The organism is Streptomyces sp. NPDC005576, assembly GCF_042871745.1.
In the GTDB taxonomy this organism is placed as follows: domain Bacteria; phylum Actinomycetota; class Actinomycetes; order Streptomycetales; family Streptomycetaceae; genus Streptomyces.
In genome coordinates this window covers 1-56,144 of record NZ_JBIAJC010000001.1, presented here as the reverse complement: position 1 = coordinate 56,144, position 56,144 = coordinate 1, and the positions used below count along the sequence as shown (strand labels likewise).

The following is a 56,144-nucleotide window of genomic DNA, read 5'->3' as shown; positions in this document are numbered from 1 at the left end:
TCTCCGGCGACGCCGAGGTGTCGGCGAGGACCAGTGCGCGTACCCGCGCGGGGTGGAGCCGCCGGAACTCCAGGGCGATCTGACCACCCATCGAGACGCCGCCGACGACCGCGTCCGGGAGGCGGAGGTGATCGAGGAGGGCGGCGAGGTCGTCGGCGAAGTCCGAGAGGTACACCGTCCCCTCCGTCACCTCGCTCGCGCCGTAGCCGCGCAGGTCCGGCACGATCACCCGGTATCCGGCCGCGGCCAGCGCCCGGGCCTGCGGGGCCCAGAGCGTGCGGTCGAACGGGTGGCCGTGGACCAGGACGACGGGCAGCCCGCCGGGAGGCCCGGAGTCGTCGTACCGGAGAAGGGCGCCGCGCACCTCGTGGAAGGTCATGAGGGCACATCCTAAGGACTCCCCGTGGTTCTGGGGGCGGCGGTGGGAACTCCGCCGGCCAGGGACCCCGGGCTGCCTGATGTGCCGCTCGACCTGCCCCCTCAGACCACCTGGTGCAGTCAGACCACCTGGTGCAGTCAGACCACCTGGTGCAGCCAGCGGACGGGTGCGCCCTCTCCGGCGTGCCGGAAGGGCTCCAGCTCGTCGTCCCAGGGTTTGCCGATGAGCCCGGCGACCTCCGCCTCCAGGTCCGATTCCCCGCGCACGGAGCGCGTCAGCGCGGCCCGCAGCCGGTCCTCGGGGACGAGGATGTCACCGTTCATCCCGGTGACGGCGTGGAAGATGCCGAGCGTGGGGGTGGAGCTGTAGCGCTCGCCCTCGGCCGTGGCGCAGGGTTCGGCGGTCACCTCGAAGCGGAGGAGGTCCCAGCCGCGCAGGGCTGAGGCCAGCTCCGAGGCGGTGCCCGCACGGCCCCGCCAGGAGAATTCGGACCGCCAGGTGCCGGGCGCGGCCGGCTGTCTGATCCAGTCCAACTGGACCCGCACACCGAGTACGCCTGCCACCGCCCATTCGATGTGCGGACAGAGCGCGCGCGGTGCGGAGTGTACGTACAGGACTCCACGTGTCGTCACCGGAACCTCCCGTGTGGGACGAGGTACGCCTTCCCCAGCGGCCTCGCGCCCGTACCGCCTGTTCCCGGCCGGCTCCCGAGGTTGTCATCAGTAAACAGCATCGGGAGATAATCTCCAGAAAGGGGACAGTATGTGACGTGAGGTAACTTACCGGACCTCCCGTGCGGGGCGCGGGCGGGCGGGCCTCACTGGTTCTCCAGGAAAAAGCTACCGTGCGCCGGGGCCGGACGTGTGACGTACGGTCGGTCCCGGGCCCCTGGTCCGCCCGCTTTCACCCGGCGGAGCGCGCCCGGCGCACGCCTGCCCCTTCGGGGGTGTGCCGGGGACCATGACCAGGGGCATAGGCCAGGAACGACCGGAGGTTGAGGATGCCGGATCGCACGCGCAGGGGTCACCGTTCACGTACCGCCGTCACCGGATTGGCGGCATGGGCGTGCGCCGGCGCACTCGCGCTGACGGGATGTTCCGGCGGAGCGGGCGGGGGCGCGAAGAGCGCGCCGAAGGGCGCCGGTCACGCCGCGGCCGCCGCACCCGCCGGTCCGGTGTGGAACCGCCACCCGGGGTCGGTCGCGGCGGTCGGTGATTCGATGACCCGGGGGTTCGACGCCTGTTCGGTGCTGGCCGACTGTCCCGAGGTCTCCTGGGCCACCGGGACGGACCGTGCGGTGCGCAGCCTCGCCGCCCGGCTCCTCGGCCCGTCCGCGGTGACGGCGCACAGCTGGAACCACGCCGTGTCGGGCGCCAGGATCGCCCAGTTGCCGGAGCAGATGGCCCAGGCGGCGCGGGAGCGGCCGGAGCTGGTGACGGTGATGATCGGCGCCAACGACGCCTGCCGGGGCTCGGTGGCTTCCATGACTCCCGTCGAGGACTTCCGGTTCTCCTTCGATCTCTCGCTGCGGCAGCTGCGGGCCGCCGTCCCGAAGGCGCAGGTGTACGTGTCGAGCGTGCCGGACCTGTGGCGGCTCTGGTCGACCGGGCGCCGCAGTCCGCTGGGCAAGCAGGTCTGGAAGCTCGGGATCTGCAAGTCGATGCTGGCGGACGCCGACGACATGGGCGCCGCCGCCACCGCCCGGCGGGCGGCCGTGCGCGCGCGGGTGGTGGAGTACAACACGGTGCTGCGCGAGGTGTGCGCCGAGGACGAACTCTGCCGGTACGACGGTGACGCGGTCTTCCACTATCCGTTCACCGGTGCCCAACTCAGCCCCTGGGACTGGTTCCACCCGGGGCGCGACGGACAGGCCCGGCTGGCCGAGATCGCCTACCGCAATGTCACTGCACCCGCTCCACCAGCGTAAAGTCCGATCATGAGTACGGTGACGACGATCAGCAGTGAGGCATTCGGCGCCCTCCCGGACGGTACGTCCGTGGAGCGCTGGACCCTGGAACGCGACGGGACCCGGGTGCGCGTGCTGACGTACGGCGCGGTCGTCCAGTCCGTCGAGGCGCCGGACCGGGACGGGACCGCCGGGGAGGTCGTCCTCGGACTGCCGGACCTGGCCGGCTACACGACCTATGCCTCGCCGTTCTTCGGCGCGGTCTGCGGGCGGTACGCGAACCGCATCGGGGGTGCCTCCTTCACGCTGGACGGCCGCACCCACCGGCTGACCGCCAACGAGGGCCCCAACCAGCTGCACGGCGGGGCACGGGGCTTCGACAAGCGGGTCTGGCCGGGCCGCGAGGTGGACGGGGGCGTGGAGCTGGGCCTCGTCGCCGAGGACGGCGAAGAGGGCTTCCCCGGACGGCTGACGGTCTCGGTGACGTACACGCTGGAGCCGGGCGGGGCGCTGCGGATCGGCTACCGGGCGACGACCGACGCGCCCACCGTCGTGAACCTCACCAACCACACCTACTGGAACCTGGCCGGCGCGGGCACCGGGAGCGCGCTCGGGCACGAGCTGCGGATCGCGGCCGGACGGATCACCCCGGTGGACGCCGCCTCACTGCCGACCGGCGAACTCGCCCCGGTGGACGGCACCCGGTTCGACTTCCGCCGGCCGAAGCCGGTGGGCCCGGGGTACGACCACAACTACGTACTGGACGCTCCGGACTCGCCGGACTCTCCGGGGGAGCGCGCCCCCGTCGTGGCCGAGCTGTACGACGCGGGTTCCGGACGTGCGCTGACGGTCCGCACGACGGAGCCCGGCATCCAGCTCTACACCGCGGACCACCTCGGCGACGGCCCGTTCGTGGCGTCCGCCGGGATCGCTCTGGAGACCCAGCACTTCCCGGACTCGCCGAACCGGCCCGACTTCCCGAGCACGGTGCTGCGGCCGGGCGAGGAGCACGTCTCGACGACGGAGTACGGCTTCTCGGTGCGCTGACCCCGGCCAGGCCCGGCCGGACGCGCCCGAACGTGCGGGCGACGGACGAGGGAGGAGCCCCGCAGCGGTGTCAGGTCCGCTGCGGGGCTCCTCCGTGCGTGGACCGTCCCGAGTCCGGTACGTACCCGGTATCGCCGCGATCATTCCCCTCCCGGACGCTCCGGAACTTCCGAAGGGCCGGGCGCGGTCGGCGGGCGCTGTGCGAAGGTGGCCGGATGACGTCGTTGGAAGACCTCCGCAGACTGCGCCGGGCCCGCGACCGGATGGACCGCGAGTACGCCGAACCGCTCGACGTCCCCGCGCTCGCCCGCACCGCCCTGATGTCGGCGGGCCACTTCTCCCGCAGCTTCCGGGCGGCGTTCGGGGAGACCCCGTACAGCTACCTCATGACCCGCCGGATCGAGCGGGCGAAGGCGCTGCTGCGGCGGGGCGACCTGTCGGTCACCGAGGTCTGCTTCGAGGTCGGGTGCACCTCGCTCGGGTCGTTCAGCTCCCGCTTCACCGAGCTGGTCGGCGAGAGCCCGAGTGCTTACCGGGCCCGCTCCCACGAGGCGGGCGCGGCCGTCCCCGCCTGTGTCGCGAAGATCCACACGCGACCGGTCAGGAATGGAGAAGCGAAACGATGACCCCGCCCGTAGCGTGAAACGCATGGACATCAACCTTTCCCAGTGCTTCATCGCCGTCGACGACCACGACAAGGCGCTCCCCTTCTACCGCGACGTGCTCGGACTCGAGGTCCGCAACGACGTGGGGTTCGAGGGGATGCGCTGGGTGACCGTCGGTTCCCCCTCGCAGCCCGACGTGAACATCGTGCTGGAGCCGCCGCTGGCGGACCCGGGCGCCTCGGCCGCCGACCGGCAGGCCGTGGCGGAACTCCTCGCGAAGGGCCTCCTGCGCGGGGTCATCTTCTCGACCGACGACGTCGACGCCACCTTCGAGCGCATCCGCGAGGGCGGCGGCGAGGTGCTCCAGGAGCCGGTCGACCAGCCCTACGGGGTCCGCGACTGCGCCTTCCGCGACCCGTCGGGCAACATGTTGCGCTTCACCCAGAACAAGAAGTGATCCAGAACAAGAAGTGACCCAGCACGAGCAGTGACGCAGCACGAGCAGTGACGCACGCGCCACCGCACCGCACCGCACCGCAGGAGGAGACAGCATGAGCAGGGCCCAGGGGACGGATCGCGGGTCGGCCGAGGAGCGCGGGGCGGACAGCCACGATCTGATCCGGGTGCACGGCGCGCGGGTGAACAACCTGAAGGACGTCAGCGTCGAGCTCCCGAAGCGCCGGCTGACCGTGTTCACCGGCGTCTCCGGCTCGGGCAAGAGTTCCCTGGTGTTCGGCACCGTCGCCGCCGAGTCGCAGCGGCTGATCAACGAGACGTACAGCGCCTTCGTGCAGGGCTTCATGCCCACGCAGGCACGGCCCGACGTGGACGTGCTCGACGGCCTGACCACCGCGATCCTCGTCGACCAGCAGCGCCTCGGCGGCGACCCCCGCTCGACGGTGGGCACCGCCACCGACGCCAACGCGATGCTGCGCATCCTCTTCAGCCGCCTCGGCGAGCCGCACATCGGCCCGCCCGGCGCGTACGCGTTCAACGTCCCCTCGGTCCGGGCGAGCGGGGCGATCACCGTCGAACGCGGGGCGAAGAAAGCCGTGAAGGCCACCTTCAACCGCACCGGTGGCATGTGCTCCCGGTGCGAGGGCCGGGGCACCGTCTCCGACATCGACCTCACCCAGCTCTACGACGACTCCAAGTCCCTGGCCGAGGGCGCGTTCACCATCCCCGGCTGGAAGTCCGACAGCTTCTGGACCGTGCGGGTCTACACGGAGTCGGGCTTCCTCGACCCGGACAAGCCGATCCGCGACTTCACCGAGAAGGAGATGCGGGAGTTCCTGTACCGGGAGCCGGTCAAGGTGAAGGTCGAGGGCGTCACGCTCACCTACGAGGGACTGATCCCCAAGATCCAGAAGTCCTTCCTCGCCAAGGACAAGGAGGCGCTCCAGCCCCACATCCGGGCGTTCGTGGAACGCGCGGTCACCTTCACCGCCTGCCCCGAGTGCGAGGGCACCCGGCTCAGCGAGGGGGCACGGTCCTCGAAGATCGCAGGGATCTCCATCGCCGACGCCTGCGCGATGCAGATCAGCGACCTCGCCGCGTGGGTGGGCGGTCTGGACGAACCCTCGGTGGCGCCACTGCTCACCGCACTGGGGCGGACCCTCGACTCGTTCGTGGAGATCGGGCTCGGTTACCTCTCGCTCGACCGCCCGGCCGGCACGCTCTCCGGCGGTGAGGCTCAGCGCGTGAAGATGGTCCGCCATCTCGGGTCCTCACTCACCGACGTCACCTACGTCTTCGACGAGCCGACCATCGGGCTGCACCCGCACGACATCCAGCGGATGAACGCCCTGCTGCTGCGGCTGCGGGACAAGGGCAACACGGTGCTGGTGGTGGAACACAAGCCGGAGACGATCTCCATCGCCGACCATGTGGTGGACCTGGGTCCGGGTGCCGGTACGGCGGGGGGCACGGTCTGCTTCGAGGGGACCGTCGAGGGGCTGCGGAAGAGCGACACGGTCACCGGCCGCCACTTCGACGACCGGGCCGTGCTCAAGGCCGAGGTGCGCGTGCCCACCGGGGCGCTGGAGATCCGGGGCGCCTCCACGCACAACCTCCGTGACGTGGACGTGGACCTCCCCCTCGGGGTGCTCACGGTCGTGACCGGGGTCGCCGGTTCGGGGAAGAGCTCGCTGGTGCACGGGGCGCTGCCGCGACAGGCGGGGGGCGAGAACGTCGTCTCGGTGGACCAGAGCCCGATCCGGGGGTCGCGGCGGAGCAACCCGGCGACGTACACCGGACTGCTGGAGCCGGTCCGCAAGGCGTTCGCGAAGGCCAACGGGGTGAAGCCGGCGCTCTTCAGCGCCAACTCCGAGGGCGCTTGCCCCGGTTGCAACGGCATCGGGGTCGTCTACACCGATCTGGCGATGATGGCGTCGGTCGCCTCGGTCTGCGAGGAGTGCGAGGGCCGGCGGTACCAGACCTCGGTGCTCGAATACCGGCTCGGCGGGCGGGACATCAGCGAGGTGCTGGCCATGTCGGCCTCCGAAGCTCGGGAGTTCTTCGCCGGGGGCGAGGCGGCAACGCCGGCCGCGGAGCGGATTCTCGACCGTCTGGTGGACGTCGGGCTCGGATACCTCACCCTGGGTCAGCCGTTGACCACCCTCTCCGGCGGTGAGCGCCAACGCCTCAAGCTGGCCACGCACATGGCCGAGAAGGGCGGGATCTACCTGCTCGACGAGCCGACCACGGGTCTGCACCTGGCCGACGTGGAGCAGTTGCTCGGCCTGCTCGACCGGCTGGTGGAATCCGGCAAGTCGGTGATCGTGGTGGAGCACCACCAGGCGGTCATGGCGCACGCCGACTGGATCGTCGACCTCGGCCCGGGGGCGGGCCACGACGGCGGTCGGATCGTCTTCGAGGGCACCCCGGCCGACCTGGTCGCCGCCCGCTCCACCCTCACGGGCGAGCACCTGGCGGAGTACGTCGGGGCCTGAGGGGCCTGAGGGGCCTGAGGAGCCTGAGGGGCCTGAGGGGCCTGAGGGGTGCACACCGGGGGCCGTCCCCGTCCTCCACCAGCGCCCGACGGAGCCGCACGCAGGGAGTGGGGGCGTCTGCCGGGGACCCGGGCGTCACAGGTCCCCCGGTCCCTCAGTCGTCCTCGGCCTTCACGAGCGAGGTGACCGGCGCGGCCGCCGAGCCGGGGGTGGCCGCCGCGTCCTCCGTGCCGACGAGGTCGCGCACCAGCAGGGTCGCCCCGGCGACGGCGCCCGGCATCAGGAACACCGCGACGACCGGGATGAGGAAGGCGAGCGTCAACGGGACGCCGAAGCCCAGCACCAGCGCCCGCCGGCCGCGCAGCAGCGCCAGCCGGGCGCGCAGGTCGCGTCCCCGGCGCTGGAGGGCGACGGAGGTGAGTTCCTCGGCGAGGAAGTAGCCGGAGACGCAGAAGCCGAGGGCGGGCACGACCGTCTGCCCGGCCACGGGGATGAATCCGAGGGCGAAGAGGAGGATGCCGTAGAGGGAGACCCGCACCAGGATGCGGACGGAGTCCCGTGCGGAGAGCCAGAGTTCGCGCCAGAGCGGCAGCCCGGACTCGGGGACCTCACCGCCTTCGCTGCGGTCGACCTCCTCGGAGAGCGACTCGTAGAACGGCTGGCCGACCAGGAGGGTGACGGCGGTGAAGGTGATGACCGCGAGGAAGAGTCCGAAAACGAAGACCAGCGCGGTCAGCGTGTTGCGCAGCAGACCGAGCCAGGGCGACGACCAGTCGTCGGCGAACGGAGTGGACCAATCGGCCAAGTCGTCCGCACCGTAGGCGAGTCCGACGAGGGCGCCGGCGTACAGGACGAGGGTGATCAGTCCCGGCAGCAGCCCGAAACCGAACCAGCGACCGTGCCGGACGACCCAGCGCTGTCCCTTCAGCAAGTAGCCGAATCCGGCCGCGAGATCACTCATGGCGCCAGGGTACGTGCGCGCCCCCCGGACGCCGCCATGGGGTGTCCGGGGGGCGCGGCCGTACCGTGTGCCGCGGGGTCAGGCGACGACGAGGTCGACCTTGATGTTGCCGCGCGTGGCGTTGGAGTACGGGCAGACCTGGTGGGCCTGCTCGACGAGTTCCCGCGCGGTGTCGGCGTCGACGTCCGGGATGGAGACGGTGAGCGCGACCTCCAGGCCGAAGCCGCCGGTGTCCGCCTGGCCGATGCCGACCGACGCGGTCACGGTCGACCCGGCGATGCTGATCTTCTTCTGCCGCGCGACGACGCCGAGGGCGCTCTGGAAGCAGGCGCTGTAGCCGGCCGCGAAGAGCTGCTCGGGGTTGGTGCCGTTGCCGCTGCCGCCCATCGCCTTCGGCGGGTTGACGACGACGTCGAGGTTGCCGTCGTCGGAGTACACCCGGCCGTCACGGCCGTTCTCGGCGGTGGCGACGGCGGTGTAGGCAACGGTTATGTTCGGGATGCTCATGGGCGTGTTCCTCCTGCTGGTACGGACGTTGGTCCGGGGCCATGGGTCTGGATCCAGTGAACCGGGGCCATTGGTCTGGGGTCAGACGAGCGAGACGATCATCTTTCCGGTGTTCTCGCCGCGCATCAGGCCGTCGAAGGCGTGGAAGCCGTTCTCGATGCCTTCGACGGTGGTCTCGCGGTACTTCAGCTCGCCCGAGGCCAGCCAGCCCGCCGCCTCTTCCACGAACTTCGGCCGGAGCGCGGTGTGGTCGCCGACGAGCAGGCCCTCCAGGCGCAGCCGCTTGCCGATGATCAGCGCGAGGTTGCGCGGGGCCGGAGTCGGCTCGGTGCTGTTGTACTGGGCGATCATTCCGCAGATGGCGGCGCGGCCGTGCACGTTGAACGAGGAGATCGCCGCTTCCAGGTGCTCGCCGCCGACGTTGTCGAAGTAGACGTCGATGCCGTCCGGGGCGGCCTCGCGGAGCTGGTCGCGGACCGGGCCGTTCTTGTAGTTGAACGCCGCGTCGAAGCCGTACTCCTCGACGAGGAGCTTGACCTTCTCGTCGGATCCGGCCGAACCGATGACGCGGGAGGCGCCCTTGAGCCGGGCCATCTGGCCGACCTGGCTGCCCACGGCGCCGGCGGCGCCGGAGACGAAGACCACGTCGCCCTCCTTGAAGGAGGCGACCTCGAAGAGGCCGGCGTAGGCGGTGAGACCGGTCATGCCGAGCACGCCGAGGTACGCGGAGAGCGGGGCGACGTCCGGGTCCACCTTCGCCACGCGGTTGGCGGGGACCTCGGCGTACTCGCGCCAGCCGAGGCCGTGCAGGACGTGGTCGCCGACCGCGATGCCCTCGGCGTTCGAGGCGACGACCTCGCCGACCGCGCCGCCGTCCATCGGCCGGTCGAGCTGGAAGGGCGGGGTGTACGACTTCACGTCGTTCATCCGGCCGCGCATGTACGGGTCGACGGAGAAGTAGAGGTTGCGGACGAGGACGTGGCCCTCGGCCGGAGCCGACACCGGCGCCTCACGCAGCGCGAAGTCCTCGGGCTTCGGCCAGCCGTGCGGGCGGGCGACGAGGTGCCATTCGCGGCTGGACGCGGGAAGTGCTGCAGTCATGGGCTCGGGTTCTCCTCGGTGCGGGGCTGGTGGGGGGTGCGGATGGGCGCCGACACGCGACGGGGCGGGCGGCACGGAAAAGCTTCACCACATGAAGCTTCACCACCTGAAACAACCATGCTCCTGAATATTTCATCTTGTCAAGCAACTGGGTATCCTGTGTGTCATGACCACCCCGCGTGCAGATCCTCTGACCCTCGAAGTAGTCGAGTTGATCGGCACTGTCGTGGCGCGTTACTACGAGGAGTACGACCGGGCCGCCGCTTCCTTCTCCCTCACCGGCGCCCAGGCACGGGTGCTGGGTCTGCTGTCCCTGGAACCGATGCCCATGCGCCGGATCGCGCAGAAGCTGAAGTGCGAACCCTCGAACGTGACCGGCATCGTGGACCGACTGGAGGTCCGGGACCTGGTCGAGCGCCGCCCGGACCCGCACGACCGGCGGGTGAAGCTCGCCGCCCCGACCGAGAAGGGGCGCGCGACCGCGCTGCGGCTGCGCGAGGCGCTGGACTTCGCCCGGGAGCCGCTGGCCGGCCTGTCGGAGGCCGAGCGCACGGTGCTGCGGGACCTGCTGCGCCGGATGCTCGGCGCCGGGCCCGGCGAGGACGGCACCGCGCTGGAAGACCTCATCACCGGGACCACCGGGACCACCGGGACCACCGGGACCACCGCGAGCACCGGGAGCTGAGCCGGAGGAAGGACGGGCGGGGCAGGATGGACGGCATGACCGCCGCCGCTCCCTTCGGACCGCTCCAGTTCCAGCTGGTCCTGCTCCGCCGGATGGCCGACCACCAGCCGGAGCTGGCCGAGGAGGCCCGGCACGAGCTGAGCGCCACCCTCGCCGAGGCGCGCGAGGCGAACCGCCGCTGGCAGGCCATGGTGCGGGGGCCCGGCGGGCGGGGAGTGCTCCGCAGGTACCGCTCCGTGCTCGGCGAGCCCGAGGGGTCGGTCCGGCGGAAGGTCGGCGACCTGGAGTGCTCCGCGCTGACGTGGGCGCTGCCGCTCTGGCCCGACCTGCGGTTCGAGGTGATGGCGGCGCCCGGCGGAGCCGTGTGGAACGCGTGGCTGGTCCGCGCGCCCGGGAGCCCCGGCCCCGCGCTGCGGAGCGCGTCCGACCTCACCCCGTGGTCCTGCACGGTGGACGAGGTGGCGCGGGCCTTCCCGCCGGCCCGCCCGATGGAGGGCAGCGCCCCGACCCGTTGGGCGCTCGCCTTCACGGACCCGGCGACCGGCGCCCCGTACGTCGCCGAATTCACCTGGGGCCTGTTCCAGCGGCTGCTGCCCGGCTGAGGGCCGGCCCCCGTGCCGCGCCCGGGGTACGCCGCCGGGCACCCCCAGCGGCGTACCCCAGCGCGCGCCCCGCCCCCGCCCCGCCCACGATGCAGAGGAGAGCCGGCCACCGCCGGGACACCACCAGCGCTCTCGGGAGAACCCGTCGTGACCGTCAGCCTTGAGCAGTTGCGCCGTTGCCACATCGCCGTCGACCTGGGGGCCGCGAGCACCCGGGTGTACGTGAAGGGGCTCGGGCTCGTCGTGGACGAACCGAGCGTCGCGGCCATCAACACCCGCACCGGATCGCTCATCGCGGTGGGCGCGCTCGCCGAGCAGATGACCGGCCGCACCCCCGCGTACATCCGGGTGGCCCGGCCCGTCACCGGCGGAACCGTCGTGGACATCGAGATGGCCCAGCGCATGCTGCGCCACCTGATCGGTGAGAAGCTCCGCCGTCAGCTCCGCCGCAAGCCCCGGCTGCGGGCCGCCGCCTGCACCCCGCACGACAGTGACCCGCTGGCCCAGCGCGCCACCGTGGAGACCCTGGTCGGACTCGGCGCCCGCCGGGTGGAGCTGGTGGACACCCTGATCGCGGCGGCCGTCGGCTGCGGGCTGCCGGTCGAGCAGCCGACCGCGACCATGATCATGGTGTGCGGAGCGGCCACCACGCAGATCGCGGTGCTCTCGCTGGGCTCGATCGTCACCGCCGTACGCCTCCCCATCGGCGGCAACACCATCGACAACGCGGTGATCCAGCACCTGCGCCAGCACCACGAACTGATGCTGCCGAGCCAGTCCGTACGCCCCCTCCAACTGGCGCTCAGCGGCAACGGGCTGACCTCGCAGGGGCCGGCGGTGACCGAGATCCACGGCCGTGACGTGGCGACGGGGCTGGCCCGTTCGGTGCAGGTGGACACGGCCGCCGTGCGCGAGGCGATCCACACCCCGCTCACCGCGGTGGTGGACGGACTGGGCAGGGTGCTGCGGGACTGCCCGCCCGATCTGGTCGCCGACCTCGCCGACCGGGGCATCATGATGGTCGGCGGCAGTGCCCTGCTGCCGGGCTTCGACCAGTTGCTGCGGTCGGCCACCGGGATGCCGGTGACCATCGCGGAACGGCCCGACACCTGCTCGATCCTCGGCCTCGGCGCGATGCTCGACGGCACGATCGCCCCGATGGTCCTCAACCCGCTCGCCGGCTGACCGCGCCGCACGGCCGGGGCGAGGCGGATGACGCGAGGGCGCGGTACCGGGCCGGAGGGGCCGGAGGACGTCCTCGGTGCGGCGGGTGGTCCGGACCGGCCGGAGGGCGCACCGGACTCCTACGCGCCCCGGCTGCCGGAGTTGCTGGAGGCGGTGCTGAGCGTCGGCACCGATCTGGGGCTGGGCACCACGCTCCAGCAGATCGTGGACACCGCCTCCCTGCTGACCGACGCCCGCTACGCCGCCCTCGGCGTGCTGGACCCCGAGTCCGGCCGGATCACCGAGCTGTACACCGCGGGCCTCGGCGAGGAGGACCGCCGGCGCATCGGCGCACTCCCGGACGGCCGCAAGGGAGTGCTCGGCGCGCTGATCCACGACCCCCGGCCGCTGCGCTCCGACGACCTGACCCGTGATCCGCGTTCGGTCGGAGTGCCGCCCGGGCACCCGGTCATGCACACCTTCCTCGGTACTCCCGTCCGGGTCGACACCGAGGTGTTCGGCAATCTCTACCTCACGGAGAAGAGCGGCGGGCGGCCCTTCACCGATGGTGACGACGCGTTGCTGCGGGTCCTGGGCTCCCAGGCGGGCATCGCGATCAGCAACGCGCGGCTCTACGAGTCGGCCCTCCAGCGGGAGCGCTGGATCCAGGGTTCGGCGGCCGTCACCACGGCGCTGCTCACCGGGACGAGCCGGTCCGAGGCGCTCCAGACCGTCGCCGAGGGGGCCAGGGTGCTCGCGGAGGCGGCGGCCGGGGTGATCCTCCAGTCCCGCGAGGACGGCGGCATGGAGATCGTCACCGTGTCGACCCTGGAGGACCCGGCGGGTCTGCTGGGCGCCACGATCGCGCCCGGCGCCCCCGTCCTCGTCCAACTGCTCGGCGGGGAGCCGGTCTTCATGGAGGACGCGGCGACCGACCCGTTGATGACGACTTCGGTACGCCACCGGTTCGGGCCCAGCATGATGCTGCCGCTGGAGAGCGGCGGCCGGCTGATCGGCACCCTCGCCCTGCCCCGACTGCGGGGCGGCCGGCCGTACACCTCGGCGGACCGGCAGCTGGCGACCCAGTTCGCCTCGCAGGCGGCGCTCGCCCTGGTCCTGGCGGACGCCCAGCACGACCGGGAGCAGCTCGCGGTCTACGAGGACCGCGACCGGATCGCCCGTGATCTGCACGATCTGGTGGTCCAGCGGCTCTTCGCCACGGAGATGACGCTGGAGTCGGCCCGGCGCCGGGCCGTGGCCGCGACGAAGGCCCCGGAGTGGACCGGGGACGCGGGCGACGCGGTGGCGGCGGACGGTCTGCTGGTGAAGGCCGTGGACGAGCTGGATTCGACGATCCAGGAGGTGCGGACCACGATCTTCGCCCTCCAGCAGCCGCCCGCAGATGCCCCGACGACGTTCCGGGGCCGGGTGCTGCGGGAGACGGCGGGCGCTTCGGCGCTGCTCGGCTTCCAGCCGTCCGTGCATTTCGCGGGCGCGGTGGACACACTGGTGACCGAGCCTGCGGCCGGGGAACTGCTGGCGGCCCTGCGGGGCGCGCTGGCCGCCGCACACCGCCGGACGGGGGTCTCGGCGATCGAGGTCGAGGTGGACGCGACGGTACGGCTGCCGGACGGCCGGCGCGCGGTGCGCCTGCTGGTCGCCGACGACGACCGGGACGAGCGGGGTGAGCGGCTGCCGCCGGTCACCTGGCAGGCGCCGATCTGAGCCGCCGCACCCGGCGGGTCAGTGTGCGGGGGCGGCCCGCAGGGCGATCCGGGTGATGGAGTGGGCGACGCCCGCATCCCGCTTGAGGCGCCGCAACAGGCTGTCGAGCGCGCCGGGGTCGGCGGCCGTGGCCCGTACGAGGTAGTCGTGGCCGCCGGTCAGGTGCACCACCTCGGTGATGCCCGGCAGCATCAGCACGGAGCGTTCGAACTCCTCGTTGGTGGTGTCCAGGCGCAGCGAGACGTCGATGAAGACGACGAGTCCGGAGCGGGTGTCGGCGGCGGGGTCCACGATCACCGTGAAGCCGCGGATGACTCCGTCGCGGCGCATCCGGCGCACCCGGTCACCTGCGGCGTTGGCGCTGAGCCCGACGCGTACGCCCAAGTCCCGGTACGAGATCCGGGCGTCCTCCTGGAGGATGGCGAGTATTTCTCTGTCCAGCCGGTCCATACCGCGATTGTCGCAGCATTCGGACAAAACCGACTGCGGAGGGGGCGGTGCGCGCACGGGTGGGCACCGGGGGTGAGCGCGCCCGCCGTCGCGGGGTCGTCGCGGGGCCGTCGTGGTGCCCCGCTTGGAGCAGCCCGACGGGCCCACCGGGGCCGGGCGGTTTTGACTGGGGCCGTGGAAACAGCAGCCCCCGAGCACCCCGCCGCCCCGGCGGCGGCCAGGCCGTCCGCCGCCGCGTACCGCAACCTCGTCGTCGCGACGATCGGCTTCGCGCTGACCTTCTGGGCGTGGAACCTCGTCTCGCCGTTGTCGGGCGAGTTCAAGGACCGGCTCGGGCTCAGCTCGTTCCAGCAGTCCTTCCTGGTCGCCGTGCCGGTGATCGTCGGCTCGCTCGGCCGTATCCCGGTGGGGGCGCTCACCGACAAGTACGGGGCGCGGCTGATGTTTCCCGCGGTGTCGGCGCTGACCATCGTGCCGGTCCTGCTGCTGATCCCGGCGAAGGACTCGTACGGGGCGATGCTCGCGGTGGGGTTCCTGCTGGGGCTGGGCGGCACCACGTTCGCCATCGGCATCCCGCTGGTCAACTCGTGGTTCCCGCCCTCCGACCGGGGGCTCGCGCTCGGCGTCTTCGGCATGGGCATGGGCGGTGTGGCGCTGTCCGGCTACTTCACCCCGCGCATCGCCAAGCACAACGACAACCTGCCGTTCCTGGTGGTCGCGGCCGCGCTGCTGGTGTTCGCGCTGCTGGCCGCCGTCCTGATCACCGACCGCCCCGACCGGGCCGTACCGGCCGACACCCTGGTGCACCGGCTCGGCGCGGCGGGCCGACTGCGGGTGACCTGGGAGCTCTCGGCGCTCTACGCGATCGGCTTCGGCGGCATCGTGGCATTCGGCGTCTACCTGCCGACCTACCTCAAGACCTGGTACGACATGTCCCCCACCGACGCGGGCACCAAGGCCGCCGGCTTCGCGCTGGTCACCGTCGTCTTCCGGCCGGTGGGCGGCTATCTCTCCGACCACGCGCACCCCGCGCTGGTCACCGCGGGCGCGCTGCTGCTGGCCGCGTTGATGGCGGTCGTCCAGGCCTTCGACCCGACACTGAACCCGGTCGGCACCATCGCGCTGCTCGCCATGGCGGCCGGGCTCGGCACCGCGAGCGGCAGTGTCTTCGCGCTGGTCTCGCAGGTGACGCCGCAGCCGAAGGTGGGCAGCGTGACCGGCATCGTCGGGGCGATGGGCGGCCTCGGCGGGTTCGTACCGCCGCTGGTGATGGGCGCGATCTACAGCGCGAAGGGCTCGTACTCGATCGGCTTCATGCTGCTCTCCGATCTCGCGCTGGCGGGGTGCGTGTACGCGTACGGGCGGATGCGGAACATCCAGCGGGACCCCGGCTGAGCCGGCGGCCGGCCCGTACGCTGGCGGGCGTGACGCCACTTCTCCCCGCGCTCCAGAATCCCCCGGCCGGCACGGAAGGCCGGGAGGCCGTCCGGTTCGGTGAACTCTCCCTCTCGTACGCCCGTGTGGCGGCTCTCGCAGGGGCGCTGCGGCCCCGGATCACCCGGGCGGGCGGGCGGGTCGCCGTCTGGGCGACCCCGTCGGCGGAGACGGCCGTCTCCGTGGTGGCCGCGCTCCTCGCCGGGGTGCCGGCCGTACCCCTCAACCCGAAGACGGGCGAGCGCGAACTCGCGCACATCGTCGGCGACAGCGCGCCGGCCGCGGTGCTCGCCGGACCGGACGACGTGCTGCCGCCGGTGCTCGCCACTCTCCCCCGGATCGACGTGCGCGTCGACGAGGACGCGCCCGCCGCCGCCTCCACCACTGGCTCCGGCTCCGGCTCCGGCTTCGTCGAGCCCGGTCCCGAGACGGCCGCGCTGATCGTCTACACCTCCGGGACCACCGGACCGCCCAAGGGCGCGGTCCTGCCCCGCCGGGCGCTGGCCGCCTCGCTGGACGCCCTGGAGGACGCCTGGGGATGGACCGCCGACGACGTCCTCGTCCACGCGCTGCCGCTCTTCCATGTGCACGGCCTGGTCCTCGGGGTGCTGGGGCCGCTGCGCCGGGGCGGTTCGGTACGTCACCTGGGGAGGTTCTCCGCCGAGGGCGTGACCCGCGAACTTGCTTCCGGGGGAACGATGTTGTTCGGCGTCCCCACCATGTACCACCGCCTGGCGGAGGCGCTCGCCGCCGCCGGGAAGGCCGGGACGGCACTGGCCGGGGCGCTGGCGGGGGCGCGACTGCTGGTCTCCGGTTCCGCCGCGCTGCCGGTCCACGACCATGAACGCGTCCACGCCGCGACCGGGCGCCGGGTGGTCGAGCGGTACGGCATGACGGAGACCCTGATGAACACCTCTGTCCGGATGGACGGTGCCCCCCGGCCCGGCACGGTCGGACCGCCGCTCGCCGGGGTCGAACTCCGGCTGGTGGAGGAGGACGACTCCCCCACGGTGGGGCCCGGGGCGATCGGCGAGATCCAGGTGCGCGGCCCGAACCTCTTCACCGGCTACCTCAACCGTCCGGACGCCACGGCGGCGGCGTTCACCGAGGACGGCTGGTTCCGTACCGGCGACATGGCCACGGTGGACCCCGAGGGGTACGTGACGATCGTCGGGCGCAAGGCCACCGACCTGATCAAGAGCGGCGGTTACAAGATCGGGGCGGGTGAGATCGAGAACGCCCTGCTCGACCACCCCGGGGTGCGTGAGGCCGCCGTCACCGGCGAGCCGGACGCGGATCTCGGTGAGCGGATCGTCGCCTGGGTGGTCCCGGCCGACCCCGGATCACCGCCCGGTGAAGCCGAGTTGGCGGACCATGTGGCGAAACTCCTCTCCCCGCACAAGCGCCCCCGCGTCGTCCGGTATCTCGACGCCCTGCCACGCAACGACCTGGGCAAGATCATGAAGCGCGCCCTGACGGCCACCGCCACCGAGCCGCACGGGCAGGCACAGGACCGGGGGCAGGGGCAGGCACAGGACCAGGGGCGGGGGCACGGTGGTTGAGCGGCCTGTGCGCAGGAGCGCGCGCGAGATGATCGCCGTCGTCGCGGACGCCTTCGACGAGCGGCCGGCCCCGGGCGACGGCAACCACCCGGCCGGGCCGCGGACACCGGACGGCCCGCTCGGCTGGAGCGGTTACGGGGCGGCGCTGGCCGAGGCCGAGGAGCGGACCGGCGAGACGGAGTCGGTCGTGCACGGCACCGCCTCGGTCGGTGGACACCCCTGCGTACTGCTCGCCTTCGAATTCGGCTTCCTGGGAGGCTCGTTGGGGCACCGCACCGGGGACCGGCTGACGGCCGCGTACACGCTCGCGCGGGAGCTGCGGCTGCCGTTGGTCTCGCTCGTCGCCACGGGTGGCAGCCGGATGCAGGAGGGCATGGTCGCGCTCACCCAACTCCAGCGGGTGGCCCGCGCCTCGGCGGAGCTGCGGGCGGCGGGGCTGCCGCAACTCGCGGTCCTGCGGGACCCGACGACGGGCGGCGGCTGGGCCACGGTGGGCGCGGGCGCCGACGTGGTGCTCGCACTGGCGGGCGCGCAGGTCGGGTTCGCCGGTTCACGGGTGCGCCCGCCGGACGCGGAGCCGTACGCCTACACGGCCGAGGGCCAGTTGGCGGCCGGGCAGGTCGACGCGGTGGTGGACCAGGCGGAGTTGGCGGGGACGCTGGGCCGGTGGCTGGCGGTGCTGAGGGGCGGCAGCGAGGCCGGGGCGCGAGCGTCCGGCGTGCGGCCCGCACCGGTGCCCGGGGTGCTCTCCCGGACCAGGCTCCCCAAGACCGGCCGGGAGGCGGTTGCGCTGGCCCGTGCACCGGAACGACCGCGCGCGCAGGCGTACTTGGACGCGTACTTCGCGTACCGGCTGCCCCTGCACGGCGATCGGGCGGGCGGCACGGACGCCGGCACCCTCTGCGGGTTCGGTCTGCACGGAGACCGGCCGGTGGCGTACGTCGCCCAGTGCGGCACCGCCACCCGGCCGGCCGGCTACCGGACGGCGGCCCGGGTGGTCCGGCTCGCGGACCGGCTCGGCGTCCCCGTACTCACCCTGATCGACACCCCGGGCGCCGCCAACGACGCGGCGGCCGAACGGGCCGGGGCGGGCGCGGCCATCGCCGAGGCGTTCGCGGCGGTCGCGGAGGCCCGGGTGCCGGTGACCTCGCTGGTGATCGGCGAGGGCGGGTCGGGCGGCGCACTCGCGCTGGCCTCCCCCGGCCGCACCTACGTCACGGCGAACAGCTACTTCTCGGTCATCGCACCGGAGTTGGCGGCGGCGATCCTCAAGCGCCCCCCGGCCGAGGCCGACGGGACGGCGGACCAGCTCGGCCTGCGGCCCCAGGATCTGGTGGCGCTGGGGATCGCCCGGGGGATCGTGGGCGAGGAGCCGGACAGCCCTTGACGCGCGGGGGCACCCCTGAGTGCCCCTCCCCGCACGCCACTCCCCGCGCACGCGCCCCCGCACCCCTGACGGGCCCCCGGTCCTGGCGTCCCCGCACGCCTGGCGGACCCGTGGTCTTGGCGACCCCGCACGCCTGGCGGACCCGTGGTCTTGGCGACCCCGCACGCCTGGCGGACCCGCACGCCTGAGAATCCGGGGCGCACTTGACAAAGCGGAGCGCTGTTCCGGATAGTAAACGGAGCAGCGTTCCGCTTCGACGTGTCCGGTCGGAAGTGGAGCGCCGCCGACCGCCCTGTCCTGCGCCGGTGGAAACAGACCCCCGGACGGCAGGGCCCACAGAAGGGTGAACCCCACCTCATGAGCAACTCCACCGCCACCGCCACCGCCACCGCCGACATCCTCGGCCCGCCCGTCCCGGTGCTGTCCTACAGCCCGGTGGTGCTGTCCGTACCCGGGCGCCCCGTGGACCTCCAGGTGCGCGTCTCCGCGCCCGAGACGGGATCGGCACTTCCCGTCATCCTCCTGTCCCACGGCCATGGCCCCTCGAACAACCTCTCTTCGTTGAACGGATACGCCCCGCTCGTCAACTTCTGGGCCGCCCACGGCTGGGTGGTCATCCAGCCCACCCACCTCACCTCCAGGACGCTCTCCCATCTGGTCGCCGACGCCCCCGGAGCACCCTTCTTCTGGCGTTCGCGCTCGGAGGACATGACCCACATCCTCGACCGGCTCGACGAGATCGAGAAGGCCGTGCCGCTGCTGGCCGGGCGGATCGACCACACCAGGGTCGCCGTCGCCGGACACTCCCTCGGCGGTTTCACCTCCAGCACCCTGCTCGGGGCCGGGCTCACCGACCCCGATACCGGGGAAGGGGTGAACTTCGCCGAACCCCGGATCAAGGCGGGTGTACTGCTCGCCGCGCCGGGCAGGGGCGACGTCATCAACGGGCCCATGGGTGAGGCGCTGCCGGTCTTCGCGACCATCGACTTCTCCACCATGACCACCCCCACGCTCGTCGTCGCCGGCGACGAGGACGACTCCCGGCACTTCACCGACATGGGGCCGGACTGGCACGCCGACCCCTACACGCTGGCCCCCGGCCCCAAGGCGTTGCTCACCCTGTTCGGCGCGGGGCACGCACTCGGCGGGATCTCCGGATACGACGTCGCCGAGACCACCGACGAGAACCCCGACCGGGTCGCCGCCGTCGGGCGGCTCACCTCCGCCTACCTCCGCAGCCGGCTCAACCCCGGTGACGACGCATGGCAGAGGGCAAGCCGGGCCCTCGCGGCCGACCCCGAGCCGGTCGGACGCGTCGAGACCAAGTAGGCGGCCCGCGGACGCGTCCCCGGGAGTCGCTCAGGTACCCGCTGCGAGGGCACGGAGCCGGGGGGCGACCTCTTCGCCGACCCGGAACGCCTCCTCCAGGTGGGGGTAGCCGGAGAGGACGAACTCGTCCACGCCGAGCCGCCGGTACTCCTCCAGCCTGGCGGCCACCTCGTCGTGCGAGCCGACCAGCGCGGTACCGGCCCCCTCCCGCACCAGGCCGATACCGGCCCAGAGGTTCGGGGAGATCTCCAGGCGTGCAGCGTCGGCGCTGCCGCCGTGCAGGGCGGTCATCCGGGCCTGGCCCACGGAGTCCATCCGCGCGAACCGCTCCTGGCTGGCCCGTACCGCCTCCGGGTCGATGCCCGCGAGGATCCGGTCGGCCTCGGCCCACGCCTCGGCGGAGGTGTCCCGGCTGATGACGTGCAGCCGGATGCCGTACCGCAGGGCCGGGGCCACCGCGCGCAGCCGCGCGATGCGGCCGGCGAGGGCGGCGGGCGGCTCGCCCCAGAGGAGCTGGACATCGGCCCGTCGGGCGGCGACGGCCTCGGCGGCGGACGACGCCCCGCCGAAGTACAGGGGCACCCGATGCTGGACGGCCGGGTCGGTGAGCTTCGCGCCCTCGATCCGCAGGTGTTCGCCGGCGTGGTCGACCTCCTTGCCGTCGAGGAGGTCGCGCACCACCGACATCACCTCGTCGGTACGGGCGTACCGCTGGTCGTGCGGCAACGCGTCGCCGTAGGCGAGCTGTTCGGCGGGGTCGCCGCCGGTGACCACGTTGAGGGAGAGCCTTCCTCCGGCGAACCGGCGGAAGGCGTCCGCCTGTTGGGCGAGCAGCGTGGGACTGGTGAATCCGGCGCGGAAGGCGACGAGGAAACCGATCCGCTCGGTGTGCTGGGTGAGCGCGGCACTGAGGATCCACGGATCGACGCAGCCCAGCCCGACGGGGGTGAGCAGCGAGTGGAACCCGGCGGTCTCGGCGGCGCGGGCGACCTGCGCGAGGTAACCGATGTCGGCGGGGCGGCGGGTGGCGGAACCGGTGCGGCCCTGCACGGCGGTGACCCCGCCCGGATCGCGGCCGTCACCGCCGGTGGGCAGGAACCAGTGCAGCAGGAGGGAGCTCTCGGACATGGCGGACCCCGATCGGCAGCGGTGGGAACGGAGGGAAGCGGGAGCGCCCCGGCGGCAGGTGCGCGGCCGACGCGGGGCGGTACGGGGGCGGTACGGGCGTTCGAGCGTCAGCCGTCAGCGGGACGTACGACAGCACTCGGCACGACAGCGCCCGGTCGGGACGCGCGGCCGGACCGCGGGGCGTCGCGAGACCGGGGCTGGGGCCATGGGGGCATCCTGATCCGCCCGCCGCCCGCCCGACAACCACGTCCCGCATCCCGGACGGGCCACCGCCACATCCCGGGCAGGCCGGAGGGTCGGGGCGGAGGGTCGGGTCAGGGCTGCGGGTTCCGGGCGTCGTAGTGGAGGAAGCCGCGCCACTTGAGCGCCAGCAGCAGCACCGCGACCACGCACGCGATGCCTCCGCCGGTGACGGCGACACCCGGAGAGGCCAGGTCGGCGACGGAGCCGGCCAGGAAGTCGCCGAGGCGGGGCCCTCCGGCGACCACGATGATGAAGACGCCCTGGAGTCGTCCGCGCATCCGGTCCGGCACGGCGGCCTGGAGCATGGTGCCGCGGAAGACCATGGAGAAGGTGTCGGCGCACCCCGCGAGCGCCAGGAAGACGATGCCGAGCCAGAGCTGGCGGGTGAGGCCGAAGGCGGCGATCGCCGCACCCCAGCCGGCGACGGCGCAGACGACCGCGAGCCCGTGCCGTCGGACCTGCCCGAGCCACCCCGAGCAGACCCCTCCGACGAGGGCGCCGAACGCCGGGGCCGCGACGAGGAGTCCGGTGGTGCGCGCGTCGCCGTGGTACCAGACGATGGCGACGACGGGGAAGAGCGCCTTGGGGCTGGCGAGCACCATCGCGCAGAGGTCGCTGAAGAAGGTCATCCGCAGGTTGGGGCGGGTGCCGAGGAACCGCAGCCCCTCCAGCACGGAGGCCCGCTTGGGCCGCTGTTCCACCCCCGCCCCGGTACCGGAAGCGGCCGTACCGGCGGGGGCGTCACCGCTCCGGTCGGGCAGCATCGCGGGCAGGCGCCACATGGCGTACAGGGAGGCGGTGAAGGTGACGACGTCCACGGTGTAAGCGGCGCGGTAGCCCCACCAGCCGACGATCACGCCGCCCAGCATGGGGCCGACGAGGGTGCCGGTGGTGCTGGTGAGGGAGCCGAGCGCATTGGCCGCGGGCAGCTGTTCGGGCGGCAGCAGCCGGGGGATCATCGAGCTGCGGGCCGGGGAGTTGAGCGCGAAGCAGACGGCCTGGAGGGCGACGATCAGGTACAGCAGCCAGACCTCCTCCACCCCCGCGAAGGCGGAGGCGACCAGGACCATCGAGAGCAGGAACGATCCTGCGGAGCTGCCGAGTCCGAGCTTGCGCCGGTCCATCGTGTCGGCGATGGCGCCCCCGTACAGACCGAAGAAGACCAGCGGTACGAGCGAGCAGAAGCCGATGAGCCCCACGGAGAAGGCGGACCCGGTGAGGTCGTACACCTGGAGCGACACCGCGAGCGAGGTCATCCCCTGCCCGATCCAGGAGACGGTGCTGCCGAACCACAGTCGCCGGTAGTCGGGCGAGACGCGCAGCGGGGTCAGATCGGCGAATATGCGTGTGCGGTGTACATCCGGTTTGCTCTTTTGGGTCACGCCGGATGGTAGCGGCCCTCCCCCGACCTGCTGGAACGCACCCCTCCGGGCGGGAGGCGCCCCCTGCCCCTCGGGCCCGTGCGACAAGGAGGGACGGGCGTTCCCGGCGGCCGATCAGGTGCGTCCGGCGGAGTCCCGGGTCACTCGCCGAACGCCAGGCGGATGCCGAATCCGGCGACGACCGTGCCGGTGATCCGGTCGAGCAGCCGGCGGGCGCGGGGCTTGCGGAGCCAGCCGTTGAGGAGCCGGGCGCAACCGATCAGCACGGCCGACCAGGCCAGTCCGAGGGCGATGTGCACGCTCGTCAGCAGAAGTCCCGCGGTGAAGTGGTCGGCGCCGGGCGGGATGAACTGGGGCAGGAGCGCGACGTAGAACGCACCCATCTTCGGGTTGAGCAGATTGGTCAGAAATCCCTGCCGCCAGCCGCCGCCGAGGGAGTCCGCTCCGGCGGGCAGCAGGCCCGCGGGGACGTCCTCCGCCGTGGGTGTCCGGCCCTTGAAGGTGTCGCGGAGCATCCGTGCGCCCATCCACACGAGGTAGGCGGCTCCCACCCAGCGGAGCGTCTCGTAGGCGAGGTGGGAGGCGGTGAGGAGCGCGGTCACGCCCAAGGAGGTGAGGGCCCCCCAGGTGAGGGTGCCCGTCTGGATACCGAGGACGACGCCCCATGCCCGCCGACGCCGGCCGAGGGCCGAGGTTCGCAGGATCAGGGCGGTGTCGAGCCCCGGAGTGAGGGTGAGGAGCCCCACGACGAGGGCGAAGGTCCACAGCGAGGTGCTCGTTGCCATGGCGGCGAGCGTATCGGGACGGCCCTCCACGGCATTCGGGCGGGGTCGTCGGGCGCCGGCGATGTCGATCGGTATCCGGTCGGTCCGGCGTGGGGAGCCGCCCGCGGCACCTCGCGGGTGTCGGTGATTCTTCGCTTCCGTCGGCACGGCGGACTCGCCGGAGAGCACGCCCGGCGTTCTCGCCGCACCCTGAAAAGCCCGGGCCGACCGGCAGGCCCGCCGGGTCCGAGCGGCCGCGGGCGGTTGGACCGCGCAGGCGGTGAAGCCTTCCGCCCGGCCGCCGGATGCACCCGGACGCCACGCCAGGACGGCACTCGTCGCGCACCCTTATGTCATATTTCGGGTACGTCTCCGAGCGAAGGGCATCCCATGAGATTCGCGGTCATCGGCGGTACCGGGCTGATCGGCTCGCAGGTCGTCAACGATCTGAACGCCGCAGGTCACGAGGCGGTTCCGCATGCCCAGTCCACCGGAATCGACGTCATCAGCGGGCATGGGCTGGAGGAGGCGGTGGCGGAGGCGGACGTGATCGTCAACCTGACGAACTCCCCCACCTTCGACGAGGCCTCCCCCGCCTTCTTCCAGAAGTCGATGGACAACCTCCTGGCAGCGGGCGCGCAGGGCGGGGTCGGCCACTTCGTGATCCTCTCGATCGTGGGCGTGGACCAGGTCCCCGAGCTGGACTACTACCGGGCCAAGAAGCTCCAGGAGGACATCCTCGCGGCCGGACCGATCCCGTACTCGATCGTCCGCGCGACCCAGTTCATGGAGTTCGTCGAGTCGGTGCTCTCCTGGACCACCGAGAACGGCACCGTCCGGCTGCCCGCCACCCCGATCCAGCCGATCGCCGCCGCCGACGTGGCCCTGGCGGTGGCCGAGGTCGCCACCGGCTCCCCGCTGGGCGGGGTGCGGAACATCGCCGGTCCGGACGTCTTCACCCTGGACGAACTGGGCCGGATCACCGTCGCCCACGCGTCCGACGGCCGCACCGTCGTCACGGACCCGACGGCCGGGATGTTCGCCGCCGTCAAGGGTGACGTACTCACGGACAAGAACGCCCACCTCGCGCCCACCCGCTACACCGACTGGCTCGCCTGAGCAGCCTCCTCGCCCGAGCTTCTCGCCCGTGCCGCCCCGGAGGGAGGGGGGCCGGGGCCCGGTGTGGCGGTGCGGCGGTGGGGTGGTGCGGCGGTGCGGCGGTGCTGCTCGGACGCCGGGCCGGGCGGGGGACTCCGGGACTTCACGGCGCCCCCGTCACTGCGACATGATCGGGACGGGGGCCGGACGGGTTCTCGTACATCCCGTACGTCCTGTACGTCGCGTACGAGAGTTCAGCAAGCCGACACACCGCCGCCGGAGGGGGATGCATGGCTGAGCAGGCGCGCACACGCGTCTCGGCCTACGGGCTGGTCACGAGGGAGGATCACCTCCTGCTGACCCGGCTCTCGGAGGCGTCGCCGGTGTTCCTCCCCGGCCTGTGGCACCTCCCGGGCGGCGGGATCGACTTCGGCGAACAGCCGCAGGAGACGCTGGCCCGCGAGCTGTACGAGGAGACCGGACTCGAAGTCCTCGACTCCCGTCTGGTCGACGCGCGCAGTTACGCCGCCCATCGGCTGGGGGTGCGTTGGCACCTGGTGGGCCTCTTCTACCGCGTCGATCTCAGGCCCGGCACACCGCGGGTCGTCGAGACCGACGGGTCCACCGCCGAGGTCCGCTGGATGGCGCGGTCCGGCCTCACGCGCTCGGTGCTCTCCCCTGCGGCGATCGACGGCCTCGACATGCTGGACCGGTGACCACGCTCGTCGGAGGCGTCCACCGGCGCGGTGCCATGGCTTCGCGCCAATGCGGCGCCTGGGCGGTCGGGCCCTGACTCTGCGGTCCGACAGCGGAGGGACCGGCCACTCCCGGACGAATCCAGGCATTCGACCCGGGCCCCTCCTGGCGCCTCCGCGAGACGCGCACAACTACCGTCCACCGATCCGGACATCGATCCCTGTGAACATCTTGGCGAATTGCTAGCGTGGTCCCAGGGCTGTCCCGCGATCCGTGGCGCATCGATGCGCGGCGCCGGATGCAGTGCGTCGCAAGGCGGAGGGGAATCCACGTACCGGTTCGACGCGGACGTTCGCACACCACCGCGAGACGCGGTTTCGGGCGTCGCGACCCCGGTCACGAGGCGCCGGACACCCCTTGAAGCCGGAGCGCCCGCCGGGCGGGACGGGAGAGTCGAGCGGGGGAAGGGCTTTCCGTGGTGTGGGACGAGTGGGAACAGTTGCAGACGGATGCCGCCGATCGGCATTCGACCGGGATGCAGTTGAACCATCTCGAACCGGGGGACGGCGGCTACCCGGCTCTGCCCGGGCAGACGGGCGACCTCAAGGTGTCCCAGAGCGACCTGACGAAGATCGGCGGGGGGCGCACTCCCTCTACAACAACCTCTGCAGCAAGGCCCGGGTGGCCACTCCCAGCAGCGACAGGGCCGCCGGTGATCTGAGCGGTCAGGGCTTCGCGCTGGGTGGCGGGCTCAAGCATGTGTCGAACCGGTGGGAGGAGCAGTTGAAGTCGCTCATGGACGCGTGCGCCCACATCTCCAACCACATGCAGGTCACCAAGAAGGTGCATGCCGGGGACGAGCACTACATCCAGCGGCAGATGAGCAGCATCGACGCCCTGGACGCCGGATTCGACGAGCGGGTCGGCGAACCGGGCAAGAAGAACCCGGCGTACGAACCGAAGAAGTAGCGGCGCGACCACAGACGTACAGGAGAAACGACACCTCATGGATCTCGACGCGCTGCGCTTCGCCAACTTCGCGACGCTCGACCAAGCCGTCTCCGACTGGGACCAACTCGTGCGACACCTGGCGGAGCTGAAGAAGCAGGCCGAGGACGGCCTGCACCAGACCGCGAACTCGGCCGACTGGGCCGGCGTGAACGCCCAGGTCACCAAGGAGTTCATAGGCAAGACCGCCGGCGAGTTCGGCGATGCCCACACGCAGGCCACCACCATCCACCACATTCTCGGTGACACCCGGGACGAGCTGCGGCAGTTCAAGAAGGATCTGGAGGCCGCCATCACCCGCGGGCAGGCGAAGAACCTGACCGTCATCAGCAGCGGCGGTGGCTTCACCGTCACCATGAATATCCACCCGGACCGGGCGGCGAAGGGCACCACCGTCCCGGAACACACCGAGAGTGACGTCACCGCACTGCGCGACGAGGTGCAGGGGATACTCAACAGGGCTACGGAGAGCGACGATTCAGCGAGCAAGGTGCTGATCGCGATAGCCGATCAGTCCAGGACGGGCTTCTCGGACGCCAGTTACCAGGACCGCGACTCTGCGGCGGACGCCGTCGAGGCGGCGGAAGACCTGGCCAAGATCGCGGGGAAGGACCCCAAGAACCTCACGCCCGCCGAGTTCGACCAGGTCAACGAAGGACTCGCGAAGTACAGGGACGACCCGCTCTTCGCCGAGCGGTTCGCCACACGGCTCGGGCCGCAGAAGACCCTCGAGTTCTGGGAGGGCGTCAACGACTTCGCCGTGAACCCGAATGTGGGCCGTGAACGGCTCGACAAGCTCGACGACCTCCAGCGCAATCTCGGCATGACGCTCGCCACCGCCACGCAGAGCGACTCCGCCGACATGACGAGCTGGAAGGGCAACATGATCAAGCTGGGCGAGCAGCCCATCGGCCGGGACGGCGGCGGCCCCATGGGCTTCCAGGTCATGAGCAACCTGATGCGGACCGGGGACTACGACGACCAGTTCCTCAAGAGCTACGGCACCGCGCTCATGGAGACCGAACGCAAGCTCACCGGCAACGGCGAGCACGCCAACCTGGCGTGGCAGCAGATGGGCATCGACCCCTCCCTCAACCGGATCGGTGAGGACAGTGGTTCCGACCCGCTGACCGGTTACCTCAAGGGCCTGTGCAACAGCCCGGACGCGGCGACCGACTTCTTCAACGAGGAGTACGTCTCCAAGGACGACTCCCCCTTCGAGCGCGACACGGACGGCAACGGCAAGAACGGGAAGGTCCCGCTCTCCAACTTCCAGTACCTCTTCGAGGAGCGGGACTGGCCCGAGGAGAGCAACCTGCACGGCGACGAGATCAACACGGGCCGCAACAACCTCGCCCTCGCCCTGGAGGCCGCCGCGACGGGTCACCCGGCGGGCGAGCTGCCGACGGCGGACACCCCGGCCCACAACGACGGACAGGCCAAGCTCTTCGAGTCGATCGTGGCTTCCGTCGCGGACGACAACGAGCTTCTCACGGGGCACAGTTACATGTCCGACAGCATCGGGCAGATCACTTCGGAGTACCTGCCGGACATCAACCGGGCCATGGCCGACGACCAGGACGAGGACATCACCAGGCTCTTCCCCGTCGCCGGCAGCTCCGCCTCACTCAACCACCGTGACGCGATAGCTCTGTTGGTGACCGTCGGACAGAATCCCGAGGGGTACGCCGCCGTGGAGGTGGCCAACAAGGCGTACATGGCGAACCTCATGGACTACCACATGAACCCGGACCTTGCGGCCGGCGCCCGCTACTCGAACGACTCGCAGTTCGCCGTCGATCAGGTCGCTTACGCTTCGGGCGGGGTGTCCGGCACGCTGGCCGTCGGCCGCCAGGAAGCGGTTGCGGGCCCCGCCGATGTGGCCGACACGGAGTTCGACCAGTCCGTGGGCCAGTGGAAGAACGCCGTCTCCGGAGGCATCGGCACGGGTATCGGCGTCGGTACGTCGTTCATCGCCAGCCCGGTCGGCGGCGCGGTGGCCGGAGGTGCGGCGGGGACGGTGAGCAGCATGGTCCTCGAAGCCCTCTTCCAGGACGCCGAGGGTCACGCCAAGGACGACGCGGGCCCGGTCATGGGCAAGTTGTGGGAGGAATGCCTCGACAAGAATTCCGACTACACCGAGCAGGCTGTAGAGAGCGCGGCAAAGGCGCACCACCGGAGCGACCTGTTGGACGACAGCATCGACGAGAAGGCTCGCACGGCCGCCCAGACCGGGTTCCGGGCCGCCGGTACGGACGCCTCGTTCATGGCGCCACACTTGAGGACGGAGATCTGATCGACCGTCCGGGAATGCCGGTGCCCTCCGTGTTGTCTCCGTGCTGAATCCAGAAAGGCATCTCGTTTTGTCCGTCAGTGGAACTCTCCGGCGCCACCGGTTCATCGGCACAGCCATCTGCCTGTCCGCCGCCGCTGTCCTCGTCTCCAGCCTGTCCGCATGCTCCGGCGACGAACCGGCCGCGAAGAACTACACCGTGCCCACCACACTGTGCGGGGTCACGGTCGAGCCGGCATTGGTGAAAGCAGCGCTGCCGGGAGGGGATTTCCTCTCGTCGGCGGTCTCGAAGCCGAACGGAGGGACGACCCGCTGCGTCGTGTCCGTGGACGGCAAGGTGGCCCTGCGCCTCACCCAGGCGTGGTGGGGAAGAGGGGAGACCGGGACGACGGTCGCGGAGGCGTACGCCTACACGGACGGCGGAGAGACCACGGACGACTACCGGTTCGTCTGGGCCGGGAAGGCCGGCGTCGGCAAGACCGCTTCGTGCGCATCGTCGGAACACCCGGATTTGGCTCTCTTCGCGATCGTCCAAGTCCTCGACTCCGGCATCGACGACAAGGCGGCCATGAAGGCTTTGATCAACAGCTACACCGCTGCGGTGGACAGGTCGGCCGCCTGCGAGTAACCCTCGCCGCACCGTATCGCCACGAAGGCGCACCACCGTGACGACCTGTTGGACACCGGCATCGACGACATGGCGCGTCGACGCGCTCACGAGGGATTCAAAGCCGCGGAGGCGGACGCCTCGATCGCGCCCCCACCCCCCACCCACGAGGACGGACATGATCGACCGTCCGTGAACGGCGCCCGCCGCGCCGTCCCCCTACGAACCTCGAAAGGCATCTTCCGTTGTCCGTCCGTGGAACTCTCCGGCGTCACCGGCTCATCGGCCCGGGCGTTACCCTGGCCGCCGCCGTACTCGCCTCAACCCTGTCGGCATGCTCCGGCGGCGACGAACCGGCCAGAAAGAACTTCACCGTGCCCACCTCGCTCTGCGGAATCACGGTCGACCCCGCACAGGTGAAGCCCCTGCTGCCCGGCGGCGATTCCCTGTCCACGGCGATCTCGAAGCCGAACAGCGGGACGGTCCGCTGCGATCTGTCCGTGGACGGCAAGACGGTCCTCCGCTTCACCCAGACGTGGTGGGACCGCCTGGACACCGGGATGACGGTCTCGGGGGCGTACTCCGGCACGAACGGCGCGGAGACGACGGACGACTACCGGTTCGCCTGGACAGGGACGGCAGGCGTGGGCAAGACCTCTTCCTGCACGTCGTCGAAACACCCGGAAATGCGTCTCTTCGCGATCGTCCAGGCATTCGATCCCCGCATCGACGACAAAGCGGCCATCAAGACCCTGACCAACAGCTACACCGCGGCGGTGAACCGGTCGGACGCCTGCGAGTGACCCCCGTACACAGAGGCTCGCCCCGCCCGGGGCGTTCACTGTGCGGGGTGGACCAGGCCGCTCTCGTAGGCGGCGATGACGAGGTGCGCCCTGTCCCGCACTCCCAGTTTCACCATGGCCCGGTTCACGTGGGTCTTGGCCGTGAGGACGGAGATGCCCAGGTGATCCGCGATCTCGTCGTTGGAGAGCCCGGTGGCCGCGAGCACCACCACCTCGCGCTCGCGCCCGGTCAGGCTCTCCAGCGCCGGCGTGGCGGTCCGCACGGGAGGTGTGCCGGCGAGGAAGCGCTGGATCAGCGACCGGGTCGCGAGGGGTGACAGCAGCGCGTCACCGGCGGCGACCGTCATGATCGCGTCGATCAGATCCTGGGGGTGGATGCCTTTGCCGACGAATCCGCTCGCGCCCGCCCGCAGTGCCTCCGCCACGTGCTCGTCGGTCTCGAACGTGGTCAGGATGAGCACTCTCACCTTGGCCAGCGTCTGGTCCGCGGTGATGATCCGGGTCGCCTCGATCCCGTCGAGGCCGGGCATCCGGATGTCCATCACCACCACGTCCACCGGCTCACGCCGGACCTGGTCCACGGCCTCCGCACCGTCGCACGCCTCACCGACGACCTCGATGCCGGGCGTGGCCTCCAGCAGGATGCGGAAGGTTCCTCTCAGGAGCGCCTGGTCGTCGACGAGGAGGACACGGACGCTCATTCGCCCTCCCGGGGGCCGGCCTGCGCAGGGGTGTTCACGGCGAGGGGCAGGAGCGCGTGCACACGGAATCCGCCTCCCGTCCGGAGGCCGTGGCGCAGGGTTCCTCCCGTAGCCCGTACGCGTTCCGTGAGGCTGACCAAGCCCAGGCCGGTGCCGGGGCCGGGTCCCGGTCCGGTGCCCCCGTCGTCGGTGACGGAGACCTCCAGGTGGGTCGGGTGCGTCTCGACGGCCACGGACACCCGGGCGCCGGCGACGTGCTTCTGCGCGTTGGTCATCGCCTCCTGGACCACCCGGTAGGCGGCCAGGTCGGTCAGGGGCGGAAGCGCGGCCGGCAGCCTGTCGTACCGGGCTTCGACGTGGAGTCCCGCGTGGCGGAACGAGTCCAGCAGCGCGGGCAGGTCGCGGAGTCCGGGCGCGGGGGCGAGGGGCTGGTCGGGCTCGTCCGCCTGGCGCAGCAGGCCGACGGTGGCGCGCAGTTCGTCGAGTGCCGCCCGGCTGGTGTCGCGGATCTGCCCGAGGGCCTCGTAGGCGCGCTCGGCGTCCTGGCGCACCAGATGGGCCGCCACTCCGGCTTGTGCGTTGACCAGGGTGAGGTGGTGCGTCACGACGTCGTGCAGTTCCCGGGCGAGGCGCATGCGTTCGGCGACCACCCGCCGGCGTGCTTCGTCCTCCCGGGTCGCCTCGGCGTGCTCGGCCCGTTCCCGGTAGGAGGCGAGCAGTTCGCGTCGGCTCCGTACCGCGTCCCCGACCGCCGTGGGCAGCTGGGTCCACGCCAGGAGCGCGAGGTTGGACTCCACCGCCGGGAATTCGGGGCGTACGAGGAACGCGGCCACGGTCATCGCGACGCCCACCGCCGCGCTGGTGCGTACGGCGGTGCGGCGGTCCGTCCGGGCGGCGAGCAGGAAGAGCGCCGCGACCGCCGGCGCGGGGGGTGGCGGCATGTCGGGCACGAGGGCGAGGAGCAGCACGCTGGTGGTGGCCGTCGCCCATGTCGTCGCGCGCGGCCACCGGTGCGCGCCCAGCACCAGCACGCTGCAGACGGCGGAGACCGTTCCGGCGGGACGGAGATCGGATCGGCCGTGGTGCGAGACCAGCATCATGACCGGTCCGGTGATGAGCACGCAGCAGACCATGGCGACGGCGTCCACGGCGAGCGGATGGCGAGCCGGGCGGTCGGCGAGGTTCCTCAGCGCCGACCGGATGCCGGTGTCCGCTGCCATGTCCCTCCTCTGCGTGCCGTGCGCCGTGCGCCGTGTGCCGTGTGCCGTGTGCCGTGTGCCGTGTGCCGGGTCCCGGGTCCCGTGCGCCGTGCGCCGTGCGCCGTGCGCCGGGTCCCGTACGTCGCCGTATGAGCGGTGGGCGCAGGATAGTTCCCGCCCCCGCACCGGGGGTACGTCAGGGCTCCCGGTGCATGGCGGGCGCCGGGTTCTCCTCCTCCCACAGGGGGTGGTGCTCTCGGGCCCAGTACCGGGGGACCTCCCCGGTGCGCAGCCCACGGCGGGCCTGGGCGTCACGGACGGCCATCCGGATGTGGCCGAGGACCAGGGCGGCGACGAGCAGGGCCAGCCAGTCGTGGACGAAGGTCGCGCCGGTGCGCCACAGGAGGGGCGCGATGCCGGGGAACCACATCAGGAGCCCCGTGCCGATCATGACGAGGAGGGCTCCGGAGAGGGCGTTCGCGTACAGCTTCTGCCCGGCGTTGAACTTTCCGGCCGTACGGGGCCGTCCGTGCAGGGTGGCCCGTATCCAGCCGCGGTCGTGCGGGCCGAACCGGTTCAGTCGGCCCAGGTCGGCACGGAACGCCCGGGAGACCAGTCCGGCCGCGAGCGGGACGGGCATGGCGATGCCCGCCCACTCGTGCACGGTCACCAACAGCCGCCGTCGCCCGACGAGTTCGGCGAGCACCGGCAGGTAGAGGAGCGCGGCGGTGACGAGGGCTGTCCCGACCAGCGCGGCGGTGCCCCGGTGGATCCAGCGCTCGGCAGCGGTGAACCGCACGATGAGGTCAGGTCGTTCAGCTGGTCGGGGCATCATCGCGTCCGTTCGACTTGCCGACCCAGCCGTCCACGTCGTAGCCGAGGTGCTCCCAGTAACCGGGCTGCACATGATCGGTGACGGTGATGCCGGACAGCCACTTGGCCGACTTGTAGAAGTACATGGGAGCCGCGTACAGGCGCACCGGTCCGCCGTGGGCGGCGGTCAGCGGCTCGTCCCGCATCTCGTAGGAGACCAGCATGTCGCTCCGTCGTGCCTGGTCGAGAGTGAGGCTCTCGGAGTAGACCCCGTCGAAGCAGGTGAACCGCACCGCGGCTGCTTCGGGCCGTACCCCGCAGACGTCGAGGAGATGGGAGAGCCGTACCCCGGTGAAGGGCGTGTGGGGCACGCGCCAGCCGGTGACGCACTGCACGTCCCGCACCAGGCGGGTGCTCGGCATGGCCATCAGTTCGTCCAGCGTGTACGAGCCGGGGCGGTCCACCAGCCCGTCCACGGTCAGCCGGTAGTCGTCTGCGGACCGGTGCGGGACCTTGTCGGCGACGGAGTAGAAGCGGAAGCCCCCGCCCCCGGGCAGTACCGAGACGAGGCCGGTGGGGTCCTTGCCGGCCACCGCGGCGAGCGTGTCGTCGAGTCGGCGTTGCGCGGGCGCGCCCACGGCCACTCCCAGGGCGCCCAGCCCCAGAGCGCCCAGGATGATCCGCCGTCCGACGGGCCTGCCCTCATCGCTCAGCGGGACCGGGCCGCCCTCGCGGCCGGGGCTGCCGGCGTTGCCGGAGCGGTCGGCGTTGCCGGAGCGGTCGGCGTCGTCGGCGGTCATCGTCGGCCGGTCCGCAGTTTCCTGATGCCGCCGACCAGGAGGTACAGACCGACGACGGCCACGACCAGGCCGATGAACAGCCACTGGGACTCGCCGGACATCACCTCGCTGTTGTCGATGGCGCCGGAGCCCTGCAGCGCCCACACCACTCCCACCAGGAGCAGAACCGCTCCGACCAGTGGCCGTACCCACTTCTTCATCCGCTGCTCCCCGGGAGGTCCGCACTGTCCTGCGACGTGCCGTCGCCGACAGGATCCAGTCTCTCCGCGAACCCGCTCCCCGGCGGTCATCCGCAGGAACGAAGTCGGGCTACCACCGGCCCGGGTCCGCGGGGGGGGGGGGGGGGGGGGCGCGGGGGGGCCCCCCCCCCCCCCGCCCGCCCCCCCCCCCCCCCCCCCCCCCCCCCCCCCCCCCCCCCCCCCCCCCCCCGGCCCCCCCCCCCCCCCCCCGCCGCCCCCCCCCCCGCCGGGGGCGCGGGGGGGGGGCCCCCCCCCCCCCCCCCCCCCCCCCCCCCCCCCCGCATCCGCCGGAGACCACCGGAGGGACCCCGCGAAACGCCTGGTGTGCGAGGCAGGCGGGACCGGGTAACGTCGTGGTCATGTTCTTCCAGACGACACCGGTTTACGAGTGAGAGCGTGACGGGCCCCCGCTGACGTCCTTCGACGTCGCCGCGCCCGTCCCCCACCGATGAATCCGTAGATCACTTCACATCATTCCGGGAGAACCCGTGAGCAAGAACATCAACAACCCCGTGGGCATGGGCGGCGGTCAGCGCAAGAAGCTGTCCCGCACCGAGCGGCAGAACAACGGTCCGCACCGCAACCTCGACCGCCAGGGTGCCGCCGACCAGAAGGCCGAGCTGGTGCGCAAGATGCGCGAGAAGGCGGGCACGGCCGACGACGCCGGGCAGACGGACGGCGACGACGCCGCTCAGAGCTGACGCACCGCGGCAGAGCCGTACCAGCAGGGCCATGAACGAATAGCGCCACACCAGCAGGGTCCGGACCGCGACGCGCGGTCCGGACCCTGCTGCCGTCGGCCGGGGCCGGGAGGGGCTGCGGTCGGGTGCGTACGTCCCATGGCCCGCCTCGCCCGACCGGCACTCAACCGTCCGATGGTGCGCTACCCCCGTAGTCGCAGAGTGGCTGCTGAACCGGCGTGTTCGGTTGCGACTCCGGTTGCACGGGGGACGGGCCTCAGATTACGACTCCGGTCGCACACGATAGCGACCCGGGATCGATGTGGCATGGCGTGCCCCGCGCTGAGGATGGCCGGATGACCGAGATCATCACGGGGCTGTACATGTCCCCTCTGGAATTTCTTGCCTTGCTGGGTGCCGTCGCACTGGTGGTGGCGCGCTGGCTTCCCCCCGGCGCCCGCCCGCCCGTCACGATCGCGGCCGGGGTGGTGTGGGTGCTGTCCACGATCGTGCTGAGTGTGGCGGGGATCCGCTGGCAGATGCTACCGGTATGGGCAGGGGCTGCCTTCGCGCTGCCGTTCGCCTTCCCTCCTCTGTTGCGACGCCGTAGCAGTCGGCCGGCCTGGCGGGCCCGATGGTGGCTGGCGTTGCCGGGGTCGGCTGCTTGCGTCGGCTTGATAGCCGCGGGCCCGGTGGCTGCCTGGTCCTTTCCCGTACCCGTGTTTCCCGAGCCGTCAGGCCGGTTCGCGGTCGGCACCCGTGTGGTGCAGTGGACCGACCCACACCGCCCCGAGACCTTCACCGCCGGCCCGCACGACCGGCGCACGGTCGTGGTCCAGCTCTGGTATCCCGCGCAGGAGAGCCCCCCAGGCGCGCAGCGGGCCCGGTACCTGGGACGCACGGAGCACGAGGCGCGCATCGTCTCCGCCGCCCTCGCTCGCCAGGTCGGCCTGCCCGGCTTCCTGGTCGACGGCATCCCGCGCGCCCACACCCATTCGGTCTTCAACGCCGCAGTGGCCGGCAGGAGCAGACGATTCCCGGTCGTACTGTTCTCCCCGGGGTCAGGCGGAGTGCGCACCCAGAACACCGCCTGGGCGGAGGAACTGGCCAGCCACGGCTATGTGGTCGCCGCCCTCGACCACCCGTACGACTCTGCCGCCGTCGTCCTCACCGACGGCCGAACGATTCACACCAGGACCGCCTCCACCGGCGACCGGGACAAGGACGACACGCTGGCGGCCGGCTGGACAGCTGTTCGGGCCGCTGACCTCAGCTTCGTCCTCACCCAGCTGGACCGTCTGGATCGAGGTGAGATCACCGGCCCGCTGACCGGACGCCTGGACACCAGCCGGGTCGCGGTGACCGGCCACTCCATGGGAGGTGCTGCCGCCCTGCAGGCAGCCCGGCAGGACGGCCGGTTCGACGCCGTCATCGACCTGGACGGCTACCCCCACGGCCCCACCTCGCCCTCCCTCCACCGGCCGACGCTCGCGCTCACCCAGGCGATCACCCCCGGAACCGACCCGGACTACCTGCCCCGCCTCACCAAGGTCCTCAAGCTCAGCACCGCGACGAGCTACCGGCTCACCATCCCCGGTGCCGCGCACCTCACCTTCATGGACGGCCCCCTGTACCTGCCGCCTGTGCCCTCGATAGTGGGCTCCCTGGGCCGCACCGAGAGCCCGCGCGTCGTCGCCGCAACCACTCTCGCCTTCCTTGACACCAGCCTGCGGCACCAACCCGGTGACCTGGCCGGCGTTCTGTCGGCCTACGGCGACCTCAGCGTCTACCGCCCGAGCAACAGCCGCTGATCAGCTGCGCCGCGGCAGTCGACGGCAGGTGCAGGGCGAGCATCGAGGTCTCAGCGTGCTCCTTGTCCGGGCCGGTCAGCGCGCCGTCCTTGCCGTAGTGGAGCCCGGTGTTCGCCGAGTTCCGGTTCTCCACGACCTGGAGGCCCCCGTGGATCTCCCGGCGCAGGGCTGGGGGCGGCGAGGTAGTCGCAGGCGAAGACCGTACGCACGGCGCGGCCGAGTTCTTCGAGCGCGGCATACCTGGGGTCGTTCGAGGGAGCTGTCGGCCGCCGACTGGGTGGACGTCTTCCCGCCGGGCGGCCGAGCCCAGTGTCCTCCAGACCCACCTGTAGGGCGGCGAACCGCTGCTCCGCAGGGACCTGGAGGAGATCGTCGCGGGCGCCGAACAGCATTCACGGAGACCCAGTTGGTCACCAGTGGCTCGGGTCTCACCGAGCAGCGGCTCGCCGCGCTCGCGTCGGCCGGGCTGCGCAGCGTCCAGCTCTCCGTGCAGCACACGGACCCCGAAGCCTCGGACCGTATCGGGGCAGCAGGGCGTTCGCCGCGAAGGAGGCGGCGGCCCCGGTCAAGGAGGCCGGGCTGCCGCTCGGCGTCAACGTCCTCCTCCACCGGCACCATCTGGACGCGATCGACGGACTCGTGGAGCTGGCTCTCCGCTGGAAGGCCGACCGCATCGAGCTGGCCAACACCCAGTTCTGCGGCTGGGGCCTGCTCAATCGGGCGGCACTCATGCCAGGCCGCAGCCAACTCACCCGCGTCGTCGAGTCCGTGACCCGATGACGGGAGCAACTGGAGGGCCGGCTGGAGATCGTGTGGGTGGCGCCGGACCACGTCGACGGGGTGGCGAAACCTCGCATGGGCGGCTGGGGGCGGTTCCCCTCACCGTCGCGCTGGGACCACGAGGTCGACCTGCTCGTCCTCGGCTCCGGCGCGGGCGGCCTCGGTGCCGCGGCTGTCGGCGCCCAGGCGGGACTCGATGTCCTCGTCCTGGAGAAGACCGAATGGCTCGGCGGTACCACTGCCCACTCGGCCGGCACGGCCTGGGTGCCGGGCCACCGCCACCAGCGCGACCCCGAGGCCGACCCGGCCGCCGCGCACCGCTATGTGGATGCCCTCGTCGGCGGTCGCGCGCCCCGCGAACTGCTCGAGAGCAAATTCGCGCACGGGCCCGCCATGATCGACTACCTGGACGCGATGGGCGTCGGGGGCGATACTGAGGAGGTGGCCGCGCCGCCGCCGGACGTGCCATGGACACCGGGCGGACCGGCGGAAACGCAGTCGTGCCCGATGTCCCGGACATCCCCCGAAGTCGTTCCATCCCCGATGTCGTTCTGAGGAGCCGCTCGTGACCACGGCAAGGGATCTGTTCCTCACCGCCATGGACTCCGGTTCGAGTTCGACGGAACCCGTGGGGCAAGGTGACCTCTCGCTCGCCCTCGCGGGAGCCGAGCTGATCGACCTCATCGGTACGGGGGCGGCCGGTGTGGAGGACGACCGCATCGTGCCGCGGGGGTCGCAGTCGCTCGACGACCGGCTGCTGGGCGAGGCTGCGGCAGGGCTCACCCCGCAGGCGCCCTATGAGCGGATCGAGGACTGGTTGTGGCGCCGGGGCCGTGACCTCTCGGCCGCGTACCAGACCGCACTGGAGGAGGACGGCGATCTGACGCGCGAGCGTAGAGGCCGGCTCTCCCTCGGGGCGGAACGCGTGGAGGCGGCGGACACACCCGCGCGCCGCCGGGCCGAGGACCGGTGGAGGGATCGCGAACCCGTACTGGCCGCCCTCGCCGCGGCCGTCGGGGTCAGCGACGAGAGATCGCTCGACACCGACGAGGAGCCCGGCCTCGACGACGGGGCGGCGGCCACGGTCGTGGCCGCCGTCCACGACGCGGTGATGGAGCTGGAAGCCGTACGCCAGAGGCGGTCGATCGAGAACGCGGCCTACGCCAACCTCTGGCGCGGCCCGTAGGCCGGGGCGCTGGAGTCGGCGGCCCGCACCGAAGACCCGGGCCCTCATCACCCAAGAGGTCTACGCCCTCCCTCCTGAGCACCTGACGTCCGGCCCTGTGGTTCAGGCGGCGGCAGGGGCCGACAAGGGCTCGACGGACACCCGTCCGTCAGCCGTATCAACAGCCCTGCGGCTCAGTACCTTGAGGGCTTCGCCGCCTGAACATCGACGGCCGCGGGAGAGAAAGACCGGGGCGGGAGACGGGCCGACGGGCTCCGCCTTCGCGGAGTCGCCGTCAGCCCGCCGTCGCCGCCACTCCTGCCGCCGGCCGGGCAGTCGGCCGTCAACAGCCGACCGGCGAGGAGCCGACCGTCAGCAGCCGACCGGCGAGGAGCCGACGACCACGTCGTCGAACCACAGGGTGTCGTCGCCGGTCCCGTAACTCTCCCAGCCCAGCCGCAGGGCGGTGGGCTTCGGCGGAGTGGTCCGGGAGAGCCACTGCTGGTCGACGTCCTGCGTCGGTACGCCGTCGGCGTGCAGCCCTGGGACCTGCTCGTCGTTGAGCCAGGTGTCGAGTTTGGGTGCCGAGGTGTCGACCGCGAACCGCAGGCACTGCCAACTGCCTGTCGGCAGGGGCTTGCTGAGCCCCACCCCGACCGGGCTCTGCGCCGGGAGCGTGGCGTCGTCGCTCTCCCGATTCCACTGCAGGGCACCGTTCTGTCCGCCGATCCGCAACGCCTTGCCGCCCTGGGAGCTGTCCGGCATCGACACGAAGGTGACGTGGGCGGCCGGGAGCGCGGTGGTGTGGCGCACCCACATGCGGACGTGCAGTACGGGACCGACCGACGACAAGTCCGCGGTGGAGGCCACGAAGGCGTGGTTGCAGTAACCGGCTCGCCCGTCCAACCGCAGCGATCGCGTACCGCTGTGCGCCACTGCCGTGTCGACCGCGGCTGTGCCCGTGCCTTGGCAGTCGGGCGCCGTGAACCGCCAGCTTCCGGCGGGGGCCGGGCTGGCCTGGTCCTCGAAGTTCTCACAGATGGCGGCACTGCCGCACTCCGCGGAGGGTGGTGTCGTGGGAGGCGGCGTCGTGGGAGGCGGCGTGGTGGGGGGCGGTGTCGTGGGAGGCGGCGTGGTGGGGGGCGGCGTGGTCGGTGGGGAGGTGCCGTCGCCGCCGCAGGACACGCCGTTGAGGGCGAAGTCCGTGGGTGGCGAGTCGGCCGACTGCCAGGTCCCCTGCAGTCCGAAGTCGGCGGTACCGCCGGTGGCCAGCGCTCCGTTCCAGGCCACGTTGACGGCGCTCACCGAGCGGCCGACCTGCGTGACGGTGGCGTTCCAGGCGGAGGTGACGCGCCGGTCACCGCCGTACGTCCACGTCAGCCGCCAACCACTCAGCGGGGCGCCGGTGTTGGTGATGTGCACTTGGGCGGTGTAGCCGCCGGTCCATTGGTCGGCCGTGTAGTCGACCCGGCACCCCGACGCCGCGCTGGAGCCGCTGGCGGGCACCGCGACGAAGAGGGACAGGGCCAGCGCGAGAGCGGCCCCGGCCGCCGTCCACGGTCTGCGCAGCGGTCGCGGGGGGAGAAGGGGAAGAATCGGCATGTGCGCCTCCTCGGAGGGGGGAACTGGAGGACAGTCCAGCTGTGGGAGCGCTCCCATTCATCACATCGACTTGTCGGCGTACTGTCAATACGCGGGGCTGCTCCAGTTGCCGAGCACCCGCGGATCCGCGGACCCGCGGACCCGCGGACCCGCGGACCCTCAGACCCGCCAAGAATTGGCTCCGCCCCGCCCCGCGCCGACCCGCCCCCACGTCCGTGCACCGAATCCTCCCGCCCGCGCGGCAGAGACCGGCACGGCCACGGCAGCCGTGGGCGGCCTGCCCCGAAGGGCGGTGCTTCACGTTCTGCACCTCTCCAGCGGCATCGGACCGGGCGCGCTCACGTGCGGCTGAAATCGACGCCCGGGTCCGCGACGGAAATCCCGCCCTCCGCACCTCTTACCCTTGCGGGCACCCGTCCGATGATGGCCTAATGAGGACCGAGTGCGGCGAGACGGTGCCGACGAGGACCGTGCTGATCTTCGAGGCGTTCACCCCGGAGGAGCCGGCCCTCACCGTCTAGGAGATCTCCCGTCGCGCGGGCCTGCACATGGCAACCGCATCGCGCCTCGTCGCCGAGCTCGTTTCGCACGAGGTACTCGCCCGGGACGCGGACCGCCGCGTGCGCATCGGCCTGCACATGTGGGAGCTGGTGACCCGCGCTTCGGCCGCCCTGTCCTTGCGGGATAAGGCGATGCCCTTCATGGAGGGCGTTCACGACGTCGTGGGTCACCACGTCCAGTTGGGAGTGCTCGACGGTGAGGAGGTCCTCTTCCTCGAGCGGCTCAGCACTCCGGGCGCCGTCGTCAACTACCCCCGCATCGCGGGGCGTCTGCCGCTGCACGCCTCCTCCAGCGGGCTGGTCCGTCCCGCCCACGGACCCACCGACCTGCGGGAACGTATCCTCACCGAACCCCTCCACCGCTACACCGCCCACACGCCGCCCGATGCCCCGCGGCTGCGCGCCGCACTCGCCGACGTCCGGCAACAGGGATACGCCTGCTGCCCCGGTTCGGAGCACGTTCTGGGGTTCCGGGACGAGCACGTCGCCGTGTTCGTGGCCAACGGCGCGGGCGAACTCACCGCCGGGAGCGAGGTCATCAGACATACAGAGAGAACGACATCGCGTGACACGAGGTAGGCAGAGCACGCCGCGCCCGGAGGGCCGTGGGACCGGTCAATGACGCTCCCACGGAGGCGTCGCTACAAAAGACCAAGTCAAAGCCATGCAAGGCTTGTTTCGATGTGCGGGGACCCACGTTCGCCGCGCCTCCGTGCGGCGAACGCTGCACGCGAAAACGCCCCGGAAAACGCGTATCCCCAGGTCAGAACGATTCTGCCTGGGGACGCTCGGTGGGGCGGGTGGGACTCGAACCCATTCAAGCGACGCCTCTCACCTGCGACGATGCAGGAATGACGGACATAGCCACCCGTTTCCATCCGGCTGCATCTCGCTCGACTCCCGTCAGCCGTGAGCTGGTGCAGTGAACGCTGCACCAGCTGACGCGTTGGGTGGATCCGTTCGGCGGACGTGCGGCTCGTGACGGCCGCACCAAGACCCACATTCGTCGCGACATACTGCGCCGGTCGAGGCCAGACCTTTACATCCTTCCATTTCAAAAACCCACGGTAGCGAACGAGAAGGCCGAGCGACCCGACCACGAAGCCCGGCCGCGGCCTTGTTCCCTTGTATCGGCCCGGCGACCAACTCCGTGGGACCCACGAGGATTCCGCGACCTCCGGTCCAGCCCTTCAGCTCCCTGTGTGCTGTGTGGATCATGTGGTTAGGTGAGAGTCATTGCAGCAAACGGGTGAACGCACTGGGAGGACGTCAAATTATATGGCCGTAGTTCTCATCATTTCCCCCCATCTCGATGATGCCTGCCTCTCCTTCGGCGCCCAGATGGCGAGATACACCTCTGCCGGACACCACGTCCTTGTCCATACGGTCTTCGCCGGTTCGCCGGTCCCGCCCTTCTCTTCGTCGGCAGACCGGTACCACCGCGCGTGGGACATAACAGGGGACCCTGTAGCCCCTCGGAGAGAGGAGGACCTACGCGCGATGCAGCTTCTCGGTGCCACCTCATCGCACGGCGGCTTCCTGGACGCCATCTACCGGAAAGACGAACAGGGCGACTGGCTGGTGCAGCCCGGCTCCCGACCGCACACGCGTTTCATGCCGGCAGAACCTCACCTTTCGGAAGCCATAACCGCCCGCATCACGGCCCTCGTCGAGGAGCATGCTCCCGCCCTGGTGGTTACCGCGGCGGCGGTGGGAACGCATGTGGATCACCAGCGGGCCAGAGACTCGACGATCGCCGCCTGTCGCGCGACCGGTGTCGAACTGCGGCTCTGGGAAGACCTCCCCTACGCCTTGTGGACGAATGAGATGTCTCCCCTACCTGACAGAACGGCGCTGACCGACCGGCGCATCGCTGCGTGTGGCGAAGAGGCCCGGGAACACAAGTACCTCGCCGCAGCCGCCTACGCGTCCCAGCTCCCCGGTCTCGTCTACGAAGGAGCCGGTCTGTTCGATCTCCTGGATCGCCGGTGGTCAGGCCTGGCGGATGAAGAGCCGGAGGCCCCCTACGGCGAGGTTGTGTGGACGGCGACCGCCACATCCGGACAGAGCTGGCGAACCGATGCGGACGCGCGAGAAAGAGATCCCTCCGATGACCCTTGCCTCTGACCGCGGCGCCCGGGTGCCCGGCCTTGGCAGGAGCCCTGTCCAGATCTCCTGTGCAATCATGGCTCACCCGCGGCGCGAGGCCGAGGCCGCGGTGCTGGCAGCGCGACTTCCGGAGCTTCGCCCCGCGGTGGTGCTCGACCCCGATCCTGATGGGCCGCCCGGATCACTACGCACGGCGGCTGCGGCATGGTCGGCCGTCCCGGGCTGGTCCAGTCACCACCTGGTCCTCCAGGATGACGCCGTTCCGTGCACCGACTTCGTCGCGGTATTGGAGCAGCTTCTCTCACACCACCCCGGCCTGCCACTCTCCCTGTTCACCGAGTGGGGGTCCGCGACCGCCACCATGGTCCGGTGGGCGGCCCTCGGGGGTGGAGGGTTGGTTCGGTGCGTGGACCAGTACGTGCCCACGGTCGGCCTGGTCCTCCCCTCCGCGCTCGCTCACGAGCTGGGAGACTTCGCTCGGGCATGGCCCGACACGCAACTCCCGGATGACGTCGCCGTCGCCCGATTCCTTACGGAACGAGGGACTGCCTCCTTCGCCACGGCTCCAAACTTGGTGGAGCATGATGGCGACACAAGCCTGGTGGGCAACGCCGGGCCGATGGGATTTCGGCGTTCCCCCTGCTTGCGGCTGGCCGGTGATCAGCCCGCGCCCGTCGGCATCCTCGAAGCCCCCTCTCTGGTGCCCCTCATCAGTGCCCCCAGGGGACGCGCGGTAGCGATGCGTTGGGACACCGTCCATCAGGCACATGCCGGATACACGACGTTGCGCCCGGAGCTGGAACGTGCGGGGTTGGCCCACCTCGCCTTGACGGAGGCTCTTGACAGGTGGCTTGCGTCAATTCCCGGGGAGCGACTGGAAGCCGCCCTCGGCTATGGCTTCCTGCATGAGGTGTGGTCCGCTGCGGCGGCCCTGGCTGCTTTCATGCCGACCATGGATGGGAAGAGCTCCGGCCACGACCTGGGGCATCGCGCGCTGGAGACGGTGGCACCCGGCGGTCTCCGCACGCTCGTCCCGGCCACAGTGACCGACCGCTCGCTCCGCGCCGACCTGGCGGCCCTGGTCCGCGGCGGGTTCGCTCTGAGGAGTTTCTGACACGCGTGCGGCCGGAGGGGGCCGTTCGAGCGGCCCGGCCCCCTCCGGCCATCCGTCGACACTCTGGCTCACGAAGCTTCTAGCCCGCCCGCATGCCGGACGGCAGGAAGTTCAACCAGTCGGCGAAGAGGTCACCTGGAGGTTCTCAGCTCCCCAGACCATGCCGGTGAGGACGATAGAGGCGAGATCATCCCGGAAGCGGAGAAGTTCATCGACGTCGACGAAGACGCGAAGCGCGCCGGGGATCAGAGTGGCCAGAGCTGCCGCCACAGCCGGATCGTCCAGACCGGACTTGAGGCTCGCAACTGACTCCGGCCACTCATGGCGCTGAACCGCGCCCATGGCCACGGCGATCAGCCATGCGGAGTACAGGCGTGCCTCCGAGGCGATGTCGAGCACTCGGCTTCCTGCCTCGGCTGCACGCACGGCCTCGGCGAACACCCCCTGAAGGCCGGACTCGGCGGCTCCCCAGTGCAGGAGAGTCGCCAGCGTGGGACGTTGTGTCGCCGGTACGTCATGCGTGGTGTCGACGATCAGAGGCATGCCGTTGTTCCAAGCGAAGAAGGGCATCTGCCGGGGCACATCAAGCACCGAGGCGTCGAGCCGCACCGGCGGCGTGCCGATGAAACTGACCGCACGCCGAGCACCGTGGCCGGAGTTGCCTGTGATGCTCGGCAGGTCCAGGTGTTCGACGAGGTTGGGAACGGTGACCAGCGCCTGCGTCTCCGTTGCGCGAACGAAGCGCAGGACGGCCTGGTCGTCTGCTTCACCTTCACGCGCCTCGCTCTTGAGGAAGTCCCCCAGGCGCACGGCCAGAGCAGAAGGCAGACTGAGGGCGACCGTCGGCATGTACGGGTTGATGACGGGCACGGCACTCACCCCGGTCAGCGCCGCCCAGCGTGCGAGCACCGCGGTGCGTGAACCCCACTCGACGAAGTAGCTGAGCGCCGCGTCGCCATGCACGCCGACCGCCTGCTGAACGCCGTCGAGCAGTCCTTCCGACACCTCCACGTCGTCCTGAAGGACCAGATGATGTGTCGAATCGCGGCCCGCCGCCTGAGCGAAGGCCACTTGGGCGCTACGCAAAGAAGTACGGGGCCCTTCGGGCCATGGGTCCACAGCAAGTCGCACGTCTGCGTGGGAGCCCAACCGCCGCTGCACCCGCAACGCGGCATCCATCCGGTCCGGATGCGTCATCACGGAGACGGACAGGCGAAAGTTCTCGGAATCCTGGTTCGTCATACGTTGGTCCCTTTTGTTGGCGTCACCGCAATGCTAGCAACCTATTTCCTCAACAAGGTTTCATTATATGTGCGCTCTGAAATTGGTTTTCACACCTCGGGCTTATCTGCTCGAACGCCATCAAAGACGGACAGCGAGGTAGTGTTGCACATCGCGCTTGATCAGCGGCACCATTGACGACACAGGAAGTCCCTGGCTAGTCTTCTGACTCCCTGATCACCGGTCGCCCAATTTTCTACAGGCGGTCACTTTCATAAGCACGGGATTAGCTCGGGGGGTGGGGTTTGCCGAATTCTTTGGATGCGCCACAGCAGCCGGTTATCGAGGTGCGCGATCTGACGAAAGATTTCAGGCGCCCTCATCGCAGGAGCGGTAGGTTCTCAGCAATCCGCACTCTTCTGACAACGAGATACGAAGTGGTGCGGGCGGTGAACGAGATCTCGTTCACCGTCCAGGCCGGTGAAGTTGTGGGATACATCGGCTCAAACGGGGCCGGGAAATCGACCACGATCAAAATGCTCACGGGAGTGCTCGGCCCCACGGCCGGCACCGTACTCGTTGACGGGCGCCGTCCGTCCGAAGCGCGCAAGGAGACGGCCCGGCGCATCGGCGTCGTGTTCGGGCAGCGGAGCCAGCTGTGGTGGGATCTGCCGCTGGTGGAGTCCCTCGAACTCATCGCCGACATCTACGGCGTCGAGCCGGATCGGTACCGGCACAACCTGGCACGGATCGACGGGGTGCTCGGGCTGTCGGAGTTTCTCACGACTCCCGTGCGACAGCTGAGCCTCGGCCGCAGGATGCGAGGCGACCTGGCGGCCGCGGTGCTTCATGACCCGGCTGTTCTGTTCCTGGACGAGCCGACGATCGGACTCGACGTACACACCCGGGACCGGGTGATCGACTTCGTTCGGCTCATGAACGAGGAGCAGGGCACCACGGTCGTGCTCACTACGCATGACCTCGCGGACATCGAACGGCTCTGCAGCCGGGTCATTCTCATCGACCACGGCTCCGTCGCGTACGACGGGACGGTTGAAAGGCTGAAAGCCGCATACCGTGCTGAACGCACGCTGACAGTGGCCTACGACGTCGGGCCGGCGCAGAACACCGGCACCACGACCTTCGCCGTCGGCCAGGCCCTTGGCCCGGGCACGGTGGTCGAGAGCGTGCCAGGCCGTGTCCGCATCCTGCTGCCCACCAACGCCTCCGCTGTGCCCTCCGTGCTGGCGGACGTGGGGGCGCGGTGCGCGATCACTGATCTGTCGATCGCCGAGAACAGCCTGGAAAACGTGGTGAAGGAGCTGTACACGGCCGAGGCCGGCTTCGAGGTGCTTGCTGCGGCACGGGAGACGGACCGGTGAATCCCCCACTCCTGCTACGCGCGGCCCGTTCCGTCGCGAGGGGCCGGATTCGCGTCGTCTTCACCCACCGCACCAACGCTCTGGCAATCGCCGCGGGAGCACTGCTGCAGATCGCGCTGGTGAACGCCGTCTGGCGGTCCGCATACTCCTCCGCCCCCACGCCGCCCGACCGTCCGCTCGACTCACTTCTCCTCTACGTGACTGTCGCGGGCCTGCATGCCTGGCTCACGTCAGAGTCGGTGGTGATGTACATGCAGGTACGCGTCAGCCAGGGCACCTTCGTCTTCGACCTGCTGCGGCCCGTTGGCTACCTGACCCAGATGGCCGCCCAGCAGGCCGGATTCATCGGAGCGTCCCTCGTACTACTCCTCCCCGCGCTGCCCTTCGCCGTCATCTTGGGCACCCTGCACCCTCCGGGGAGCACCGCGGTCGCGGCGCTGTACGGCGTCAGCCTCCTCTTGGGGCTGACCGTCCACACGCTGCTGTCCTTGCTGATCGGCCTGAGCGGGTTCTGGACGATCAAGACGGACAGCGCGAACCTGCTCTACCGAGTGATCAGCCAGTTCCTCGCCGGCACATTCGCCCCCCTGTCGATGTTTCCCGGCCGGTTGCGGGCAGTCGCCGAACTGCTTCCCTTCCAGTGCACCACCTATATCCCCGTAGAGGTGTACACCGGAGAGGCCGTCGACCGGTCGGGCCTGAGGTCCGTAGGACTTCAGATCTGCTGGGCGTTCCTGCTGGCCATGACCGTGTACGCCGTCTGGCGCCGGGCTGCCAGGAAGGTCGTGGTCCAGGGTGGTTGACGAATTCCTTCGCACCGTCCGCCTCGCCTGGCGCATGGAGCGAGCCGCGTTTCGCGGAGAGATGCAGTACCGGTCGAACTTCCTGGCCATGGTGGCCCTCGGCATCGTCTATCAGGGTGCCGGCTTCGGCATCGTCCTCGTGGTCATGCATACAGTCAACGCCATCGGCGGCTGGTCGCTGGGGGAACTCGCCTTTCTCTACGGACTGCGCATGCTGGCCCATGCGATCTGGGTCCTCCCCCTCGGGCATCTGTGGTCCCTCGACCAAGCCGTGCGAGAGGCGCAGTTCGATCGGTACCTCCTGAGGCCCCTGAGTCCTTTCGTCCAGTTCCTGACCAGCCGCGTCCAGCTCAACGCCTTCGGGGACCTCCTGGTGGCAGTCATCGTGCTCGGCTACTCCTTCACGCTCGTCGACATCCACGTCACCGTGACCGTGCTGCTCTATCTCGCGACGGCTGTGTGCGGGGGCGCCTTGATCGAGGTATCGGTCCAGATCGCGCTGGCGTGTGCGGTGTTCCGTACCCTCAACACCTCTGCGCTGCGAAACCTGGCCGACTCGGTGTTTGGCGTCCTCGGGAGCTATCCACTGACCATCTTCTCCTCGTTTTCGCAACATGTTCTTGCCGCCACACCCATTGCATTCGTTGCCTATTTCCCTGCGGCGCTGGCACTCGGCAGGACCGAGTTTTCTCTCGTGCCTCGATGGTATGCGGCACTATCACTTCCTGTGGGAGTCCTCATGGCCCTGGCCGCAGCTTCCGTGTGGAGATCGCAGATGCGCCACTACCAGAGCGCAGGGCATTGAGTGAGCAGATGCCTGTCCGAGGATTGACATCAAGGGGTAATCGTGTCTGAAACTCTTCAAACGTCTCCCTATCTCACACATCTGTCACCCGGTGAAAAAAGCCCCATCCGTTACCTGACGGACACATTCGGTCCCAGCGAACCATTCGGCTTCCCAGCCCCCGAACACGCGCGTTTCGGGATCGTGGGCCTCGACCGCAACGTCGTCTGGGAATCCGACAGCAGGACACTCGATGTGCTGCGGCACTGCGCCGCACAACCGGTTTCCAGGAAGGAGGTGTGCGCGCGCTGGACAGCCGCACTCACCGACGAGCTCGTCGCGCGAGCCTGGCTGCAGCCACCCGACCAGTTGTGCCGCGAATACCACCTTCGCAGTGGAGAGATAGAGGTCACCGCGCACTGCAACTGGGGTTGCCGATTCTGCCCGGTCGCCACCGACCCCAAGCCCCGACGCACCATGCCCATGGATCTGTTCGAGGAGATCGTGGCCAAGCTCGCCGATCTCGGGACGATCGAGTACGTCACCTTTCACTTCTTCAACGAGCCCACGCTCGACAAATTCTTCACCAGCCGACTGGCGGTGCTGCGCCGGTACGGCCTCGAACTCGCGCTCTACACCAACGCCAGTGGGCTGACGCAGGAAAAGATCGACGCCTTGGCGGACGGCGATGTACTGCGGCACCTCATCGTCAACATGCCGAGCGTCGATGCCACCGACTTCGCCGCGCTCACCTCGTCCCGGCTCTTCGACCGGACGATGACCAACGTGGACGCGGCAATCGCGGCAGGCTTCCGCACCCAGATCGTCGTCAACGGTGTCGGCGCGGACCAACAGCGCAATCTGCTCCAGATCACGGACCGCTACGGCTCCCGGGGAGCGGAGGTCGTGCCCACGATGACCTGCGATCGCGCCGGCGACGTAGGCGATCACACCTACCACCAGGGCGTGAACGCCGGGGGCCGACTCAGTGGGTGTGGATGGCCGGTGGCTCACGGCAACTTCAGCGTGAACGGCGACCTGTTCCTGTGCTGCAACGACTACTACCAACGTGAAACGTTCGGGAACATCCGGGACGGCTCCCTCGACTCTCTCATGACCAACGAGAAAGCAGTGCGGCTGCGGCAGCGGGTATTCGGGGTCTCGGCCGCGGCCGACGACTTCATCTGCCGACGGTGCCACAACCAACGGCTCGACTTCGCCGGCCGGGAGTTCCGACCGATCGCCACCTTCGGATGAGGAGTTCCACAGTGACAAGCCACGCCGAGAAGAACCGCCCCCTGCGAATCTGGTACGTCTCGGGGCAGCGGCTGTGCAACTTCGACTGCTCCTACTGCGTCTCCACGGGTACGTGGTCCAAGAGCCGTAAGTACGACTGGCAGGACCCCGGTGACCTGGAGAGGTTCCGCACCATCGTCCGCTGGATCGGTACCCGCCCCCAGCACGTGTCCGTCAGGCTGGGCAGCCTGGGCGAACCCTTCGCCTCGCGCGATTTCCTGGCAGAGGCGGGCTGGCTCACACGGCAGAGCACCGTGCGCTACGTGGAGCTCGTCTCGAATGGCTCGCTCCTTGAGCGACGTCTCCCCCGTCTCGACAGGGACGCCAATCTCGCGAAGCTCTCGCTCTGGCTGACCTACCACGACGGCCAGATCCCGCTCGACCGTTTCATCAGGAACGCACGGTTCGCCCAAGAAGAGTTCGGCTGCTTCGTCGTCGTCAACGCACTCCTCTTCCCCGACAACACGCAGACGGTCGAGCGGGTGGGCGAAGCCGCGCGTGCGGCCGGGCTCCGTTTCAATCTCGACCTCGGCTACGACCCCCATGCCCCGTCGGAGGAGTTCGACTACGACGCCGCCGGTCCGGATCGCGCGGTGCCCGTACTCAAGGACCCGGATGTACTGAACGAGGTGCGCAGACTCGGCGGGGAGACGGATCTGGTCCGCACCGCCTTGACAGCGCTCCGGAGTCCTTCCGGCCGACCGTGCAGTGCGGGCTACGACAACATTTTCATCGGAATCGACGGCGAGGTGTATCCCTGCTCCCGGTACCACGTACTGGAGCAGGACCGACTGGGCAACATACTGGAACCGGGATTCCGCCTCGACCTGCGCACGGAGGAATGGGCCGGATGCCATGCGTCGAACGGATGTTGCAACAAAGAAGACTTCCTCAATCTGCGTCAGGCCAGGGGGCTGAGACCAGAAACGGTCCCGAGCCTGGGGTGGACCGATGCCTGAGGCGCGGCATCGGAGCCGGCCCCGCAATCACGCGGACAGCATGAGCTGGCGCGACTTCCGGTCCGCGGCGAGGCAGCTGTGTCTGCTGCCGATAGGGGCCGTCGAGCCCCACGGGCCTCATCTGCCGCTGAGCTCCGATACGCTGCTCAGCGAGTACTTCGCGGCGCGACTCGCCGAACGGCTGCCGGCCTTCGTCATCCCGGCGATCGAATACGGGGTGGCCACCCCTCCTTTCCGCCTCGGGGGGAACTTTCCCGGCGTCATATCGATCAGTGGAGCCGCGCTGACCCACGTGGTGGCCGACGTCCTCCAGTCCCTGGCCGGAAACGAAGTCCGTGACATCGTCATGGTCAACTCCGCCATCGACAACCTGAGCTTCCTGTGCGAGGCAGCCCGAGAAGCCCGCGAGCACGACCCCCGACTCCGGATCATGATCGTGCACTGGTGGGACGTCGTCGGGGAAGAGTTCCGCGACTCGCTCGCTGCGGAGACCGGGGTGGCCCGTGCCGACGACCACCACGCGGCGATGGTGGAGTCGAGTCTGGTCATGCACGTGGCACCGGACGCCGTTCGACCGGAACTGGCCCACAGCGGCGGCGAGGATCTTCAAGCCGGAGATACGGTGCGGCGCACCTCATACCACATGTTCCCGCTCCCCGCGGAGTCTGCGACGCGATCCGGCATCGTCTACCGCGCCGACCGCGCCAGTATCGAAATCGGCGAGCGCGTCGCCACACAGGTCACACGCAACATGACCCAGGCGATCCGTCTCGAGTTCGGTCTACCCGCTTCCGCGGACGAATCCCACCCCCCACTCCTGGAAGAAGACTGATGACCGCCCCCACAGACGACTTCCACTATGTCTTCTCTCCTTCATCCACCTACCCCCGGCCTTTCGCCTACCTGGTCGACCGTCAGGCGCGCATCGTCCACGCCTGGAGTTCGACAGTGGATCAGGCCGATCCGTCCACCGAACCGGCCTCCTATCTCAGGGGCTGGAACCACGTCGAAGTGGGGCCCGACGGCAGCCTGTACGCCCTCGTCCCGCTCCACTCAGTACTCCGACTCGACGCCGACTCACAGGTGATCTGGCGAGCCGACGTTTCGGCACACCACGACCTGCACGTGGACGCGGCCGGCACGGTGCGAACACTCGGCGAGGAACCACGCCAGGTCATCTGGCGCGGGCGCCCGCTGACGATCCTCGACAACACGGTCGTGGTCCTGGATTCCGAAGGCCGCCAGCGAGCGGTCCACTCCCTCTACGAGATTCTCTCCGCCGACGCCCGCCTCGGACCGCTGGTCGGCGCGGCGCTCGACGCCCGCTTCCTCCGCTCGGACCCGGACGACTGCGAGAGGGCGCTCGCCGCCCTGGGGCCCACGGCCCCCCGGCGGTCACGTCTGGCCGCACTGCGCGACCTTCCCGGCGCACCGAGTGACCTGCTGCACGCCAACACGGTGGAAGTCCTCGCCCCGCACCCGTCGGGACTGTGGCCCGAGGGGGCGGTCCTCGTCTCGCTGCGCAACCTCAACCTCGTGGCGGTGCTGGACCTGGCGCGCAAGAAGGTGCTGTGGTCGTGGGGGCCGGGTGTGCTGTCAGGGCAGCATCAGCCCTCGATGCTGCCGAACGGCAACGTGTTGATCTTCGACAACGGCAAGGACATCGGGCGGTCCCGCGCCGTGGAGTGTGATCCTTCGTCCGGTGCCGTGGTGTGGGAGTACCTCGCCACCCCGGCGGAGTCACTCTTCTCCCAAGTCGCCGGCGGATGCGAGCAGCCCGCCGACGGTCACGTGCTCATCAGCGACGCACAGGCCGGAAGGGCGCTCGAAGTGACACGGGACGGCGCCACCGTATGGGGCTTCGAAGTGGAGCGTCTGGACGGCCGAGGAGCACGGTCGCGTGCGGCGTTCTACCGCGTCGCGTCTGTACCGGGGCGCGTGGCGCGGCAGGTGACCAGCTCCCGCAGTTCGGCATACGAGAAGGTCGCCCGGGCGGAGCCCGGCCTCTCGCTCAAACTCACCTGATGTGTCCGGGCCGCTTCACCGGCGGCCCGGACACAGCGACTGAAAGGTCAGCTGTGATCAGCGTAGTCATACCCACCCTGAACCGACTGGGGCCTCTGCGCCGAGCCCTGAGGAGTGTAGGCCGCCAGACCTACCGTGACTTCGAGGTCATCGTGGTCAACGACGGAGGTAAGTCACCGCGGCACGTGGTCGAAGAGTGGCGCGGTGAGATGAACATCGCGTTGTTCGAGCTGGAGGCACCGCAGGGTGTGTCCCACGCACGCAACGTGGGGGTATTGTCCGCCCGGGGCGAGTACGTGGCCTTCCTCGACGACGACGACATCTTCCTCCCGTGCCACCTCGAGCGCGCGCACCAGGAGCTGTCGGCACACGACGTTGAAGCGGTTTACGGAGAAGCCCTGGTCGGGGACCGTTGGATGGAGGCACTGCCCCGAGTCGCGGAACACACTCCCCTCAAGAACTTCGAGTTCGACGCCCGATACCTTCTCGTCGCCAACTTCATTCACACCGGCTCCCTCGTCGTGCGCAACTTCGCCGACACACCTGCCCGGTTCACGGAGAAGCTGGCGCATTGCGAGGACTGGGACATGTGGATGACCCTGCAGGAGGAGCTGGGCTATCGATTCCGCTTCACCGGGGCTCGCACGTCCATTTACCATCAGGTGGCACTGGGCAACAGCACAGTTCAGGGCGCGTACCAGCTGAGCCCCACCGAATTCACCCGAGCCCGAACCTGGCTCTACACCAAGTGGGCCACGGACGATCCAATGATTCAGGAATACCGCACCTGGTTCCGGGAGTTCGACCGCAGGCTCGACGCCCGGATCGCCGCATCATCCTCCTTGCCCAAGCATGCGTTCGACCGGGCGCTGCGCGCCACCCACGAACCCTTCCGAAAAGGGGAGAAGCCGGACCTGGCGTGGCTCGACCTCGTCTTCGCCGCATAGCCCGCCACCTGTCGCTTCCCATGCAATGCGAGACCCTGGCGTCTCATCGACCTGCTGAGAGCGATAAGAGGCGCTTACCCTTCCGCTACTCCTTACCGTCTCGGCGTACGGCCAAACGGAAGGCGATGAAACCTGGCTCTCGCGAGAGAGTCTCATATTCCTGTGGATGAGTCTCTGCCATTGCGCGGACGGGCCGCGTTTCCGTCAAGCGCTCAACCATGAAACCCGCTTCCCAGAACTCCGAGAACCAGGATTCGAGCGGCTGGCGCCAGAATTTGCTGAGCATTCCGCACGACCACTGGTCCTCGACGAACTTCTCTGCGAAATAACTCCCTCCGTCCATCGCCCAGTCTGCCGTGGGGTGACTCGTGGAAAGGATGAGCTTGCCCTCCGGGCGCAGTACCCTGCGCAGCTCGCGCAGACAGGCGACCCGGTCAGGGACGTAGTGGATGACCAGCGCCATGATGGCCGCATCAAACGCACCGGAAGGGAGCCAGTCCAGGGGGTGCGCCAAATCGTGCTGCTTGATGACGGCGCGTGATCCAAGCCGTCGGCGGGCGAGTGCCACCATGTCCCCGCTCTGGTCGAATGCCGTCACCGCAGCGCCGCGCGCCACGAGTTCCCTGGCGTACAACCCAGGACCGCAGCCGGCATCCAGAACGGCACGCCCGGCGACGTCGCCCAGCAGGTCGAGCACCGCCGGACGGTCGTAGTTGGCGTTGTAGGCGTTTCCTGCCGCGGCCTCTTCGAAATCTTCCGCATACCCGTCATACGGTATGACATTCTCTGTCCCCATGCGCAACAGCCTATCCAAGATCGCACTCCATGGGTAGGGTACGAATAGCGACCCGGGCGTTCTTGAATTGATCGCGCGCGAAACCTTCCTCCACAGGTGTCCAGATGCGTGGGACGACCGAAGGGGCGAATAACTTTTCGGTGGATCCCCCATCGAGCAGACGCAGTGAGGTTGGGCCAATGTTGCACAATGGCGGATTCGTGAAACTGCCCACGCTGGCCGTTATCAGCGGGCCGCCCGGTACCGGCAAGACAACGCTGGCCCAGAAGGTCGCACAAGAGCTGGGCTGTCCCGCGATCATTCGCGACGAGATCAAGCAGGGCATGGTTCTAACCGCACCTGATTACCGCAGTGGTGGTGCCGACCCCTTCAATTATCGGACACTCGACGTCTTCTTCGAGGTGATGGCGACGCTCCTGAGAGCAAGGGTGACGGTGGTGGTCGAGGCGGCATTCCAGGATGACCTGTGGAAGCGTGGCCTCGAACCTCTTTCCGAGATCGCGCGGATTCGCGTCGTGCGCTGCACTACGTCATCAGCCCTTGCCCAGGAGAGGATCGTTGAGCGCGCCAGGAGCTCCGCTCATCGGTCCGCCCACGCGGACCAGGAGTTGCTTGATGCCATCTCCGAGGGAAAGTTCTCCTACGACCGGTTCGAGCCCATCTCCCTCAGTGTGCCGACGCTGACAGTGGACACCTCGAACGGTTATCAGCCGAGCGTGCAGCACATCGGGGATTTCCTCAAGTATTCCGAGTAACCGAGCCTCTTCCATCCTGTGCTGAGGGGTGAAATGGGCTGGTCAGCTGGTGCGGTGACCAGACAGGGCCCCTCGTCGTCGGCGTGGGGATTCCACTCATCACACCGGCGACCGAAGGGGCCTTGGTGGCCCCGTACCAAGCCATGCTCGACATCCCTACACGAGCTCGTCGAGCATGTTTCCTGGTTGTTGTACGAGCACCGCTGTACGAGCACCGCTCGAAGATCAAAACTCGTTGGAGCAGGCTCGGTTGCTTCCAGCAGGCGCTGCTCGTCCTCGTCCATCTGTGCAAGAACGAGACGTTTGCCCAGCTCGGAGCGAGTTTCGGGATATCCCAGGCCACCCGCTTTGGCGGTACGCCGACGAGACCATCGGGGTGCTCGCATCCTGGGCCGGCTGAGAGCCCGGGCGAACGCGCCTTCGCGCAGGTGAAGACCTGGCCTCTGCTTCGGCGGGCCAGATGCTCCACCCGCTGCATCAGCACCATCGCCCAAGCCGTCCGCACGCCGCCTTCATCCACGTTTCAACACGAGGGCACAACAAGACCCATTGAGCAGAGTCTGCCCAGGCGCCTCCACGAACTACCCAGGGGTACGACCTCCCGACAGCCTCCGGCAGCGGAAACGGCCTCGCCTCTGCGACCTTCTCCTTCTTCCGGTACGCGGCCTGGTCTCCCCCGCTGGGAAGAACGCCCGTTCTGGCCCTTACACCAGGTAGTGGCGGTTGCAATGAGAAGAGCGCGCCTCGCTCTCGACGACCGCGTCCGAGTGGACACGGGAGGCCAGGACCAACGCCTGTGCTCCCTTCTGGATCCGATCCTTCTCCGCGTCGGTGAAGGAGAACTCCTCGGCCAGGTCCTTCCAGGAGACGACCTGCGGGTCCTTGAGGTGATCAGTCACCGTGCCCCGTCCTCTCCGTCGATTCGCTTGAGATGTTCCGCGTACGCCTGCTCCGCCCGGGGTACCGCAAGGCTGTACCAACCCGACCAGTTGGCGGCCTTGTCGCCACCGACCAGGATCACGGCTTGGCGTTCGGGTCGAACACGAACACCAACCGCACTTCCGTAGTTCCTGCGGAGCCGGGACGGAGCTCCTTGAGGTTCGGCAACACCGAGCCCTTGATCGTGTCCACCAGAGGCCGGCCCAGCACGGGACCTTCCTCCTGAGGGGCAGTGATCGCCTGGCTGGCCTGAATCAGGGTGTCGCGGTCAGTTTTGCGCAGATCATGAAGCCACGAAAGAGCCGGAAGCCACAGTTACCCACTGACGTGATGAGTGACCTCGGCGCCGGGGCACACCGGCTCCCGAAGGCGGGCGACCCGCGTGGCCGGAGCGTTCTCATCTTCTCAACCGCCGCCCTCCGCAGGTCCCCACGTGACCACCCGCAGCATGGCTCGACCGCGGACCCCTGGGCGGACACACGCCCGCACGACCCGGGAGCGATCGAAAGGGCTCCGGAGACCGGGACCGCACTTGCTCGCCGAGTCCCACAACCCGGCCTCAGCGGCCGTGGGACCGTTCATGACCCTCCCACGGAAACGGCCGCACGAAGGTGCAGGTCCCAGCCGTGCAGAGCCGGTCTGCTCACCCTCAACGCCGCGTTCGCTGCACCTCTATGCAGCGAACGCTGCACGGAAAACGCCCTCGGAAAACGCGTATCCCCAGGTCAGAACGATTCTGCCTGGGGACGCTCGGTGGGGCGGGTGGGACTCGAACCCACGGCCGACGGATTATGAGTCGCCAGGTTCCAGTCTGGCTCACTCCGGATGACTCTGGAAGCCCTGTAAA

The 56,144-nt window shown here is 70.0% G+C and carries 55 protein-coding genes and 2 pseudogenes (1 of these 57 running past the window's edge); 37 read left to right on the top strand and 20 right to left on the bottom strand.

The features are described from left to right. Both ACFYPN_RS00285 and ACFYPN_RS00280 read right to left on the bottom strand, forming a co-directional pair. On the bottom strand, positions 1-379 hold the beginning of the coding sequence (locus ACFYPN_RS00285; protein ID WP_358764349.1) for an alpha/beta fold hydrolase. Its footprint begins 437 nt before the window's first position; only the first 379 of its 816 coding nucleotides appear in the window; it begins with the start codon at positions 377-379; the stop codon falls past the left edge of the window. A gap of 137 nt (positions 380-516) precedes the next feature. Continuing rightward, on the bottom strand, positions 517-1,011 hold the full coding sequence (locus ACFYPN_RS00280; protein WP_358764351.1) for a DUF3145 domain-containing protein: 495 nt from the start codon (positions 1,009-1,011) through the stop codon (positions 517-519). A gap of 368 nt (positions 1,012-1,379) precedes the next feature. Between ACFYPN_RS00280 and ACFYPN_RS00275 the strand changes: the two genes are divergently transcribed. The 5 genes from ACFYPN_RS00275 (at position 1,380) to ACFYPN_RS00255 (ending at position 6,888) form a co-directional block, all read left to right on the top strand. Next, positions 1,380-2,306, top strand: coding sequence for an SGNH/GDSL hydrolase family protein (locus ACFYPN_RS00275; protein WP_389296293.1), 927 nt, complete (start codon positions 1,380-1,382; stop codon positions 2,304-2,306). Positions 2,307-2,315: 9 nt separating this feature from the next. After that, entirely contained in the window at positions 2,316-3,332 is a 1,017-nt protein-coding gene (locus ACFYPN_RS00270; protein WP_389296292.1) for an aldose epimerase family protein, read from the top strand. Between the two features lie 215 nt (positions 3,333-3,547). Next, positions 3,548-3,958, top strand: a complete 411-nt coding sequence (locus ACFYPN_RS00265; RefSeq protein ID WP_358764357.1) for a helix-turn-helix transcriptional regulator — start codon at positions 3,548-3,550, stop codon at positions 3,956-3,958. Positions 3,959-3,980: 22 nt separating this feature from the next. Further along, a complete protein-coding gene (locus tag ACFYPN_RS00260; RefSeq protein ID WP_358764359.1) occupies positions 3,981-4,394 on the top strand; it encodes a VOC family protein in 414 nt (137 codons plus the stop codon). Between the two features lie 94 nt (positions 4,395-4,488). Further along, complete coding sequence (locus tag ACFYPN_RS00255) at positions 4,489-6,888, top strand: ATP-binding cassette domain-containing protein (RefSeq protein WP_389296291.1); 2,400 nt, start codon at positions 4,489-4,491, stop codon at positions 6,886-6,888. Positions 6,889-7,042: 154 nt separating this feature from the next. On the opposite strand, the gene ACFYPN_RS00250 is transcribed toward ACFYPN_RS00255, so the two are convergent. The 3 genes from ACFYPN_RS00250 to ACFYPN_RS00240 form a co-directional block, all read right to left on the bottom strand. Further along, positions 7,043-7,849 carry an EI24 domain-containing protein gene (locus tag ACFYPN_RS00250; RefSeq protein ID WP_389296290.1) on the bottom strand — a complete coding sequence of 269 codons (807 nt, stop codon included), beginning with the start codon at positions 7,847-7,849 and terminating at the stop codon, positions 7,043-7,045. Positions 7,850-7,927: 78 nt separating this feature from the next. After that, complete coding sequence (locus tag ACFYPN_RS00245; protein ID WP_358764365.1) at positions 7,928-8,356, bottom strand: organic hydroperoxide resistance protein; 429 nt, start codon at positions 8,354-8,356, stop codon at positions 7,928-7,930. 81 nt (positions 8,357-8,437) lie between these two features. Beyond that, entirely contained in the window at positions 8,438-9,457 is a 1,020-nt protein-coding gene (locus tag ACFYPN_RS00240; protein ID WP_358764367.1) for an NADP-dependent oxidoreductase, read from the bottom strand. A gap of 166 nt (positions 9,458-9,623) precedes the next feature. Here ACFYPN_RS00240 and ACFYPN_RS00235 point away from each other — a divergent pair, with 166 nt between their 5' ends. From ACFYPN_RS00235 to ACFYPN_RS00220, 4 genes are all read left to right on the top strand, one after another. Next, a complete protein-coding gene (locus ACFYPN_RS00235; RefSeq protein WP_389296289.1) occupies positions 9,624-10,142 on the top strand; it encodes a MarR family winged helix-turn-helix transcriptional regulator in 519 nt (172 codons plus the stop codon). A gap of 26 nt (positions 10,143-10,168) precedes the next feature. Beyond that, positions 10,169-10,744, top strand: a complete 576-nt coding sequence (locus ACFYPN_RS00230; RefSeq protein WP_358764371.1) for a hypothetical protein — start codon at positions 10,169-10,171, stop codon at positions 10,742-10,744. Positions 10,745-10,891: 147 nt separating this feature from the next. After that, positions 10,892-11,929, top strand: a complete 1,038-nt coding sequence (locus ACFYPN_RS00225) for a rod shape-determining protein (protein ID WP_389296288.1) — start codon at positions 10,892-10,894, stop codon at positions 11,927-11,929. Positions 11,930-11,956: 27 nt separating this feature from the next. Then, positions 11,957-13,633, top strand: a complete 1,677-nt coding sequence (locus ACFYPN_RS00220; RefSeq protein ID WP_389296287.1) for a GAF domain-containing protein — start codon at positions 11,957-11,959, stop codon at positions 13,631-13,633. An 18-nt stretch (positions 13,634-13,651) separates the two neighbouring features. Here ACFYPN_RS00220 and ACFYPN_RS00215 read toward each other — a convergent pair whose 3' ends face one another. After that, positions 13,652-14,083, bottom strand: coding sequence for an Lrp/AsnC family transcriptional regulator (locus ACFYPN_RS00215; RefSeq protein ID WP_358764376.1), 432 nt, complete (start codon positions 14,081-14,083; stop codon positions 13,652-13,654). Between the two features lie 174 nt (positions 14,084-14,257). Between ACFYPN_RS00215 and ACFYPN_RS00210 the strand changes: the two genes are divergently transcribed. The 4 genes from ACFYPN_RS00210 (at position 14,258) to ACFYPN_RS00195 (ending at position 19,795) form a co-directional block, all read left to right on the top strand. Next, positions 14,258-15,478: an MFS transporter gene (locus ACFYPN_RS00210; protein ID WP_358764378.1), complete on the top strand. Its 1,221-nt coding sequence runs from the start codon at positions 14,258-14,260 to the stop codon at positions 15,476-15,478. 29 nt (positions 15,479-15,507) lie between these two features. Next, the gene (locus tag ACFYPN_RS00205) at positions 15,508-17,079 is read left to right on the top strand and encodes an acyl-CoA synthetase (protein WP_389296286.1); all 1,572 of its coding nucleotides are present in this window, start codon (positions 15,508-15,510) and stop codon (positions 17,077-17,079) included. Positions 17,080-17,107: 28 nt separating this feature from the next. After that, a complete protein-coding gene (locus ACFYPN_RS00200) occupies positions 17,108-18,466 on the top strand; it encodes a carboxyl transferase domain-containing protein (protein WP_389296285.1) in 1,359 nt (452 codons plus the stop codon). 357 nt (positions 18,467-18,823) lie between these two features. After that, the gene (locus tag ACFYPN_RS00195; RefSeq protein ID WP_358764383.1) at positions 18,824-19,795 is read left to right on the top strand and encodes a chlorophyllase; all 972 of its coding nucleotides are present in this window, start codon (positions 18,824-18,826) and stop codon (positions 19,793-19,795) included. Positions 19,796-19,825: 30 nt separating this feature from the next. Here the strand turns inward: ACFYPN_RS00195 and ACFYPN_RS00190 are convergent, their stop codons facing one another. From ACFYPN_RS00190 to ACFYPN_RS00180, 3 genes are all read right to left on the bottom strand, one after another. Beyond that, a complete protein-coding gene (locus ACFYPN_RS00190) occupies positions 19,826-20,923 on the bottom strand; it encodes an LLM class flavin-dependent oxidoreductase (RefSeq protein WP_389296284.1) in 1,098 nt (365 codons plus the stop codon). 314 nt (positions 20,924-21,237) lie between these two features. Further along, a complete protein-coding gene (locus ACFYPN_RS00185) occupies positions 21,238-22,548 on the bottom strand; it encodes an MFS transporter (protein ID WP_358764387.1) in 1,311 nt (436 codons plus the stop codon). A gap of 140 nt (positions 22,549-22,688) precedes the next feature. Next, positions 22,689-23,333 (bottom strand): LysE family translocator, encoded by a 645-nt coding sequence (locus ACFYPN_RS00180; protein ID WP_389296283.1) that lies wholly within the window; start codon positions 23,331-23,333, stop codon positions 22,689-22,691. A 369-nt stretch (positions 23,334-23,702) separates the two neighbouring features. Between ACFYPN_RS00180 and ACFYPN_RS00175 the strand changes: the two genes are divergently transcribed. The 6 genes and pseudogenes from ACFYPN_RS00175 to ACFYPN_RS00150 all read left to right on the top strand — a co-directional run bounded on the left by ACFYPN_RS00175 (position 23,703) and on the right by ACFYPN_RS00150 (position 29,817). Continuing rightward, positions 23,703-24,431 carry an SDR family oxidoreductase gene (locus tag ACFYPN_RS00175; RefSeq protein WP_389296282.1) on the top strand — a complete coding sequence of 243 codons (729 nt, stop codon included), beginning with the start codon at positions 23,703-23,705 and terminating at the stop codon, positions 24,429-24,431. A gap of 269 nt (positions 24,432-24,700) precedes the next feature. Beyond that, positions 24,701-25,126 (top strand): NUDIX hydrolase, encoded by a 426-nt coding sequence (locus ACFYPN_RS00170; protein WP_389296281.1) that lies wholly within the window; start codon positions 24,701-24,703, stop codon positions 25,124-25,126. Positions 25,127-25,581: 455 nt separating this feature from the next. Beyond that, positions 25,582-26,075: pseudogene (locus ACFYPN_RS00165) on the top strand (hypothetical protein). 37 nt (positions 26,076-26,112) lie between these two features. After that, entirely contained in the window at positions 26,113-28,410 is a 2,298-nt protein-coding gene (locus ACFYPN_RS00160; protein ID WP_389296280.1) for a hypothetical protein, read from the top strand. A gap of 67 nt (positions 28,411-28,477) precedes the next feature. Next, positions 28,478-29,035: a hypothetical protein gene (locus ACFYPN_RS00155; protein WP_358764397.1), complete on the top strand. Its 558-nt coding sequence runs from the start codon at positions 28,478-28,480 to the stop codon at positions 29,033-29,035. 224 nt (positions 29,036-29,259) lie between these two features. Beyond that, positions 29,260-29,817, top strand: a complete 558-nt coding sequence (locus ACFYPN_RS00150) for a hypothetical protein (RefSeq protein WP_358764399.1) — start codon at positions 29,260-29,262, stop codon at positions 29,815-29,817. 35 nt (positions 29,818-29,852) lie between these two features. Here the strand turns inward: ACFYPN_RS00150 and ACFYPN_RS00145 are convergent, their stop codons facing one another. The 5 genes from ACFYPN_RS00145 to ACFYPN_RS00125 all read right to left on the bottom strand — a co-directional run bounded on the left by ACFYPN_RS00145 (position 29,853) and on the right by ACFYPN_RS00125 (position 33,530). Next, entirely contained in the window at positions 29,853-30,518 is a 666-nt protein-coding gene (locus ACFYPN_RS00145) for a response regulator transcription factor (protein WP_358764401.1), read from the bottom strand. Then, positions 30,515-31,738 carry a histidine kinase gene (locus tag ACFYPN_RS00140; RefSeq protein WP_358764403.1) on the bottom strand — a complete coding sequence of 408 codons (1,224 nt, stop codon included), beginning with the start codon at positions 31,736-31,738 and terminating at the stop codon, positions 30,515-30,517. The genes ACFYPN_RS00145 and ACFYPN_RS00140 overlap by 4 nt, the downstream gene beginning before the upstream one ends. A gap of 175 nt (positions 31,739-31,913) precedes the next feature. After that, entirely contained in the window at positions 31,914-32,519 is a 606-nt protein-coding gene (locus ACFYPN_RS00135) for a cytochrome b/b6 domain-containing protein (RefSeq protein WP_389296562.1), read from the bottom strand. A 13-nt stretch (positions 32,520-32,532) separates the two neighbouring features. After that, entirely contained in the window at positions 32,533-33,330 is a 798-nt protein-coding gene (locus ACFYPN_RS00130; RefSeq protein ID WP_358764407.1) for a molybdopterin-dependent oxidoreductase, read from the bottom strand. Then, complete coding sequence (locus ACFYPN_RS00125) at positions 33,327-33,530, bottom strand: hypothetical protein (protein ID WP_358764409.1); 204 nt, start codon at positions 33,528-33,530, stop codon at positions 33,327-33,329. Before ACFYPN_RS00125 ends, ACFYPN_RS00130 begins: the two co-directional genes overlap by 4 nt. A gap of 527 nt (positions 33,531-34,057) precedes the next feature. Between ACFYPN_RS00125 and ACFYPN_RS00120 the strand changes: the two genes are divergently transcribed. Further along, positions 34,058-34,270, top strand: a complete 213-nt coding sequence (locus ACFYPN_RS00120) for a DUF6243 family protein (RefSeq protein WP_358760961.1) — start codon at positions 34,058-34,060, stop codon at positions 34,268-34,270. A 335-nt stretch (positions 34,271-34,605) separates the two neighbouring features. Further along, entirely contained in the window at positions 34,606-36,060 is a 1,455-nt protein-coding gene (locus ACFYPN_RS00115) for a dienelactone hydrolase family protein (protein ID WP_389296279.1), read from the top strand. Here ACFYPN_RS00115 and ACFYPN_RS00110 read toward each other — a convergent pair. Next, the gene (locus ACFYPN_RS00110) at positions 36,029-36,193 is read right to left on the bottom strand and encodes a hypothetical protein (protein ID WP_358760963.1); all 165 of its coding nucleotides are present in this window, start codon (positions 36,191-36,193) and stop codon (positions 36,029-36,031) included. The genes ACFYPN_RS00115 and ACFYPN_RS00110 overlap by 32 nt on opposite strands. A 506-nt stretch (positions 36,194-36,699) precedes the next feature. Here ACFYPN_RS00110 and ACFYPN_RS00105 point away from each other — a divergent pair. Genes ACFYPN_RS00105 through ACFYPN_RS00095 form a run of 3 tightly spaced genes read left to right on the top strand, consistent with a single transcriptional unit; the run spans position 36,700 to position 38,026 of the window. Then, complete coding sequence (locus ACFYPN_RS00105; RefSeq protein ID WP_358760964.1) at positions 36,700-36,840, top strand: hypothetical protein; 141 nt, start codon at positions 36,700-36,702, stop codon at positions 36,838-36,840. 36 nt (positions 36,841-36,876) lie between these two features. Next, a complete protein-coding gene (locus ACFYPN_RS00100) occupies positions 36,877-37,395 on the top strand; it encodes an FAD-dependent oxidoreductase (RefSeq protein ID WP_358760965.1) in 519 nt (172 codons plus the stop codon). A gap of 10 nt (positions 37,396-37,405) precedes the next feature. After that, complete coding sequence (locus tag ACFYPN_RS00095; protein WP_358760966.1) at positions 37,406-38,026, top strand: GPP34 family phosphoprotein; 621 nt, start codon at positions 37,406-37,408, stop codon at positions 38,024-38,026. Positions 38,027-38,377: 351 nt separating this feature from the next. Here the strand turns inward: ACFYPN_RS00095 and ACFYPN_RS00090 are convergent, their stop codons facing one another. Continuing rightward, positions 38,378-39,607 (bottom strand): cellulose-binding domain-containing protein, encoded by a 1,230-nt coding sequence (locus ACFYPN_RS00090; protein WP_389296278.1) that lies wholly within the window; start codon positions 39,605-39,607, stop codon positions 38,378-38,380. 548 nt (positions 39,608-40,155) lie between these two features. Between ACFYPN_RS00090 and ACFYPN_RS00085 the strand changes: the two genes are divergently transcribed. The 3 genes from ACFYPN_RS00085 to ACFYPN_RS00075 all read left to right on the top strand — a co-directional run bounded on the left by ACFYPN_RS00085 (position 40,156) and on the right by ACFYPN_RS00075 (position 43,390). After that, positions 40,156-40,746, top strand: a complete 591-nt coding sequence (locus ACFYPN_RS00085; RefSeq protein WP_389296277.1) for an IclR family transcriptional regulator — start codon at positions 40,156-40,158, stop codon at positions 40,744-40,746. A 699-nt stretch (positions 40,747-41,445) separates the two neighbouring features. Beyond that, positions 41,446-42,294: a PIG-L family deacetylase gene (locus ACFYPN_RS00080; RefSeq protein WP_358760969.1), complete on the top strand. Its 849-nt coding sequence runs from the start codon at positions 41,446-41,448 to the stop codon at positions 42,292-42,294. A gap of 934 nt (positions 42,295-43,228) precedes the next feature. Beyond that, positions 43,229-43,390: a hypothetical protein gene (locus ACFYPN_RS00075; protein WP_358760970.1), complete on the top strand. Its 162-nt coding sequence runs from the start codon at positions 43,229-43,231 to the stop codon at positions 43,388-43,390. Positions 43,391-43,501: 111 nt separating this feature from the next. On the opposite strand, the gene ACFYPN_RS00070 is transcribed toward ACFYPN_RS00075, so the two are convergent. Further along, entirely contained in the window at positions 43,502-44,632 is a 1,131-nt protein-coding gene (locus ACFYPN_RS00070) for a hypothetical protein (RefSeq protein WP_358760971.1), read from the bottom strand. A 296-nt stretch (positions 44,633-44,928) separates the two neighbouring features. Between ACFYPN_RS00070 and ACFYPN_RS00065 the strand changes: the two genes are divergently transcribed. Genes ACFYPN_RS00065 through ACFYPN_RS00030 form a run of 8 tightly spaced genes read left to right on the top strand, consistent with a single transcriptional unit; the run spans position 44,929 to position 52,807 of the window. After that, positions 44,929-45,993, top strand: coding sequence for an ATP-binding cassette domain-containing protein (locus ACFYPN_RS00065; RefSeq protein WP_389296276.1), 1,065 nt, complete (start codon positions 44,929-44,931; stop codon positions 45,991-45,993). Next, positions 45,990-46,796, top strand: coding sequence for an ABC-2 family transporter protein (locus ACFYPN_RS00060; RefSeq protein WP_358760972.1), 807 nt, complete (start codon positions 45,990-45,992; stop codon positions 46,794-46,796). Before ACFYPN_RS00065 ends, ACFYPN_RS00060 begins: the two co-directional genes overlap by 4 nt. Next, positions 46,789-47,601, top strand: coding sequence for an ABC transporter permease (locus tag ACFYPN_RS00055; protein ID WP_389296275.1), 813 nt, complete (start codon positions 46,789-46,791; stop codon positions 47,599-47,601). The genes ACFYPN_RS00060 and ACFYPN_RS00055 overlap by 8 nt, the downstream gene beginning before the upstream one ends. 42 nt (positions 47,602-47,643) lie before the next feature. Continuing rightward, complete coding sequence (locus ACFYPN_RS00050) at positions 47,644-48,837, top strand: radical SAM/SPASM domain-containing protein (protein ID WP_389296274.1); 1,194 nt, start codon at positions 47,644-47,646, stop codon at positions 48,835-48,837. 11 nt (positions 48,838-48,848) lie between these two features. Then, positions 48,849-49,835, top strand: a complete 987-nt coding sequence (locus ACFYPN_RS00045; RefSeq protein WP_358760975.1) for an SPASM domain-containing protein — start codon at positions 48,849-48,851, stop codon at positions 49,833-49,835. A 40-nt stretch (positions 49,836-49,875) separates the two neighbouring features. Beyond that, positions 49,876-50,667, top strand: a complete 792-nt coding sequence (locus ACFYPN_RS00040; RefSeq protein WP_389296273.1) for a creatininase family protein — start codon at positions 49,876-49,878, stop codon at positions 50,665-50,667. Continuing rightward, the gene (locus ACFYPN_RS00035) at positions 50,667-51,860 is read left to right on the top strand and encodes an arylsulfotransferase family protein (protein ID WP_358760977.1); all 1,194 of its coding nucleotides are present in this window, start codon (positions 50,667-50,669) and stop codon (positions 51,858-51,860) included. Before ACFYPN_RS00040 ends, ACFYPN_RS00035 begins: the two co-directional genes overlap by 1 nt. A 53-nt stretch (positions 51,861-51,913) precedes the next feature. Then, a complete protein-coding gene (locus ACFYPN_RS00030) occupies positions 51,914-52,807 on the top strand; it encodes a glycosyltransferase family 2 protein (protein WP_389296272.1) in 894 nt (297 codons plus the stop codon). An 85-nt stretch (positions 52,808-52,892) separates the two neighbouring features. On the opposite strand, the gene ACFYPN_RS00025 is transcribed toward ACFYPN_RS00030, so the two are convergent. Next, complete coding sequence (locus tag ACFYPN_RS00025) at positions 52,893-53,603, bottom strand: class I SAM-dependent methyltransferase (protein WP_358760979.1); 711 nt, start codon at positions 53,601-53,603, stop codon at positions 52,893-52,895. Between the two features lie 200 nt (positions 53,604-53,803). Here ACFYPN_RS00025 and ACFYPN_RS00020 point away from each other — a divergent pair, with 200 nt between their 5' ends. Further along, the gene (locus ACFYPN_RS00020; RefSeq protein WP_358760980.1) at positions 53,804-54,358 is read left to right on the top strand and encodes an AAA family ATPase; all 555 of its coding nucleotides are present in this window, start codon (positions 53,804-53,806) and stop codon (positions 54,356-54,358) included. Between the two features lie 83 nt (positions 54,359-54,441). After that, a pseudogene (locus tag ACFYPN_RS00015) lies at positions 54,442-54,752 on the top strand (transposase family protein); the annotation flags it as partial. Between the two features lie 310 nt (positions 54,753-55,062). Here ACFYPN_RS00015 and ACFYPN_RS00010 read toward each other — a convergent pair. Beyond that, positions 55,063-55,257 (bottom strand): hypothetical protein, encoded by a 195-nt coding sequence (locus ACFYPN_RS00010; RefSeq protein ID WP_358760981.1) that lies wholly within the window; start codon positions 55,255-55,257, stop codon positions 55,063-55,065. Positions 55,258-55,375: 118 nt separating this feature from the next. After that, positions 55,376-55,534, bottom strand: a complete 159-nt coding sequence (locus ACFYPN_RS00005; RefSeq protein ID WP_389296561.1) for a type II toxin-antitoxin system RelE/ParE family toxin — start codon at positions 55,532-55,534, stop codon at positions 55,376-55,378. Positions 55,535-56,144 lie beyond the last annotated feature (610 nt).

What these genes read in the sequence shown, in the direction of transcription:
- ACFYPN_RS00275 (WP_389296293.1), top strand. Translation starts at nt 1,380, where the DNA reads ATGCCGGATCGCACGCGCAGGGGTCACCGTTCACGTACCGCCGTCACC.
- ACFYPN_RS00270 (WP_389296292.1), top strand. Translation starts at nt 2,316, where the DNA reads ATGAGTACGGTGACGACGATCAGCAGTGAGGCATTCGGCGCCCTCCCG.
- ACFYPN_RS00265 (WP_358764357.1), top strand. Translation starts at nt 3,548, where the DNA reads ATGACGTCGTTGGAAGACCTCCGCAGACTGCGCCGGGCCCGCGACCGG.
- ACFYPN_RS00260 (WP_358764359.1), top strand. Translation starts at nt 3,981, where the DNA reads ATGGACATCAACCTTTCCCAGTGCTTCATCGCCGTCGACGACCACGAC.
- ACFYPN_RS00255 (WP_389296291.1), top strand. Translation starts at nt 4,489, where the DNA reads ATGAGCAGGGCCCAGGGGACGGATCGCGGGTCGGCCGAGGAGCGCGGG.
- ACFYPN_RS00250 (WP_389296290.1), bottom strand. Translation starts at nt 7,849, where the DNA reads ATGAGTGATCTCGCGGCCGGATTCGGCTACTTGCTGAAGGGACAGCGC.
- ACFYPN_RS00245 (WP_358764365.1), bottom strand. Translation starts at nt 8,356, where the DNA reads ATGAGCATCCCGAACATAACCGTTGCCTACACCGCCGTCGCCACCGCC.
- ACFYPN_RS00240 (WP_358764367.1), bottom strand. Translation starts at nt 9,457, where the DNA reads ATGACTGCAGCACTTCCCGCGTCCAGCCGCGAATGGCACCTCGTCGCC.
- ACFYPN_RS00235 (WP_389296289.1), top strand. Translation starts at nt 9,624, where the DNA reads ATGACCACCCCGCGTGCAGATCCTCTGACCCTCGAAGTAGTCGAGTTG.
- ACFYPN_RS00230 (WP_358764371.1), top strand. Translation starts at nt 10,169, where the DNA reads ATGGACGGCATGACCGCCGCCGCTCCCTTCGGACCGCTCCAGTTCCAG.
- ACFYPN_RS00220 (WP_389296287.1), top strand. Translation starts at nt 11,957, where the DNA reads ATGACGCGAGGGCGCGGTACCGGGCCGGAGGGGCCGGAGGACGTCCTC.
- ACFYPN_RS00215 (WP_358764376.1), bottom strand. Translation starts at nt 14,083, where the DNA reads ATGGACCGGCTGGACAGAGAAATACTCGCCATCCTCCAGGAGGACGCC.
- ACFYPN_RS00200 (WP_389296285.1), top strand. Translation starts at nt 17,108, where the DNA reads ATGATCGCCGTCGTCGCGGACGCCTTCGACGAGCGGCCGGCCCCGGGC.
- ACFYPN_RS00195 (WP_358764383.1), top strand. Translation starts at nt 18,824, where the DNA reads ATGAGCAACTCCACCGCCACCGCCACCGCCACCGCCGACATCCTCGGC.
- ACFYPN_RS00190 (WP_389296284.1), bottom strand. Translation starts at nt 20,923, where the DNA reads ATGTCCGAGAGCTCCCTCCTGCTGCACTGGTTCCTGCCCACCGGCGGT.
- ACFYPN_RS00180 (WP_389296283.1), bottom strand. Translation starts at nt 23,333, where the DNA reads ATGGCAACGAGCACCTCGCTGTGGACCTTCGCCCTCGTCGTGGGGCTC.
- ACFYPN_RS00175 (WP_389296282.1), top strand. Translation starts at nt 23,703, where the DNA reads ATGAGATTCGCGGTCATCGGCGGTACCGGGCTGATCGGCTCGCAGGTC.
- ACFYPN_RS00170 (WP_389296281.1), top strand. Translation starts at nt 24,701, where the DNA reads ATGGCTGAGCAGGCGCGCACACGCGTCTCGGCCTACGGGCTGGTCACG.
- ACFYPN_RS00160 (WP_389296280.1), top strand. Translation starts at nt 26,113, where the DNA reads ATGGATCTCGACGCGCTGCGCTTCGCCAACTTCGCGACGCTCGACCAA.
- ACFYPN_RS00145 (WP_358764401.1), bottom strand. Translation starts at nt 30,518, where the DNA reads ATGAGCGTCCGTGTCCTCCTCGTCGACGACCAGGCGCTCCTGAGAGGA.
- ACFYPN_RS00140 (WP_358764403.1), bottom strand. Translation starts at nt 31,738, where the DNA reads ATGGCAGCGGACACCGGCATCCGGTCGGCGCTGAGGAACCTCGCCGAC.
- ACFYPN_RS00130 (WP_358764407.1), bottom strand. Translation starts at nt 33,330, where the DNA reads ATGACCGCCGACGACGCCGACCGCTCCGGCAACGCCGACCGCTCCGGC.
- ACFYPN_RS00125 (WP_358764409.1), bottom strand. Translation starts at nt 33,530, where the DNA reads ATGAAGAAGTGGGTACGGCCACTGGTCGGAGCGGTTCTGCTCCTGGTG.
- ACFYPN_RS00115 (WP_389296279.1), top strand. Translation starts at nt 34,606, where the DNA reads ATGACCGAGATCATCACGGGGCTGTACATGTCCCCTCTGGAATTTCTT.
- ACFYPN_RS00090 (WP_389296278.1), bottom strand. Translation starts at nt 39,607, where the DNA reads ATGCCGATTCTTCCCCTTCTCCCCCCGCGACCGCTGCGCAGACCGTGG.
- ACFYPN_RS00085 (WP_389296277.1), top strand. Translation starts at nt 40,156, where the DNA reads ATGGCAACCGCATCGCGCCTCGTCGCCGAGCTCGTTTCGCACGAGGTA.
- ACFYPN_RS00080 (WP_358760969.1), top strand. Translation starts at nt 41,446, where the DNA reads ATGGCCGTAGTTCTCATCATTTCCCCCCATCTCGATGATGCCTGCCTC.
- ACFYPN_RS00075 (WP_358760970.1), top strand. Translation starts at nt 43,229, where the DNA reads ATGGATGGGAAGAGCTCCGGCCACGACCTGGGGCATCGCGCGCTGGAG.
- ACFYPN_RS00070 (WP_358760971.1), bottom strand. Translation starts at nt 44,632, where the DNA reads ATGACGAACCAGGATTCCGAGAACTTTCGCCTGTCCGTCTCCGTGATG.
- ACFYPN_RS00040 (WP_389296273.1), top strand. Translation starts at nt 49,876, where the DNA reads ATGAGCTGGCGCGACTTCCGGTCCGCGGCGAGGCAGCTGTGTCTGCTG.
- ACFYPN_RS00035 (WP_358760977.1), top strand. Translation starts at nt 50,667, where the DNA reads ATGACCGCCCCCACAGACGACTTCCACTATGTCTTCTCTCCTTCATCC.
- ACFYPN_RS00025 (WP_358760979.1), bottom strand. Translation starts at nt 53,603, where the DNA reads ATGGGGACAGAGAATGTCATACCGTATGACGGGTATGCGGAAGATTTC.